Here is a 49,749-nt window from a genome sequence, read left to right as displayed (position 1 = left end):
ACTGGTACGCCCGGGCAGCCGCTTCCATCGCAAGATCGTCAACATCCACCCCGGCATCACCCGCCCGGATTCGCCGTGCCCGTGACGCAACCCTGACGGATCGACCATGTTGCAAGCCCTGGAAACCCTGCTTCAAACCGACCTCCAGCAAGCGCTGGGCGACCGCGCCGCGCTGACGCTGGGTGCCGTCGCCCCGGCGCCGCAGGCGGGCAAGGCCGCCGTCTGGCTCAACGCCGCCAGCCTGGATACCGACCCCGGCGACGACCCCGGCCGCGTCGGTCGCGGCAGCGCCCACCTGCTGCGCTCGCAGACGCTGACACCGATCGCCAAGCAGCCCGGCAACTTCACCCTGCCCGCCGGCCAGACCGTGGTCGATGTGCAGGCGCCGCCCGGTCGCCTGCTCAATGCCGCCGACCACTACACCCAGGACGGCGCAACGCTGCGCTTCCTCAGCCCGCCACTGTCGCCGGTGCTGGCACGGCTGCGCGGCGAGCGAGCGCGTGGCTATGTCGAACGCATGTCGGCACGGGGCGAGCTGCTACTCAGCGCCTGGGCGGAAAGCAATGCCGCCTCCGCCACCCTGCTCGGCGACGCGCTGGGTGCCGTGCTGGCGCGACTTTCGGAAATCGATGTGGTGGAACTGGTCGCTCCCGGTGCCGGCCCGCTGGCGATGCGGTTGTACCGACCGGCCGCCTGGCTGGCGCGCCTGGAGAACAGCAGCGTGCGTCTGGGTAACCGCGACTGGCTGGTGGCCGGCGCGCATATCGGCCTGCGCGGCGAGATCGAACTGGCACTAGCCGTCGGCACGCCCGAGCCGACCTCGCTCATCAAGCGCATCGAAGCCACCGCCCAAGTGGTGCCGACCCGCCAGCCGGACTGACACCCTGCACTCCGCCCGTGCAAAAAAAACGGCGCCAAAAGGCGCCGTTCGTGCCACTGGAACCGTCTACAGGGGGCGGGGAGACGGTTCCGATGGGGTCCTGCAAGTCAGAGCGGTTAACAAAACCCAGCGTAGCGATCCTGGCAAGAAGCGCGAAACGCAGGCAGTACATTTAGTACGACCAGTAAGCGCGACGCCGCCAGGAGGGTTTTGTTAGCCGCGCTTACTTGGTTTGCTCAGCCTTCGGAGCGCTGGCCTGATCGGCAGCCGGCTCGTCAGCAGCGTGGGCAACGCCCAGGGTGAAGGCGGACAGGGCAGCGATGGCGGCGAACTTGGCGATGATTTGGCGAACTTGCATCGGTTTTACTCCAGTTAAGAAAACGATGGGTGGGCTGAGCCACGAGAGGGATATAGCAGGCTCCGTGCCAGCTCCTATCATTTACTTTAAAATCAACGAGTTAAGAAAATTGATTCATTGAAAATGCTGTGCCAGGCTGTTGAGAGGCTGGCAACTTGTCGTCAATCGACGACAGATACAGCCAGCAAACACACAACCCCATGAAAGAAATAGGAAAATTTCTGTCGCTGAGGTGCGACAGCGCACTGGCATACTTGTTCGATCAATGACTTAGGGCCAGTTGCCGCACCAGCCTTACTGGCTGCTCAATTCATTGCAGTGCCGTCCCCATCGAAGTGCCCACCCAAAAAAACGCCGCCCGGAAAGGCGGCGCAAGAGGGATGTCCATCCGGCACGGGCCGGGCACGGCTCTGGTCAGGCGGTCACGCCAGCCAGCAATGCGGCGTAAGTGTCGTCTTGATCGCCGCCATTGGCGTAGCGGGTCGCCAGCTGGGCGATCAGGCTCTGGATCAGCGATTGCGTGCTGTCCTCATCATCCTCGCTGGATGCGCCCTGCTGTGGGGGCGGGGGCGGAGGCATGCCACCCTGCGGACGAGCCTGGTCGGCCTGCGTCAGCTCATCGGCACTCAGGCTGCCGTCGCCGTTGCTGTCGACGCGCTGGAACAGCTCGGCCGACTTGGCTTCGTCGGTGCCCTTGGGCGCGCCGACCTTGAATTCGTCCAGGCTAAGTGCTCCGTCCTCATCCTCATCGAGCTTGCCCAGCAGTTCGGCCAGGCTGCCACCGCCGGCCTGGCCACTGCGGAACTGCTGCGCCGCCTGCTGCAACTGCGCTTCCATCTGTTTGGCGAAAGTGTCCGATTCATCCTGGCTGACGGTGCCGTCGCCATCGCTATCGATCTTGGCGAACAGTGCCTCGGCGCGACTGGTGTCGCCTTGCGGCGCACCGGCCTTGAACTCGTCCAGCGACAGGCCGCCGCTGCCGTCCACGTCCAGGTCCTTGAAACGCTCCTTGGGGTCGGGTCGCTGGGCGTAGGTCTGGGCGATGCCGGCCCACGCGCTGCTCCCGCTGATGCTACTGACCATGTCTCTTGCTCCTCGAAGCCGGCCCGCCTATAGCGTGGCCCGGGTTGCGTTGGCGCCAGGGCGCCGGCACCCGCGGCACAGACGGTGCGGGTACGTTGCCGTATTGGAACCGCGACACGTAAGCGCGGCATGTCCGTCGCCCGCTATTTTGTCGGCGTTTGGTCATTGCCCGCGCAACCGTTTACATGCCCGTTACAACTGGCGGATCGTGATCCGCCATGCCGGCGCTACCATGCAGAACATGGAAAAAGAACATCTGCTGGTGGTCGACGACGACGACGAGATCCGCGTGCTGTTGCAGGATTACCTGGAAAAGAATGGCTTTCGCGTCAGCACGGCAGCCGACGGCGCGGCGATGCGCCGCGCGCTGGCGGCCAATCCGGCGAAGCTGGTGGTGCTGGACGTGATGCTGCCGGGCGAGGACGGGCTGGCGCTGTGCCGCGCGCTACGCGCCGAGGGCGAGGTTCCGGTGGTGATGCTGACCGCGCTCAACGACGAGACCGATCGCATCGTCGGGCTGGAGTTGGGCGCCGACGATTACGTGACCAAGCCGTTCAGCCCGCGCGAGCTGCTGGCGCGCATCCGCGTCATCCTGCGCCGCACCCGGCGCACGCCAGTCGCCACTGAGCCACGCGTGACCCACTTTTCCGGCTGGCAGTTGCAACACTCGGGGCGCCAGTTGATCTCGCCCGATGGGCTTGCCATTCCACTCAGCCTTGCTGAATACCGCCTGCTGAAAGTGCTGCTGGAACACGCCAACCGCGTGCTCAACCGCGATCAGTTGCTCGACTACACGCGCGGCCGCGAGGCGGTGCCGTTCGACCGCAGCGTGGACATGCTGATCAGTCGGCTACGCCAGCGGCTATCCGACGACCCGCGCAATCCCGCATTGATCCGCACCGTCCGCAACGAAGGCTATATGTTATGCAGCGCCGTTCAATCGGAGCGCTGATCGAGCGCTGGCTGCCCGGCACGCTGTCCGGGCGCATGGCACTGCTGGTGGTGGTGGGCCTGATCGCCATGCAGTTGCCGGGCTTTCTGCTGTTCAGCCATCAGCGGGTGCAGTTCGACCAGGAACGCGCCACGCGATTGGTGATCGAGCGCAGCCTCGACCTGCTGGCCATCGCCCAGCCGGGCACGCTGGAAGGGCAGGACCCGCGCCTGCTGGCTGCACGCGGCTTTGCCCTGCTCAATGCCGCACACAATGTGCCCAACGACGCGGCATTGCATCGCGAACTGCTGGCCGCCGCGCCGGCCGGCTCTCAACTGGCGCAACAGGTGCTGGCCAGCCGCATCGCCGTTTACCGCGCACCCGGCTACCTGACCGCGCGCCTGCAACTGCCCGACGGGCAGGTGGTCACCTTCCGCCAGAACACCCGCCCGCCCGGTCCGCCGCCGGGCATGGCCGGCCCGGCGGGATTGCGCCTGCCGTGGCCAGTGCTGCTCGATTTTCTCTCCCGCTCGGCGGTGGTGATGATCCTGGCGCTGTGGGCGGTGCGCTGGCTGTCGCGACCGCTGACCGCGCTGTCGGCCGCCGCTGAACGCATCGGCCGCAACCTGCAAACCCCGCCGCTGACGGAGGCCGGCCCGGCCGAAGTCCGGCATGCCGCGCGCGCCTTCAACCAGATGCAGGCGCGCCTGAAGCGGGTGATGGACGAACAGACCCGCATCCTTGCCGCCGTTTCGCACGACTTGAAAACCCCCCTCACCCGCCTGCGGTTGCGCGCCGAAAGCGTCGAGGACGAAACACAGCGCGACAAGATCGTGCGCGACCTGTCCGAGATGGAAACCATGCTCGATTCCACGCTCGACTTCCTGCGCGGCGAATCATGGCGCGAAGCCACAGTGCCAGTGGATATCAATGCCCTGCTGGCCGCGCTGACCGACGATGCCACCGCCACCAGCGCCGGCCGCGTCACCCTGAGCGGCCAGGCGCGCCTACCCTACCCCGCGCAACCCCTGGCATTGAAGCGCTGCGTGGAGAACCTGCTGCACAACGGGCTGAAATACGGCGGCGGCGAAGTAGAAATCATGGTGGTGGACAGCATGCAGCGCCTGCAAATCATTCTGCGGGACCACGGCCCTGGCGTGCCCGAAACCATGCACGAACGGGTGTTCGAACCATTCTACCGACTGGATTCCTCACGCAATCGCGATACCGGCGGTACCGGCCTGGGGTTATCCATCGCCCGCAGCATCGCGCGTGCGCACGGTGGCGACGTGGCACTGGCCAACGGTGAACTCGGCCTGGTCGCCACCCTGTGGCTGCCCAGATAGGTATTACCACGCCGATTGTGCTAGGCGGGGCAGAACGTGTGCCTGGGAAAAACTGGCCATCAGCCACCGCGAGACAAACGGAGGCCGCTTCAGGCTGCGGCCCTCGCAACGCCGCCTGCCACGCAATAAAAAACCCGACCATCGGGTCGGGCTCGCATGGCACCTGCCGATAACATCGGCCAGGCGGTGGTTCGCCGGATCGCCTCATCAATGACGGTTGGCGTCGTAGTCATCCTGATAAGGCTTGCCCATCGGAATCATCTGCCCCAGGGAATTGCGCGCCGGGCGGAATGCGGGCACGAACACGCCGAAGAACACGAAAAACAGGGCTCCGAACGCCATGGAAACCAGTAGCGCAAAGACATAGGTCTGCCAGATCAGGTCTGTGGCGGCACTGCCGGCAAACAGGGTCATGGCGCACGTCGCCAATATCGCGAATCCAACGGAAACCCCGATACTTAATCCCAAGAGCTTCTTGGGCTCGATCAGCCATCCCATCTGTACGTCCTCCGGCCCGTGGTCACTGCAATGCGCTGCGCATTGCGCTCGAATTGAGTCGGGAGGGGGGCCTTACCCTCGATGCCAGTGTCGGCAATCGAATGGGCGGGGGACATTGGATAAGTCTGATTCGGCCTGCGCGGGTAGCAGCGTGCCGCATGGGCGCCAGGGGTGATGGGCTGTACCCAAAATCCGGGACCATCATGCAACGTCGACCCCGCCCAGTGGCCACCTTGAGCACCCCACTCAGAAGTGAAAAGGTATGGCACCTTTTTTTCGCACACCCAATAGGCACCATTGAGCCTCCCCGCACCCATCAAACCCTGCTGCTGATGGAATATGGCGTCAGATATTGCGCAAAGAAGTCCATTGCCGGCACTCGGGGTCTGCCCTTTTCCGAGGTAAGTGATCTTTCAGGCATCCCGCCCCGATTTCCGAAGGCCACACCGTCCAGCAGCTCCCTAAAGCGGATGACTCCATTCAATTGTTTTTCAACATCCTTATATTTGATTACTTCATTGAATCCTGTGCTGCTAATGCATGGATTCGTCAGCCTTCCCGGCTCATCCTGAAAGTACGTCACAGCGGCCTCTTTGAGTCGAGTCACCAGATCAACGATTACCCTATCTTCACTCAACTGATTTTCCAGCCAAGCCTTCTGCTCCGTGGAAAGGTCTTCGCCAATCACTCGGATGGCACCATCCTCCAGGGTAAAATCCCACTGCTGGTCGAGCCAGGGTGCCTTTTTCGTGAGTTCTTCAATGAAGCTGCTGATCTCCCTATCCAAGCCCCCCATCGATTTATCAGCTTTAACTCGTGGCTCAAAATAGTATTTATGTGTCTGCCCCCATATTTCCTTACTGCGTTCCTCGGAGCTGAAAATCTCCACCGACACACCCGGGATCGCCCTTTCTTCGGGGCTCTTTTGCTTCGGAACTTTTACCTCCACTCCCTGGCTTGCTGTTTGAGAAAAAGTGCCTCCCATATTTACCGGATCAATACTCATTTCATGCCTCCTAAAAAGCCAAAAGGAAAGGCATGACAGTAACTGTCATGCCTTTCTTCATTTAGTAATTACCCAAATAGGTCTCACTGCAAATCCGATAAAAGAGCCTGCTACTGGTAGCTGAATTAGGGTTCTGCCCAGGCAACCAAGTCTGCCATCCTCCCAGCTGGGCCGTACCGCTCCAATGATCGACCGGGCTACCAATAGGGCCGTAGCCAGTACGAAACTCGGTATCCCCCATACATCCTGATGGAAACTCCGCGGTGTAGTAGGCATTGCCGAACTGATCGGTCACGACAGAGCTGGTCACCTCCGCGTTCGGGTCCTCGCGGTTCCAACTTACCCCGAACCGAACCTCCTCCCCTTCAACGGGTTGCTCTAGATGATCCTTGACGGCAGCACTCAACCCAATATAGCTGTGCGTTTGCAGGCCACTTCCATCCCACTGCGGATACCAGCGACTAAGGTTTTCGTTATTCCAGTTCGATGCCCCGGTGATATAGGCGGTCGCCACCCCCACACGCAACGAATACCCTTCCGCAGCCGGCCCGTCGGGATTGATGCCTTGTACCCGGATGAGCAAGCCATGGGGTGCCGTCGCACCGGGTGGATTGTTGGGCAGTCCGTTGAGCAATACGTTTTGCCCTGCCGCGCTGAGGGGGATTTGCATTTCCTCCTCATCCAGCGCCCACAGCATGCCCTGCGGGGTTTGTTGTGCCAGCCGCACACCGACTTGCTGGTTGGCGTTGAAGCCAACTTTGATCACCGCCGCCACCTGGCCTTGTTTCAGGGGGTAGAAGTAATAGTCGACGTCGTTGCCAGCCATGTCGATATTGGCCGTGATGGCTTTGTTCATCGACGTCTGGGTGGGCCGTACCGGCTTGTCGTTCGGTTCGCTGCTGTCGAAGCCCGACCGGGGAAACACGCCCAGTTGGTAGGCTTGGCCACCACTGCCATTGTTGGCCTGTACCAGCAGGGCAATGCGGGCGTATTGATTCACCGTTTGCGCCAGCAATAGGGCCCCCGTGCCGCCATCGCTATCCAGCAGGGTTGCAAGCTGACCACTGACCGGGTCGACTTCATACAGCGCGATGACGCCATTCAACCCGGCGGGCAGCAGTGCCTGGGCATCCAGCTTGGCCAACGCCTCGACCGTGAACTGGTAGCAGGCGTAATAGCCAGCAGGCGGGGTGCTTGCGGCATAGATATAGCCGGGGTCGATTTCCGCGCAGTTGGCAATCGGCGGGGGGATGTCGGCGGGCGCACTGCCTGCGCCCAGTTTGTTTCCGGATACAGGAAGAAGCGCTCTGCCGGGTATGTCCTCAGGGTTCCTGAGCAGCGCACTCAGTTCGGCGACCTGGAGCGAAGGCGGAGAGATGGAGCGGGATGCGCTGCTCATCTGCGCCACCTGCCAGGCCGCTGGTTCGGTGGTCACTTCTACCCCACCCTTCAATACCGATTTATTAAGCTTCGAGAAATCGAAAGTGTGAGCGTACTCGCGTTCCACTTTCACGGCATTGCCCACACTGGCACTGCCGTTCTCGGTGATGGCATCCTCTCCGCTTCCGCCACATGCGCTTAGCGCGATCGCCAAGGCTGCGGCCAGCACCTTTGTATGGCGCCACATTGTTGGTGTTCCAGTCATGATGGTGTCCATTAAGTATTTGTTAACAACATACATACATTCAAGTGTGTTTTTAAAAGCACACGCTGGACCTTAGCATCGACCGCGATAAATTTACTTGCTTTATAAGTTTCAAATAAATGTTTTTGACTGCACTCAACAACAGTCAACATACACATTGAAATTTTCGGTCAGCACCAGGAAACGTCTCCTACGGCTCAATGCATTGCCCAGGCTACTTCCCGACGGTGCTGGCTGCTGTCTAGTCCTCCCCCAGCACGATCCCCGGCAGGTTTGCCACGCTTACCTCGCGCACAATCGCAATAAATTCGCGCAGATAAGCGGTGTCAGCGCGCTCCAACGGCACGGCGGCATGAAGTTCGGCTTGCAGGCCAGTGGCGGTGATCGGTTTGGCCACCACATAGCCGCGATCCAGGTAGTGCTGCACGCTCCAGTGCGGCAGCGCGGCGATGCCGCGGCGGCTGGCAACCAATTGCAGGATGGCCACCGTCAACTCGCTGGTGCGCCGGCGCGGGTTGATGCCAGCGGGTTTGAGCAACTTGCGCATCAGGTCGAGCATGTCGTCCGGCACCGGGTAGGTGATGAGGGTTTCGTCGGCGAAGTCGGTGGCTTCCAGCATGGGCTTGTCGGCCAGCGGATGATCCTTGGCCACCAGCGCCACCATGTCGAACGAGAACAGCGGAAAGTGCGCGATACGCGCTTCGGGGTCGCGCTCGGAGACGATGGCAAGGTCGGCGCGGTCCTCGAAGATCAGGCCCACCGGGTCGGCATGAAAGCCGGATACGATATCCAGCTCGACTTCGGGCCAGCGCTCGCGGAACGAATCCATCGCCGGCATCAGCCAGTCGAAGCAGGTGTGGCATTCCACGGCTATGCGCAACTGCCCCGCCTCGCCTTCGCGCAGCTTGGCGATATCACGCTCGGCGGCGGCCACGCGCGGCAGCGTTTCGGCGGCCAGCGCCACCAGCTTTTCGCCGGCCGGGGTGAACTTCAGCGGCGCCTGCTTGCGCGCGAACAGCGGCAGACCGTAGTGATCCTCCAGCAGCCGTATCTGGTGCGATAACGCGGACTGGGTGAGGAACAGACGCTCGGCGGCGCGCGTGAGGCTGCCGGCCTCGCGGATCGCCAGCAGGGTTTTCAGGTGGCGCAACTCCAGTAACGACTGCATTAGCAATTCTCATGGTTTTCGTGAAAAGAATGAGTTTGAATCATAATTAGCTGACGCGGATGATGCAAACCACATTCATGGATACCGAGGTTTGCAATGACTACTGCTCATGTTCTGGGCTTTCCGCGCATCGGCGCACAACGTGAACTGAAGTTCGCGCTGGAAGGATTCTGGCAAGGCGCCATCGACGAGACCGAACTGGCCGCCGTGGGCAGCCAGCTTCGCCGCCGCCATTGGGCGTGGCAGAAGGATGCGGGACTGGACTGGGTGGCGGTCGGCGATTTCGCCTGGTACGACCAGGTTCTGAACACCGCCGCCCTGCTGGGTGCGCTGCCGGCGCGCTTCGGTTTCGACCCGTCCACGCTCAGCCTGAAGCAGTACTTCGAGCTGGCGCGCGGCAACGCAGCGCAGCCTGCACTGGAAATGACCAAGTGGTTCGATACCAACTACCACTACCTGGTGCCGGAACTGGACGCCGACACCCGCTTCGACGGCGGCGTGGACTGGCTATTCTACGAAATCGAAGAAGCACGCTCGCAAGGTCACGCAGTAAAGCCGGTGCTGCTGGGGCCGCTGTCGTTCCTCTATCTGGCCAAGGCAAAGTTGGCGGGGCTGGACAAGCTGGCGTTGCTGCCGGACCTGATCGCGGCCTACCAGCGCATCCTGAACAAGCTGGCGGTACAAGGCGTGCAGTGGGTGCAGATCGACGAACCTATCCTGGCGCTGGAACTACCGGGCGACTGGCTGGCTGCTTTCGAGCGGGCCTACCGCGCACTGGATCAGCACGGCGTGAAGCTGCTGCTGGCCACCTACTTCGATAGCGTCGCCGATCATGCCGCGCTGCTGCACCGACTGCCGCTGGCCGGGGTGCATGTGGATCTGGTGCGCGCGCCGGAACAACTGGATGCGTTGCTGGTCGACTGGCCCACCGGGCGCGTGCTGTCCGCCGGCGTGATCGACGGCCGCAATATCTGGGCAGCAGACCTGTCGGCGCGGCTGGAAACCCTGGCGCCCCTGGCGGCGCACCTGGGTGACCGGTTGTGGGTGGGCAGCAGTTGCTCGCTGTTGCACACGCCGGTCGATCTGGAACAGGAGGACGGGCTGGACGCGGAACTGAAAGGCTGGCTGGCATTCGCCCGCCAGAAGCTGGGCGAAGTGGCCATGCTCAAACGCGCGCTGGAACAGGGGCGCGACGCCGTGGCCGGTGAACTGGCGCGCAGCGATGCCGCCGCCGCATCGCGCCGGACCTCCCGGCGCATCCATGATCCAGCCGTGGGCGAGCGCGTGGCCGCGCTGACACCGGCCGATGCCTGCCGCGCGCAGCCGTACGCGCAGCGGGCCGAACAACAACGGGCATGGCTGAAACTGCCGCTATTGCCCACCACCACCATCGGCAGCTTTCCGCAGACTCGCGAAATCCGCGCCGCGCGTGCCGCGTTCAAGCGCGGCGAGCTGCCGCAGGCACAATACATGGCCGCGATGCAGGCCGAAATCCGGCTGGTGGTCGAAAAGCAGGAAGCACTGGGCCTGGATGTGCCGGTGCATGGCGAAGCCGAGCGCAACGATATGGTCGAATACTTTGGCGAGCAGTTGTCCGGCTTTGCCTTTACCCGCTTCGGCTGGGTGCAGAGCTACGGCAGCCGTTGCGTCAAGCCGCCGATCATTTTCGGCGATGTGAGTCGCCCGACGCCGATGACGGTCGAGTGGAGCCGCTATGCGCAGTCGCTGACCACGCGCCCGATGAAGGGCATGCTCACCGGGCCGGTGACCATCCTGCAATGGTCGTTCGTACGCGACGACCAGCCACGTGAACGCACCTGCCTGCAAATCGCGCTGGCGATCCGCGACGAGGTGGTCGATCTGGAAACCGCCGGCATCCGCGTGATCCAGATCGACGAGCCGGCATTCCGCGAGGGGCTGCCGCTCAAGCGTGGCGACTGGGATCGCTACCTGGAATGGGCCGGCCGCGCGTTCCGCGTCTCGGCCAGCGGCGTGGCCGATGCGACGCAGATCCACACCCACATGTGCTATTCGGAGTTCAACGACATCCTGCCCGCCATCGCGGCCATGGACGCCGACGTGATCACCATCGAGACCAGCCGCTCCGACATGGAGCTGCTGGAGGCATTCGGCAGCTTCCGCTATCCGAACGAGATCGGTCCGGGCGTTTACGACATTCACAGCCCGCGCGTGCCACCAGTCGGCGAGATGCTGCGGCTGATCGCCAAGGCGCTGGATGTGGTGCCGGCCGAACGGCTGTGGATCAACCCCGATTGCGGCCTTAAAACCCGCGGCTGGCCCGAAACCGAAGCCGCGCTGCGCAACATGCTGGATGCCACCCGCGAAGCGCGTGCGGCACTGGCCGAGGGCCGTGCGCTGCTGATCGATGCGGGCGCGCAGCCCGCCACCGCGCAGCACGGCGCGTGCGGCTGCCATTGAGGCCATCCCCGGGGCCGGCCGGCACGGAGGCCGGCCCCATGGGGGTGACAGCGGAATAACCGCCGGCTGTCTACACTAGGCAACGGCACGCTGTGAATTCCAGTCGTGCCCGTGGTGGCGCAGACCGCTACGATGACCGCGCCCCTTCGCCCGAGGCCCATCGATCCGTGAAATCCAATCTGCTCCTGCCTTGCCTGCTGCCGTGGGCGCTGGCCGCTCCTCTGGCCTGCGCCGCACAGCCCGATCCAGCCACCGAACCTGTTCCCGCCAACGCCAGCGCCGCCGAGGCGGCCCCCTCGCCGCGCAGTGACACCGTATTCGACCTGGGCTATGAAGGCCGCGTCACACCGCTGCCGGAGCAATCGATCCAGGCCGTGCCCGGCCAGGACGGCAGCAAGCCACCACCGCGCAAATGGGATCACGCGCTGCCCTTCTTCGCCCAAAGGGTGATCGACAAGGGCTACGACCTGCCCAATCCCTACGATCTGGGCCTGTCGTACTATTACAGCAAGCAAAACATGCTGCTGAGCAACCTGGAGGTCTCGCTCGGCGACCGGGCGCTGCGCAACGCCGGCTTCGTGCAGTTCCCGACCAGCACGCTGGAAAACCGCTCCGAGCAGGTGCAGGTGGGCGCCTGGCTGTTTCCGTTTCTCAACGTCTATGCCATCGCCGGGCACATCAAGGGCGGTGGTGACATCGGCATCTCGATGTCGGCGGACGACATGGTGCGTTTCGTCACCGGGCAGGATCCGTGCGCGCGACGCATCAAGCCGGACTGGTGCGGCAAGACCCTGTCCGCCACCGCGCGCGCCAACTACCACGGCTACTCGTACGGCGCCGGCTTCACCCTGGCGGGCAACGTGCGGCAGTTCTACTTCTCATTGCCGGTGACCTACACCATCTCCGACGTGAGCATGTCCGACACCGATGCCAAGACCTGGAACATCGCACCGCGCGTGGGGCTGAACTGGAGCCTGGGCGGCTGGGGCACGGTGATGACCTATGTCGGCGCCACCTGGCTGCACACCGACGTGACCATCACCGGCAGCGTGACCATGCCCACCGCGCAGACTGATATCGGGCGCGACGTGGACCTGAACTTCAGCATCGACGAAAAGATCGCCGCGCCGTGGAACGGGCTGGCGGGCTTTCACTGGATGGTGAACCGCAATATCAGTCTGCTGGGCGAGGTCGGCTTTGGCCAGCGCCAGGGCTACATCCTCAGTACGTTCTACAGGTTCTGAACCCGACGTGTACGGGCACCATCGATGTTGCACCACGGCCCGGCATTCGCCCAACCCATGACGGTCTCCCATTCATGAAGCAGCCGCTCCTCACCCTGTGCGCACTCCTGCTGGCCGCCCCGGTACACGCCGACGACGACCAGGGCTGGCTGGATCGCCTGCTGACACGGCTGGGCGCCTCCAAGCAGGTGGACCTCAGCAAAGGCATCGACTGGGGCGTGCTGCCCGGCCCGTTCTACAACCCCGAAATGGGCGCCGGCATCGGTGTGGCGGCAGTGGGGCTGTACAAGCCCGACAACGCGCTGCCCGATACCCAGTTGTCCACGCTGACGCTGCGCGGTTTCGTCAGCTCGGTGGGTGCACTGGGCATCGGCTTCGATAACAACACCTTCTTTGGCGACGACGGCTGGCGCTTCTATGCCGGTGGCTCGCTGGTGCGCCTGCCCACCTCGTACTGGGGGGTGGGTTACGATGCCGCTCACCAGAACGCCAACAAGCGCGACTACACCAAGGAGGAGTTCACGCTGTCGCCGCGCATCCTGCGGCGGGTGGCGCCCAATACCTACGCCGGTATCGGCTGGAGCCTGCAACAGACGCATGCCAAGGATATCGAGGACGGTAGCGCCATCCTCGACGACCCGGACGGCGACTCGGTCTTTGCCTCGGGCCTCACCGCGCATTTTTCCTACGACACGCGCGACTTCATCCCCAACCCCGCGCATGGCCAGACGCTACAGATGAACGCGGGCTTCTATGCACCGGGCCTGGGCAGCGACAACCGCTTCCAGACACTGGAAACGATCTACGACTACTACCACCCCCTGGGTGACGACGTACTGGCGCTGGATCTCTACAGCCACCTGTCCTGGGGCGACGTGCCCTGGACCATGATGTCGCAGATGGGAAACGGCAACCGCATGCGTGGTTATTTCCTGGGGCAGTATCGCGACAAGAACATGGTGGCGGCGCAGCTCGAATACCGACATCACCTCGTCGGCCGGCACGGCATCGTGTTCTGGGGCGGCTTCGGCACCATCGCCGATCGGGTGGGCGACCTGGGCGACGATGCGCCCTGGCTGCCCACGGCGGGCGTGGGCTATCGCTTCGAGTTCAAACCCCGCGTCAACATCCGCCTTGACCTGGGCATGGGACGCGACACCACGGGTCTTTACTTCCAGTTGAACGAAGCATTTTGACGTGAAACGGCATCAAGGCAAGCCGGCCGGTGAGGCATGAAACCCTTTAAACCCCACATCTTGAAACACAAGCAACCGTCTTGAGAGTCAAGGTTGAGCGGACGGCTGCTCGGTGTTTCAAGAAGCGGGTCAAGAAGTTCGGTGTTGCTCTTCCCTCACACCCCAATCACCACTTTGCCGAAGTGCGCGCCCGACGCCAGGTGGGCATAGGCTTCACGGGCCTGATCGAAGGCGAACACCCGGTCGATCACGGGGTGGATGTCTGCCTGCGTTACCAGCCGGTTCAGATCGTGGTGCATGGCATGCGAGCCGACGAAGATGCCCGACAGGCGACGCGCGCCGCCGATCAGCGCAAAGGGTTCCAGTTCGCCGCCGAAGCCGCTGACGCCGCCGATGATGGCCACGGTGCCGCCCATACCGGTGGATGCCACCGAGCGCGTCAACGTGCCCTGCCCGCCCACTTCCAGCACGGCGTCCACGCCGGCGCCGTTGGTCAGGCGCAGCACTTCCTCCTGCCATTCGGGCGTGGCCCGATAGTTGATGGTGGCGCTGGCGCCCAGTTGCCGCGCGCGCTCCAGCTTGGCGTCACTGGACGAGGTCACGATAGTGCGCACGCCAGCGGCGTGCGCCAGTTGCAGCCCCCAGATCGACACCCCGCCCGTGCCCAGCAGCAGCACGCTGGCGCCGGGCTTGAGACGCCCTTCGACGAACAGCGCATTCCACGCGGTGACGCCGGCGCAGGTCAGCGTGGCGGCTTCGTGCCAATCCAGGTGCGTGGGCACGCCGACCAACTGGTCTTCGCCCCAGACAATCTGTTCCGCCAGCACACCGTCGGCCGCGGCGCCCGGCGCGGCACGGGTCTTGGCTGCAGTCGGCGCACCATCCTGCCAGTACGGGAAGAAGGTGCTGGCGACGCGGTCGCCAACGCGCCAGCGGGTGACCGCCGCACCGATCTCGATGACCTCGCCAGCGGCATCGGACCCCGGGATCAGTGACTGCCCGTCCGACGCCAGGTAGGTGCCGCGCGCCACCATCAGGTCGCGGAAGTTGAGCGCCACCGCGCGTACGCGTACCCGCACCTGATGCGGAGCGAGCGACGGCGCGGCTTCGTCGCGAAGTTCGAGGCCAGCGATGTCGCTGCCGGGTTGAAGACGATAGACCTGCATGAGTGGCTCCTGTGATGGCTGGACTGCGCTACGGCAGCCGGTGGGCTGGTGATCGACGTCGAACACGGGATGCGAAGGCCGTGCCAGGCGCAAGCATTTCCCCGCAACCTTCGGGCAAGCTACGGCGCGGCATCGAGACGATACGGGCGGGTGCAAGGAAAAACTAATGCACCGTGCCGCGCCGCATCGCCCCAGCCGATCCGCGGTCGATGCAGCCCGCGCGTGATGGTCGATACGGTCTAAGATATCGTTTCTTGCTGCGCACCAGTGCCGGCACATTTTCTTCAATATGTAGCCCTGAGAGCACCAATCGATGAGCGATCGCCTGAACGGCGTGGTCACTTTCGTCCACGCGGTGGAGGCCGGCAGCTTTGCGCTGGCGGCTGACCGCATGCATCTGTCCCGCTCGGCGGTGGGCAAGACCATCGCGCGGCTGGAGCAGCGGCTGGGGGTGCGGTTGTTCCAGCGCACCACGCGTCGGCAGAGCCTGACCGATGCCGGCCATGCCTACTACGAGCGCTGCGTGCGCGCACTGGCGGAGCTGGATGCCGGCGCGGCGATGCTGGATGCCGGCCAGCGCGAGCCATCGGGCCGGCTGCGGGTAAGCGCGCCGGTGCTGCTCGGCCGCCAGTGTGTGGCGCCGTTGCTCACGCCGCTGTTACGCAGTTGGCCGCGCCTGGCCATCGATCTGTCGTTCAATGACCGCCCGGTGGATCTGGTGGCGGAAGGCTTCGATCTGGCGATCCGCATCGGGCCGCTGACCGACACGCCCAACCTGGCGGCGCGGCGGCTGGGCAGCCAGCATATGGCGATCTGTGCCGCACCGTGCTACCTGGCCGAGCGCGGCACGCCCGCCAGCGTGGCGCAGATGGCTGGGCACGCCGGCATCGTCTACAGCCACGGCGGACGGGACAGCGTGTGGCGGGTGCGTGATGGCGACGGCCTGGTGCGGGAGGTGGAGCGCGACATCCGGCTGCGGCTGGACGATCTGCAAGCCATCGTCGATGCCACGGTGGCCGGCGCGGGGCTGGCGTGGCTGCCGTGCTGGCTGGTCGCGCCTTACGTGCAGCGCGGTGAGCTGGTGCTGGTGATGGATGCCGAGCGGGTGATCGGCCATGACATCCACGCCATCTGGCCACACAGCCCCTATCTGCCGCCGCGTACCCGCGCGGCCATCGACGCACTGGTGGCCGGGCTGCCGGCGCAGTTGGGCAAGTAACGACTCCAGCACCCGTATGAAAAAGGCCGGCGACCCGGCCTGCCGCCGGCCCATGGGGGGAGGAACGTATTATTTGGCGCTGAGCGTCTTGGCGAAAAACGGTAGCACGTCGCTCTTCAGCCGGTCGTTCACCTTGGATTGGTGATCGCCGTCGTACTCGACCAGTTGATGGTCGATGCCACGCTTCTTCATTTCGGCCGACAGGTACTTGCTGCCGTCGACAATCCACGAGAACTCGTCGCTCTTGCCGTAATCGACCACGAAGCCCTTGAGCGCTTTCAGGTTGACGCCGCCCTGATCGAGCTTGGCCTCCCAGCCACCGTAGCCAGCCTCATAGCGCTGCCAGACCGCGTCGTGCTGCACGTCGCCATCCTTGTTCTCGGCCGGGGTGTCGAAGAACGGCGGCTTGCCGTCGCTACGGTAGGCGAACGAGAAGGCGTAGGTGTAGGTGAAGTTACCCGGCCACGAGATGCTGTGGATGCGCTCCAGGTATTCGGCGGGTTTAAGCTTGCCGTAGAAGTCCTCGGCGTAGCGGGTCGTGGAGAACGACAGCGGGGTGCGCTCTAGGTCGCCGGGCTTGAACACGCCGGGGCTCATCGAGTACAGCGCACCGAACACGCCGCTGGTGTTCAGCCCCAGGTGCAGCACGCCGAACCCGCCCATCGAATGCCCGGCCAGCCCGCGCGCATAGGCACGGGGAACGGTGCGGTAGTGCTTGTCCACATAGCCGATCACATCCTTGACCACGAAATCCTGCCAGTTGCCGCTGACCGGCGAATTCACATAGAACGATCCGCCGTAGCGATAGTTGCCCTCAACGCTGACGACGATCATTTCCTGGATCTTGCCGGCCGCAATCAGCTCGCCCATGGCGCCCGCCAGCGCCGAGCCGTAGGCAAGATGGCTGTCGCCATAGCCGGGCAGGAAGTACACCGTCGGGTAGCGCTTGGCGGTGTCCTTGCCGTAGCCGGGCGGCAGGTAGACCACGATGCCCTGCTGATCCTTGATGCCCAGCAGGTTGCCGCGCAGCGAAGGCGCGGGCACGGTCACTTCGGTGTAGACCGGGCGGGCGGGCGCGGCCTTGCTCTCTGCCGCCTGAGCGGTGCCATGCAAGCCCAGCGACAATATGAATGCCAAAACCAGTTTGCTCGTTTTCATCCCTCGACTCCTTAGGCGGTTCCCCCGTGCGATCAGCTTTGACTTCTACGTGAAACACCCTATTGACCTTAGTCAATCAGCATAGTCCGGAAATTTTCCCGGCTTGCCTTCGGCGGGAACGAGGCAATTTGAGCAAAAAAAAGGCCGGTGATCACCCCGCCCCCACGGGGAGAACCACCGGCACGACAGTGCAAACAAGGAGAAAGCAGCCCGTCGGTCGCGACAACGCCGGGTTGGTCGGCGCCGGGCGAGCCGGGCGGGCGGATGAAGCTCAGGCCGCGGCACTTTCCCGGGTCGGCGCGGCTTCGTTGGCAGCGCCCTGCTCCTGCCGCGCGATCTTGCTGCGGGTGGTGCTGCGACGACCGTCCACCGCCACCGGCACCGTGCCATCCACCGTCACGCGGCGCACCACGCGGTGCGCATCGCCGTAGTCATCCACCGCGTAGTGCTGGGTGGCGCGGTTATCCCAGACCGCCACGTCACCCGGCTGCCAGCGCCAGCGCACGGTGTTCTCCAGGCGGGTAACCTGGCCTTGCAGCAAGTCGAACAGGTGCTGGCTGTCCCGCGTCGGCACGCCGAGGATACGTTTCACAAAGTGACCCAGCAGCAGGTTGCGTTCACCGGTTTCCGGGTGCACGTGTACCACCGGGTGCTCGGTTTCGTAGACGGTGGAGGTGAACACCTCGTGGTAGCGCTTGAGCGCTTCGCTCGATGCGTTCGGCTTGCGTGCGGCATAGTCGTACTCATTGCTGTGTACAGCCCACAGCTTATCGGCCAGGTCGCGCAGCTCGGGCGAAAGATCGAGATAGGCGGTGTGCGTGTTGGCCCACACCGTATCGCCGCCGGCCTCCGGGATGGTCACGCCGCGCAGGATGGATGCCAGCGGATAGGCATCGACGAAGGTGACGTCGGTATGCCAGCTATTGGCCCGGCCGCCCTGCTGCGAATCCAGTTCCAGCACGTAGCTGGTGCCCTGCTTGAGATGCGCGGTGGGATGCGGCACGGCCTTTTCGCCGAACAGGGTGACCAGTTGCTCCTGGCTGGCGTCGTCCAGGTGGGTCTGGCCACGGAAGAAGATCACCTTGTACTTCAGCCAGGCCTGGCGAACGACATCGCGGATGTTCTCGGGTAGATCGGGCGACAGTTTCACGCCACGAATCTCGGCGCCGATGCGACCGGCAACGGGGTGGATGGTGACGCCGGCGGGCAGCGCGATGGAATCGGTCTGGCTCATCTGGGAACTCCTGGTCTGGTGCCGCGCGGTGCGCGGTGAGTACGGAAGGCGCAAGCAATCGCGCCATGCGACCCGCCGTGGCGGGAAGCACCCTTATAAGCAACCGCCATGCCAGAACAAAACCTAGGGCGTGTCGTCACCTGTTTCGCGGCAGCGCTGGGCCGAAAAAGCACCAGCCATCAGGCGCGCGACGCAGCCAATAACCGGTTATTGGCAAGGAGCGCAACGCAGTGGATGGTGTTTTTTCGGCCCAGCCCTGCGGGTTCGGTGCATTTCGGGCGCCGCGCGGTGTCGCAGGCCGCTTGCGGTATCCATACCGCCGCGCGTCCAGCTCCTGGCGCGGCATCCCGAACTGCACCGAACGCTGTCGTGAAACAGGTGACGACACGCCCTAAGTCCCCAAAGGAATAAATCGTCGCTTCATCTCCAGATTGCGCGATTCGAAACAGCCCCATCCACCACTTGGGTGAGAACCCAACAGCACCGAATCCACCGCGTATAGCCTCTACCAACGCAAAGCCCCCTCGCGGCAGCGAATCAACCGGGGAAGCGCCATTGCCGGCATGCCAACCCTCTCACGCACCCGGCTTGGCCGGGGTCTCCTGCGCCCCCCCACATCGCCAAGGCTGGGCCAGGCCAGCGGCGCGCCACGTTTACGTAAGGAAGATCGTCGCCAGTCCGAGGAATATGAAAAACCCCATGCTATCGGTGGAAGCGGTGAGCAGCACCGACGAACCATAGGCCGGATCACGGCCCAGCCGCTGCATCGTCAGCGGTACCAGGATGCCCACCAGCGCGGCAACCTGGAGGTTGAGTACCATGGCGCTCATCATCACCAGGCCCAGCGGCACCTGGTGGTACAGCAACCACGCGATCAGCCCCAACACGCTACCCCACAGCAAGCCATTGAGCAGGGCGATACCCAGTTCCTTCAGGATCAGCCGCTTGGCGTTGGCGCCGGTGATCTGCCCCAGCGCAATGCCACGGATGATCAGCGTCATGGTCTGGGTGCCAGTGTTGCCGCCGATGCCCGAGACAATGGGCATCAGCGTGGCCAGCGCCACCAGGTGGGCGATGGTGGCCTCGAAGGCACCGATCACGCGGCTGGCGAGAAACGCCGTGCAGATATTGAGCGCCAGCCACGGGCCACGGTTCTTGGCGGACTTCCAGATACTCGAGAACAGATCCTCGCCCTTCATCAGCCCAGCCAGCGTCAGCGCGTCCGATTCGTCGCGGATCACATCGACCATGTCGTCCACGGTCAGCCGGCCAATCACGCGCTGGTTGCTGTCGAGCACCGGCGCCGAAACCAGGTCATAGCGCTCGAAGGCATTGGCCGCATCGTCCACGTGGTCGTCGGCGCTGAAGGTGACCATCTCGCGCGCCATCACTTCGCCAACCGACCGTTGCGGCGCGTTCAGGATCAACCGTTTCAGCGACAGCACGCCCTTCAGGCTGCGGTTGCGATCGACGACGAACAGCTTGTCGGTGTTCTTTGGCAGGTTCTGGAAGCGCCGCAGGTAGCGCAGCACCGTGGCCAGGGTGACGTCGGCGCGGATGGTGACCATGTCGAAGTCCATCAGCGAGCCGACTTCGTTCTCGCGGTACGACAGTGCGCTCTGCACCTGGGCGCGCTCGTCCTCGCCCAGCCCGCTCATCACCTCGGACAGCACATGCTCGGGCAGGTCGGGCGCCAGGTCGGCCAGCTCGTCGGCATCCAGCCGGCCGGCCGCGGCAACGATCTCGTGGCTATCCATGTGTTCGAGCAGCGATTCGCGCACCGCATCGGACACTTCGAGCAGGATGTCGCCGTCGCGCTCGGCGCGCACCAGTTCCCAGACGGTCAGCCGCTCGGGCTGCGGCAAGGCTTCCAGTATCTTGGCGATGTCGGCGGCGTGCAGGCGCTCCAGCTTGACCGACAGCTCGGCCAGGTGTTGCTTGTGCACCAGCTTTTCCACCAGGTCATGGCGCGGCATGTCCTGGCGATGGACCATGCCTTCCACCAGCTTGTGACGCGCCAACAGGCGCTGCACCTGGAGCAGGGTGTCCTGAAGGCTTTCCTGGGTTTTGCGGCTGACGTCGGTCATGGCGTCCTTGCGACGAAGGCGGAGTGGGCCCGGCGGGGCGTTGGCAGCCTACCGCATGCTTGTGACAGTGTCTTGTTGTCACGGTGAAACCGTGATCGATCGACCGGTACCTGGCATCGGCGCACCATCGTGAACGGCGACTTAAAAGGTGTTCACTTTATGCGCCTGGCCGATCGGCGGAGTACGATGCGCCACCTTGCGAACGACGTTGGCAGAATGCGTTCGTATCCAACTGGCGCCACGAAATCCAGGCGTGCAAAAAAACGAGACAGGCGCTTACACGGCAAGGGACCAGAGTTCCCTTATAATCGCGCCCGCCCACAACCCAGACGCCCGAGGTGCCCCATGCTCTCTGCTTTCGTCCTCGCCGATGGCCGTCTGCGCCAGATCCAGGTGGAAACGGCAGCCGATCTCGCGCAGCCGCAGGTGGTCTGGGTGGATCTGGTCGATCCCACCGATGCCGAGCGTGATTTCGTGCAGGGTGTATTCCGCGTCGAACTGCCCGAGGACGAAGACCTCGAGGATATCGAGGAATCGGCGCGCTGCTATGTCGATCACGCCGGTGTGCACATCAATTCCTATTTCCTGCACCAGGACAGCGATGGCGCCGATAACGTGACGGTGGCGTTCCACCTGAATCGCGGCCGCCTGCTGACCATGCGCCAGGAAGAACTGGCCGTGTTCCGCCTGTTCCGCCTGCGTGCGCGGGTGCAGCACGGCTTCGTCAGCACCGCCGAGGACATCCTGCTGTCGATCTACGCGATCTCGGTGGAATACGACGCCGATGTGCTGGAAGGCATCTATACCGCGCTGGAACGCGTGAGCCAGGGCGTACTCAAGCGCTCGGACGAAATCAGCGACGAAAAGATGGGCGAGACGCTGGCCTTGATCGCGCAGCAGGAAGACGTGAACGGCAAGGTGCGGCTGGACCTGATGGATACCCGCCGCGCGCTATCGTTCCTGCTGCGTAGCCGCGTGATGAATCGCGAACAGGAAAGCGATCTGCGCGAAATCCTGCGTGACCTGGAATCGCTGAACAATCACACCGGGTTCCTGTTCGAAAAGATCAACTTCCTGATGGACGCGATGATGGGTCTGATCAATCTGGCCCAGAACAAGATCATCAAGATCTTCTCCATCGCATCGGTGGTGTTCCTGCCCCCGACGATGATCGCCAGTATCTACGGCATGAACTTCGACCTGATGCCGGAACTGCAGTGGAAGGTGGGCTATCCCTTCGCCATTGCGCTGATGGTGATCTCGGGCATCGCACCGTACTGGTTCTTCAAGCGCAAGGGCTGGCTATAGCTGAAGCCGGGCAGGACGGGGCCAAGCCACGCCAGGAGCATGGTGGGATTCGCGAGTTGATTGATGCGTTCGATCTCCACCTGAAGCCAACAGCTACGTCAAAGCCTGAAATCCCTGGCGCCTGCGGCGCAGATTAATTGATACCCCTCGCAGCCGGGCGGGCCGGTTCATTTCTTTTGGCGGAGCAAAAGAAATGAACCGGCCCGCCCGGCCGCTAAGGGCGTCAATCAACCCGCGCCGCAGGCGCTAACAGGTGTTCAAGCAGGTGCAGTTGCAACCACCCCACCCCCTACTTCAACGTATACCCTCGCCCTTCCATGCAAGCGCCATAAGCGCGTTCATATAACGCCAGCGACTCCTGGCTGACCTGCGCCTGCTGCGTCGCCTGCGCCTGGGCCTGGGCATTGCGGGCACGGCGTTCCTGACGCGTGGCGACGCCGCCGGCCACCACGCCAGCCGTCGCACCCACCGCCGCGCCATGTCCGGCATCGTCATTGGCCACTTCGCCGATCACCGCGCCAGCCGCCGCACCCCGTGCCGCACCACGCACCCGCTGACCGTGATGGATCGGTGCTGGCTGCGGCGTCACCGTGGCCGCCACCGGCGGCTGAGCCGGATCGACCCCGGTATTCTGCTTGGCCCAGGCGTAGCATTCGCCATCGTCCTTGGCCTGTTGCGAGGCACTCTGGCCCTTAGCGGGATAGATCACCGGCGCCGCCACGACGGCCCCCGAAATCAAGCCGCCCAGCAGCGCAAAACCACCCAACTTTGCATGCCATGTCTTCATTTGCGTGCCTCCAGGGCAAAACCACGAGGTTTTCACCATAGGCGGCGCGGAGCGACCTGTTATTACCAGGCGTGAAAATCACCCGCCAGAACGCGATTCCCGCCTCGCTGGAAGTGATGATTACAGGAAGCCGCACCTGACGAGGCAATGCTTTTCCTGATGGAAGGGCCGCTCACCTCGGCGTTTTCCTGTTCGATGCCACACCCGCACTCGCCGCCCCCCGGCGAGAACACCAGCGGTTGCAGGCTGGGCCGCCCCGGCACGGCGGGGTATGCTGTGCGCCCGCCTTCCGCCCGCCCACGATGCCGCGCCGTCTCGCTCCCCACCATCCAGTATTTGCTCCATGCAGTTCCTCGCCGCGCTGATCCTGATCGCGGTGTGGTCCACCACCGCGCTGGCCATCAACTGGAGCGTGCAGGGGCTGGCATATCCCGCCGCGCTGTTCGGGCGTTTCTCCCTGGCGGCAGTAGTGGCGCTGGCGTTGATGTTCGCGCTGTATCGCAAGCGCCTGCCGGGCGGTGCGGCCTGGCGCGCCTATCTCACCGCCGGCCTGGGCACGTCGCTGTCCATGCTGTGCACCTACTGGGCATCGCGCCATGTGTCCTCGGGCCTTGTCGCCGTGCTGTTCGGTCTGATCCCGCTTTCCACCGCACTGTTCGCCCGACTCTGGCTCGACGAAAAGCTGGCGCGGCATGAACTGGTGGGCATCGGGCTGGGCGTAGCCGGGCTGGTCGTTGTCTTCGGCGAGCGCCTGTCGCTGGCACCGGACGGCTTGCCGGCCCTGCTGGTGCTATTGCTGGCGGTCGCGCTGCAATCGGGCGCCGCGGTGCGGCTGAAACCCTACGGGCAAGGGTTGCCCGCGCTGGCGGTGAACGCGGGCGCGCTCCTGGTCTGTGCCGTGGTCACTGGCATGCTGTGGCTGGCGCACGGCGCGCCGCCCCCCTGGGAAGCCCCACCCCGCACGCTGGGCGCGGTGGTCTATCTGGCGCTGGTTGGATCGGTGCTGGCGTTCAGCCTGTACTACTGGCTGATCCGCGAATGCCGTCCCGGGCAGGTAGCGGTATTGTCGTTGCTCTCCCCCGCCAGCGCGCTGTGGCTGGGCCACGCACTGAACGATGAAACGGTCACCGGCCGTATGATGGCCGGCACCGCGTTGATCCTGGCGGGACTGGTGCTGCACCAGCGCCATACGCTAAGGCATTGGCGCGGCTGATACAACAGATCGTTCCAGCCACCTAGAGCTTCGCTTCCCCCGCGACGCTGTAATGCAACTCACGGCCGCCAAATCTTGATTCCCGCCTTTTGCATTACCCCACCCATTTTTATGGTTGTGATCGAATTTCCGATTCCCAAGAATTCTTTTGTTTGAAAACAAGCAGAAAAAATGAGAAAGGCTGGCCAACTGATAACAGCCCCCTGAACGCTAAAAGCCATATGGGTTTTTTATGACGCCACCCCAAACCTGGCCCCCCACTATCCAGTCGAGGAAGCAAGCGGTAAAAAACTGAAGGTCAGGTTCTCGGAAGAAGAAGGTTTCGTCGTGACCTATCTTTGAACGGCATGTCATTGAAAAAGCCCGCCAAACGCGGGCTTTTTTTATCGACCTGGCTGTTCCGTTCCCAGCCGGCTTTCCAATACCGCCAGCACCCGCTGCGTCGCACCGCGATGGATGCCGGCGAACGCCAGCCCGGCCGCGCGCATGCGGCCGCGGCGGGTGGCATCGCGCAGCAGGCGCAAGGCACGCGCCGCCACAGCGTCCACATCCTTGCCCTGCCACGCCGCATTGACCTCCAGCGCGGCGCGCACCACTTCGGCGAAATTGAAAGTGGAAGGCCCGACCAGCACCGGCGTACCGACCGCGCAGGCTTCGATCAGGTTCTGGCAGCCGAACTCCAGCAGCGAACCACCCATCACGGCGACGTCGGCCAGCGCGTACCACGCGGCCATCTCGCCCATGCTGTCGCCCAGCACAACGCGAGTGGCAGGGTCGAGCGTATGACCATTCCAGCCGCTGCGTCGCACTGTCGGCAGGCCGCGCTCGGCCAGCAGGGTGGCAACCTGGTCGAAACGTTGTGGATGGCGCGGCACGATCACCAGCAACAGGTTCTCGGGCAACGTCTGCCGCGCCAGCGCCTCCAGCCACAGCGCCTCTTCGCCATCGCGGCTGGAGGCCAGCAACAGCACCGGGCGGTCGCCCAGCGCGCGGCGCCAGTCGTAGCCACGCTGCACCACGTCGGCCGGGGGAACGTTGTCGAACTTGAGGTTGCCGGTGACCACCACGTCGCGCGCGCCCAGTCGGGTCAGACGATCGGCGTCTTCCTGATGCTGCGCCAGGATGCCGGCAAAGCCAGCGAATGCGGGGGACATCAGCGGGCGCAAGCGGGAGTAGCCACGAAACGATTTATCGGACAGCCGCGCATTGACCAGGAACAGCGGCAGATGCCGGCGACGGCAGGCCGCGATCAGGTTCGGCCAGACTTCCGTTTCCAGCACCAGGCCAAATTCCGGCCGGTAACGCGCCAGAAAACGCGCCACCGCATCCGGGTAGTCGTAGGGCAGATAGACGATTTCCACCGCATCGCCCAGCAATTCACGCGCGGTGGCGCGGCCGGTGGGGGTGATGCAGGTGATCAGGAAGCGGCGGCCGGGATGACGCTCGCGCAGCGCGCGCACCAGTGGCAGCGCGGCGCGGGTTTCGCCCACCGATGCCGCGTGCAGCCAGATCGGCGCTTCGCCGTCGGCGGGACGCGGCGTGTCATAGCGCGCCCAGCGCTCATCCCAGTGTTGCCGATAGTCGGGCTGGCGCCGCGCGCGCTTGAGCAGATACAGCATCGCCACCGGCGTCAGCAGGTAGAGGCATAACGAATACAGCCAGCGCGCGATCACCGGCGCATGCCCGTGGTCACGGTGCGCCAGACGGTGTCCACGTCCGGTGCCGCGCCGCGCGTGCCGAGGTTGACGGCATAACTGGAAGCCAGCACGCCGGTGCGATCCGGGTCGGAGGCGGAGAAGATCGCCACGGTTGGTACGGCCATGGCAGCGGCCAGATGCACCAGGCCGGTATCGACGCCGACGGCGACGTGCGCCCCTGCCAGCAAGGCGGCGGCCTCGGTCAGCGACAACCTGGGCGCGACCACGGCGCCACGGATACCGTGGGCCAGCCGTTGGGCGCGCACGCGCTCGGCCGGGCTGCCCCAGGGCAGGACACAGGCCAGTCCATGTTCGGCCAGCCGTTCACCCAGCTCCAGCCAGTCACGCTCCGGCCATTCCTTGTCGGCGCGGCTGGTGGCGGTCAGCAATACGGCGTGGCCACCGGCTGGCAGCCAGGGCAGGGCTACATCCGGGCGGGGCAGGCCGTAGTCGAGTGTGGCGGACGGCGGATAACCGAGCGCGGCGGTCGCCAGCTCACGGACCCGCAGGATGGCGTGGCGCTGGCGCGGCACGGCGTAGTGCTTGCCGTAGAACACGGTAGCCAGCCCTTCCCGCGCGCTGGAAAAGTCGTAGCCCGCTATCCGGCCGCGCGCCAATCGGGCCACCAGAGCGCTTTTCACCAGCCCCTGGACATCCAGGATCAGATCGTAGCGTTCCTCGCGCAATGCGCGGCGAAAAGCGGTGAACTCACGCAGCGCTCCGCCATGGCGCCGCCAGCGGCGCAATGCGAACGGTATGACACGATGCACCGCCGGATGCAGCGCGGGCAGTTCGGCGAAGCCCTCTTCGACCACCCAGTCGATGCGTGCACCAGGCAAGGCACGGGCGATGTCCGTCACGGCGGGCATGGCGTGGATCACGTCGCCCATCGAGGACAGGCGCACGAGCAGGATGCGTGGAGCAGTCATGGCTGGCGATGGCAAGGGCCGGCGGCGCCGGAGCGAAGCGCCGCAACGGCGCGCGACCCGGACCGGTTCCCGAGGCTGGCGGAGTTCATGGGCGGCATTCTATCCGCTGCATCGCCAGCCGTCCCCTCACATCCACATCCGTCTGGAAAGATGAAACGGATGTTTATTTCAGGGAAAGGCCATTGACAGCAACCCACCCGGCCCATACTGCGTGAGCCAGCAAACACGGGCGCCAGGCGTTATAAACCAATCAATCGACACCAAGAAATCGCCATGCTCCATTCCATCGCCCTTGCCGTGTGGATCGCCGCGCTAGGCTGGCTGATGACCATCCTGGCCATCATCGGCTGGCGGCGCGAAAAACTGGCGCGCCGGCAATTGCGCACCGCCATCGAACAGCGGCTCGGCATCGATCTGCTGACCGGGCTGGCGCATCGCTCGGCGTTTCTTGCGCAGGCAGAGCACGAAGTCAATCGCAGCCAGCGCGCCGGCCATGCGTTGTCGGTGTTGCTGGTCGATATCGACGATATGCGTGCGCTGAATGCGCACTACGGCCACCACGGTGGCGATCTGGCATTGCGTCATGTGGGCACGGTCTGCCGGACGCTCGTGCGCGATTTCGACGTGCTCGGGCGTTTCTCCAGCGAGGAGGTCGCCATTCTGTTGCCCGATACGCGGCTGGAAGGCGCCCGCAGCGTGGCCGAACGCATTATCGAGACCGTCGCGGCTCATCAGGTGGTCCTGGAGGATGGACGTCGCTTTACGGTACGGGTGACCGTGGGCATGGCCGAGCTGGCCAGCGAGGTGGAAGACGCCGAAGACCTGCTGCTGGCCGCCGACGGCTCGCTGAAGCGTGCCATCGAGCGACGCAGGGAAAACGAAACCGCCTGATCCGCCACGGGCGCCACCGCAGCCAGCGTTGCCCTTATCCGCCTTTCAAGGCCAGCGGCAGCCCGCACGCCACCAGCGTCACCCGCATGCACCGCGCGGCCACGGCCTGGTTCAATCGCCCCAGTTCATCGACGAACCAGCGCGTACCGGCCCCCATCGGCACAACACCCCAGCCGATTTCATTGGTGACCAGTACGAGATCGCCCGGCAACCCGGGCAAGGCATCGAGCAGCGCGGCACGCGCGACGGCGAACTCGGCCTCGCGCATCGTTTCGCCATCGCCGAAGCGTGCCAGCCACAGCGTCAGGCAATCGACCAGCAGCAGGGTGTCAGGCGCAGCACTGCCGCGCAACGCGCCGGCCAGATCCTCGCCCGCTTCCAGCACCTGCCAGTGCGCCGGCCGCCGCGCGCGATGCTGCGCAATGCGCGCGGCGAACTCGGCATCGGCGGGATGCGGCGCGGCAGTAGCCAGGTAACGTACCGGGCCGGCATGCGCCAGGGCCAGCGCTTCGGCGTAGGTGCTTTTGCCGGAGCGTGCGCCGCCGGTGATCAGATGGGCCATGAAAGTCGCCGGAAAATGAAAAACACCCCCGGGTATACCGGGGGTGTCGCGGGCAGGCAAGGTAGGACACCCAGCTTATCAATGCCCTTCGTATACCAGCTTGATGAACGCGGTACGGCCGTCGCTGGCATAACCCAGACCTTGCTGGTATTCACGGTCGAACACGTTGTTCACGCGTAGCTGGGTTTGCCAGTCGCGCGCGATACGGTAATCCAGCCCCAGATCGACCAGGCCATAGCCCCCCATCCGGCCTTGAGCATCGCGTTGGTCGTAGCGCTTGCCGACGGCGGCCAGATTGGCCTGCCAGCGCCAGTCGCCCAGCGTCTGCGCCACCCCGGCCGCACCATATACACGAGCCCGACGCGGCAGGACCTTGCCGGTTTCTTCGTCTTCCGGATCCTGCCAGGTAGCGTTGGCATTGAACTCCAGGCTACCCAGGCGAGTACTGCCGTTCAGGGTCAGGCCGCGAATGCGCGCTTCGGCCAGGTTCTGCGGCGTGTAGTTTTCGTCCAGCACGATCAGGTTGCGGATGCGGTTGTAGAACAACGTGGCATCGACCAGCGAGCCATTCCCTTGCCAGCGCAGGCCGCCGTCGAGGGAACGGCCTTTTTCGGGAACCAGATTGGGGTTGGCGGCCGGCGGGAAGCCGGGCCACGACGGAAAGTAGAGATCGACGAACGACGGTGCGTGGAAGCTGGTGCCGCCGTTGGCGAACAATTGCCAGCCCTGGGTGAATCGCCAGGCGTAGCCCAGACCGCCGGTGGTGGCGCCACCGAACTGGCTGTTATCGTCGTAGCGCAGATTGGCCTGGAGGTGATGTGCGCCGAAGTCGTGCTGCCAGCCGGCCAGCGCGGCGCGGTTGTTGCGACGGGTTTCGCTGTAGTCGGTGTCGCTGTCCAGCCGTTCGCGCAGGTACTCCAGCCCCAGCAGCCACTGCCCGGCGTCGCTTTGCAGGGTGTTGGTCCATTGCGCCTGGTCCTGGATGATCAGGCTGCGGCTGGGATATGCACTGTCGGTGACGTAGCGATCCCGCCCCTGGCCGATCAACAGGTCGCTCTGCCAGTTCTCGGTGAAGCGATTGTTGCTGTAGGCGGAAATGCTGCTCTGTTTGCGCCGGCTGTGAGGATCGAGGTCATAGCTGCCGCCATCGTAGTCGGCATCGGTTTGCACATAAAAGCCGCGCAAGCCCACTTCGTGGCGCTCATCGAACCGGTGCGACAGGCTGAGCGTCGCGCTGCGCTGGCGCCAGGCATCGTCGTCGTCCTCCGCGTACATGCTTTCGGGGCGGGTGATGTCGTAACCGTCGCTGTTGCGGGCATCCACTGTGATGGAAAAACGGGTGTCGCCCACGGCGCCACCATAGCCGGCGCTGCCGCCCACGGTGCGATGGCTACCGTAATCGATGCTGGCACTGCCACTCGGCTTGCCATCGCCCGCCTTGGTGAATATCTGCACCACACCGCCCACCGCATCGGCGCCATACAGGCCGGACGCCGAGCCGCGCACGATTTCCACGCGCTCGATCATGGCCAGCGGGATGGTATCGAAGGCCGCGCCGCCATCGGGCCCGGGCGCCAGGCGCTGGCCATCGATCAACACCAGCGTGTGATTGGAATTGGCGCCGCGCAGGTAAAGCGATGCCGGCTGGCCAGGGCCGCCGACGCGGTTGAACTGCACGCCCGGCAGGCGGCCCAGCGCCTCGCCCATGGTCTGGGCGCCGCTGGCGCGCAATGTGTCGCCTTCGATGACCGAGACATCACTCGACAACGAAGAACGCGCTTCGGCGGTGCGGGTGGCGGTGACGACCACCGGATCGAGCGTGGTATCGGGTGCGGCCTGGACGGAAGCGGCGACCAGCGCGGCCAGGATCAGCGGCAGGCGCCGCGAAGGAAAGGGAATCATCGGGGTCTCCACGCGCTCGCCCCACGCGAGCGCGAATGTGCAAACACACGCGAAAGCCCGATGGCGTGACGGAGCCGCGAACAAAAACCGGCGAGACGTTCCCGATGGGAAGCGCGAAGCGGCGGTATGCGCCATGCGGCAGGCACGAACCGCCGAAAACGGATTGTCCGCGGCGACAAGCCGCACCCCGGGCTTTCGCTACGAAATCGCGAGGCCGGTCTCCGGGCTTGCCGCTCCAGTACCCGCCTTCCCCTTCCCTTCGCCTGGGCGAACCTGATGGAAGAGTGGCCGACGCCGGCTCTCAGCCAGCGTCACGGATACCTTCGATGCGACCTACCGTTGCGGGGGCAGCCCAGGATTGAATGGCTCAAAACGCCATGAACCTGGTTCCCTGTTTCACCCATGCAGCCGGCAGCGGCTGATGGGCACCTCGACGAAGCGCGCGATTGTAGCACCGTGCAGGGCTGCTTACCGGCATGCCGTCGGGGCCATTGCGCAAGGCGCGCCGTTTCGTAATACAGTGTCCGCCCTCGTTCCGACGCCCAGTGCGCTACCGTCATGACCGCCCCCTTTCGCTTCGCCCCCACCACGCCCGCCGGCCATGCGGCACAGCGGCGCCAGTCACAACTGACCAAGCCGCCGGGCAGCCTGGGTCAGTTGGAGGATCTGGCGGTGTGGCTGGCCGATCGCCTGGGTGAAGCAACGCCGGCCCGGCTGGTGCCCGCCATCGCTGTATTCGCCGCCGACCACGGCGTCGCCGTCGAGGATGTTTCCGCCTTTCCAATGGAAGTCACCGGGCAGATGGTGGCCAACTTCGTCGCCGGCGGCGCGGCAATCAGCGTGCTGGCGGCGGAACACCAGGCCACATTGCGCGTCATCGATGTCGGCGTGGCACACCCGGTGCCCGTGCCCCCCGGAGCCGGCGCCGCGCTGGTGGTCCGGCCGATACGCGCCGGCAGCCGCAACCTGCTGTGCGAAGCGGCGATGCGGGCCGACGAATGCCAGGTCGCGTGGCAAGCCGGCGCCGAAGTGGCGCGGCAACTGGTCGCACAAGGCCATACGCTGCTGATCGGCGGCGAAATGGGCATTGCCAACACCACCGCCGCCGCTGCGCTGTTGTGCGCATTGGGGGATATCGCGCCGGAACACGCAGTGGGGCGTGGCACCGGCATCGACGACGCGCGCCACGCACACAAGACCGACGTGGTACGTCGGGCGCTGGCGCGTGCCCAGGCCGCCGGTACCGATACGCCGCACGCTTGGCTGGCCCAGCTCGGTGGGCTGGAAATCGCCGCGCTGGCCGGCTTTTATGAAGAAGCGGGGCGGCAACGCGTTCCGGTGCTGCTGGATGGATTCATCAGCACCGTCGCAGCACTGGTCGCGGTACGCCACCAGCCCGCGACCGCGCACTGGCTGCTGGCCGCGCATGCCTCCGCCGAAGCAGGCCACCGTCACGCCCTGGCGGTGCTGGGCCTGTCGCCCTTACTGGACCTGGGTCTGCGCCTGGGGGAGGCCAGCGGTGCCGCCATCGCGCTGCCGTTATTGCAGGCAGCGCTGGCATTGCATCGGAGCATGGCGACGTTCGCCGAGGCCGGCGTGGCCAACCAGTAAAAAGGAAGTGCAATGACTGCTTTCCGAGTGACCTTGATGCGCCATGGCGAGGCGGTGGACAGCGCCCGTCGGCTGCTGGGCCATTCCGATCCCGGTCTGACGGCGGAGGGCTGGCACCAGATGCGCGGCCGCTGGCGACAGATCGAGCGCCACCGCGTCACGTCACTGGGCAGTTCCGACCTGCTGCGCTGCGCCAGCTTCGCCAAGGAGCGTGCACAGATGCTGTCGCTGCCGCTGCATCTGGATGCGCGCTGGCGCGAATGCGATTTCGGGGCACTGGATGGCCGGCTGCACGAGAGTTACAACGTCGAGGAAGCCAATGCCCTTCAGGCCTGGCAGCGCGATCCCCAGCACAACCCCTTGCCCGGCGGCGAAACCTGGCAGGCATTCCAGACGCGCGCGGTCATGGCCACCGAGCAATGGCTGGCCAGCGGCGAAGGCGGACATCGCGTGCTGATCACCCATGGCGGCGTGATGCGGGCGCTGCTCTCCCACTGGCTGGACGTACCCTCGACACGCCACGCCCAGTTCTGGCTGAACTACGCCGCCAGCGTCAGCCTGTGGTGGGATGACAACTATCCGCCGATCCTGATGGGCATCGACAACACCCCCGTCAACGACGCCCTGCAATAGCCGATTCTTCAACCGTGACAAGACGATATTCCCGCCCGGACTGGCGCGAGCCGATCCTGGCGATCCAGTTCCTCACCCGTCTGCCCACCCCGCAAGTGCGCGATTTCCAGCCGGAGATGCTGGCCGGCGCGGCACGTTGGTTTCCGGCCGTGGGCCTGCTGCTGGGCACCTTGCTTGCCACCATCGCCTGGGCTGGTGCACAGGTCGATCCCTGGCTCGCGGCATTGCTCGCGACGCTGGGCTGGATCTGGATAACCGGCGGCCTGCACCTGGATGGGCTGGCCGATGTGGCCGACGCGCTGGGCGCGGCGCATCGCGATCCCGAGCGCCTGCTGGCCGTGATGAAAGACCCGCACCTGGGCAGCTTCGGCGTGCTGGCCCTGCTGGGGCAGGTGGCGGCTAAACTGATCCTGGTGATGCTGCTGGCGCGCGCTGGCCATTGGGTGGTGCTGTTGCTGGCGCCGGCATGGGCACGCTGGGGCGTGTTCGGCTGGCAAACGCTGCCGCCGCTGGCCCCGGGCCTGGCCGAGCGCTTCGGCTGGCGGCGCGCGCCGCTGGCGCCGTGGGGCTGGGCACTGACGCTGGGCGCGCTCTCGCTCTGGCTGGCCCCCGCGTTGTTACTGGCGCCCGTGGCGGTCTGGCTGTACCGGAGCTGGCTGGCACGCCGGCTGGGCGGCGTATCGGGCGATTGCCTGGGCACGGGCATCGAAATCGTGGAAACGCTGCTGCTACTCGGGGCGGTCGTGAGCACGGCGATATAATCCCCGGAAATCACCCTCAGGAACCGCCATGAAAATCGTCCGCGCCATCGAAGTCTGGGAGAAAGACCTGGGCGGCGCCTTCATCGGCCACTTGCCCGTCGCCGACACCGTGTCGTCGGTGTTTCTCTACGAATTGTTCAAGGATGAACAGGACAAACCGGACCCCGACATGAAGCTGTCGTACATGCTGGACGCCCCCCGGATCGCGCGCTTGCAACCGTATGTGGCCGAACAGATGGATACGGATCGCTACGACTATATCCTCACGGCGTTCGGGGTGGCGGAGTAAGAAGGCTGCCCCGGATATTGAACCACTGAGGACACAGAGCAAGGCTTGAGCGTGAGGATGGCCTACCTGCACGGGCATTGCACTCTGAAAGAGTGCCTTCCAAAACCACTCTCTCAGCCTTGGGTTTTCTCTTGGTCCAATATCTGGGTTCAACAAACCTACTGCCGAAAATGATTCGCCACCGGCTCCGGTAAACGGTTGAGCAGCAGTTCCCAGTCCGTGGCGTCGAGCAGGTTTTTCAGTTGCAGGCCCAGTTCGGTGTCGCCTTCGATCCGCAGGCGGCGCTGGAAGAACAGCGTGTCTGGGTCTTCCATGCGGCGCGCCATCACCCAATAGTCGGCAATGGTGGCGGCAAAGCGGACATCCCCCGGGCCACTGCTGGCAATGAAGCGACGGCCATCGTGCGCCAGTGTGACGCCGACGTTCAATTGCAGGACTTCCAGGCGCAGCGTGCGGCCGGTGAGCCAGTCGAACGATTCGTCCGGCCACAGGATCGGCCGCGCGATGTTGAGCGCGCTGGCGGTGACCTGCGCCGGCGGCGCCTCGGGCAATTGTTCCAGCAGCGCCAGCAGGGCGCGCGGCGGGATCATGCTTCCACCCCCTGCGGATCGGCGATCCCCGCCGTGCCCCGCCAGTAACCATCCACCAGCCCTTCCCGATTCCAGGTCGCCCAGTCCGCCTCCACTTCATTCCCCGCCAGCTTCGCGGCAAAGGCGGCGATGATCTCGGCGGTGTATTCAGCCTGCGGGCTGATGCGCAATGCCGCCACGCCCAGTTCACGCACGCTGTCCAGGTGTTCCCACAGCGTATGGCAGGCGGCCGATTGGGTCTGGATACCGTTCAGGCGCAGGAAGGGGTGGCCGTCCTGGGTTTCCATCAGCATGCCGTCCGGATGCTCGATGCACTTGAACTCGCAGGCATCCTTATTCAACCCGTAATGCCTCGCCGTAAAGCAACGGGCGGAAAAAGCCAGCGGCAGGCGGCCGTGTGCGAACACTTCGGTCTGTATTTCACGGGTCTTTTCCGCCAGCACGGCGGCGATGGCGTCGCGCCCCATTTCCAGCGGCGGCAGCCAGCAGACGGCGCCCGCCGCAGCCATCCAGTCGAGCATCGGACCGTTGTAGATGTTGAGGTGCGGGCCGGCGACGAAGCCGACGCCGGCATCGCGCGCGATCTTCACCGCGCCCAGGTCGTTGGCCTCGACCAGGAACCCCGATCCGGCCAGCCGCACCAGGCCGGAACTGTCGCTCGCGGATTCAAGCAGCGCCTGGCTTGAAAGCACGGGCGTCTTGCCGGCATCGCGAAACTGCTCGGCCAGCGCCAGCCAGTCGGCGGTACGCAATTCATGACGCCGCGCGCAGACCGTTTCGCCCAGATAAACGATGTCCACCGGCCATTGCAGGGCGGCTTCGTAAAAGGCCAGCGTCTGCGAACGCGGCCAGTAGTAGAGCAAAGGACCCAGGGTCAGTTTCACGATTCAACTCCTGTTTTTTGGCACCGCAACCCCACCGGGTGTCGGCCTTTTTGCACGAGACATCACCGATTGTTATCGGCCGCTGTTTATTTCTTATCACTCGGGCATATCATGTAAGAAAAATGACCGATTAATTGAATGGAAGGCAAAACATAAAGGTCACGCTTACCACGGAGAGTGCGATGTCGTTTTTAAGAATCCGTCCAGCCGATATACAGATCGGCCACGCCCTGCCCTGGGATGTCTTCGATGGCAAAGGCACGCTGTTGCTGTCGCGTGGCCAGACGGTGAGCACCGATACGCAGTTGGAACGGTTGTTGGAAATCGGGGTGTTCGCCGAAACCGCCCTGCTGACGCGCACCCGCAACGAGGCGCCGCGCGCAAGGACTGTCACCGGTTCCGCGCGGCCACCGTCGGTCGTCGCCATGCTGGAGCAGGTGCGCAAACGGCTGGACCATGTGGTGAACCACCTGGCCACGCTGGTGAGCGAGCAGACGCTGGGCGACGAAATCAGAGGGCTGGCGGCGATGGTGGAGAACGCCAGCCGCGGCGAGCCGAACGTTGCGCTGGCGATGGTGATCCTGCGCCAGGAAGGCCGTTACGCCACGCGGCAGATGGTGAACGTGGCGGTCGTGTCGCGATTGGTGGCCGTGTCGATGGACATGACGCCCGACGATGTGCGCGCGGTGGTCTGCGCGGCACTCACCATGAATCTGACCAAGGTCGCGTTGCAGGACGCCATGCAGCGGCAGACCGAGCCGCTGACCGCGCAGCAGCGCGAGGAAATGGAACGGCACCCACGCGAAGCGCGCGACCTGTTGCTGCGCGCCGGCGTCAACGAGCCGCTGTGGCTGGATTCGGTGCTGCAACACCATGAACACATCGACGGCAGCGGCTACCCCGGCCGTCTCACCGACGGCGCCATCGTGCTGGGCGCGCAGGTGCTGGCGCTGGCCGACCTGTTCTGTGCCCGCGTCACATCCCGCGCCTACCGCCCCGCAGTGTCGTCCAATGTCGCGCTGCGCGGCATCCTGCTGGAGCGCGGCAAGGGCATCGATCCGGTCGTGGCGGGACACTTCATCAAGACGCTGGGCGTGTATCCGCCCGGGCTGATGGTGCGACTGGCCAATGGCGAGATCGGCATCGTGGTCAAACACGGCAGCAAGCCCAACTGTCCGGTGGTCGCCAGCCTGATCGGCCCGCGCGGCGCGCCACTGTCGCTGGTACTGCGCCGCGATACGTCGATCGATCTGTACACCATCCGCGAAACCGTCGATCCCAACGGGTTCTCGGCATATGTCCGCATGGAATCGATCTGGGGCGACACGGCACGCACGGTCGACGAATAGCGCCGCGGCCAGGCGCGACAAGCTCATCGCCACGGCCTGCTGTAGGCGCCCAGCGTTTGCTGATGGCCTTCGGACACGCGCTCCAGCGCGCTGGTCCAGGCCGACTTCACCGAGTAGCCCGGCCCCGCCGCGGCATCGAGCGCGGCACGCAACGTGGCGGTGACGGCGCTGACATAGGCAGGGCTGCGCTGGCGCCCTTCCACCTTGATCGCCGCGACACCCACCTTCATCAACTCGGGCAGGATCGCCAGCGTGTTCAGGCTGGTGGGTTCCTCCAGCGCGTAGTAGGTGGCACCTTCGACCTTGAAGCGCCCCTTGCACAGGGTGGGATAACCGGCGGGCTCGTCCGGCGCGAAGCTGTCGATCAGAATGCCGTTCAGCCGCGCACGCGTGGTGCCGCGTTCGTTCTCCCAGCGCACGAACGATGCCGGCGAGCAGACACCGTGGACATTCGGCGCTTCGCCGGTGGCGTAGCTGGACAGCAGGCAGCGCCCCTCGGCCATGACGCACAGGCTGCCGAAGCCGAACACCTCGATCTCCACCGGCACGTCGGCCTGCCGCAGCGACTGGATCACGTGGGAGACCTGCGGCAAGGTGAGTACGCGGGGCAACACGGCCCGGCGCACACCGAAGCACTCATGCGCCATGGTGATCGCCGCGGCATTGGTGGCCGAGCCTTGCACCGACAGATGCAACCGCAGGTTGGGGTGGGTACGGTGGGCGTATTCCATCAGGCCGATGTCGGCCAGGATGACGGCATCCGCGCCCAGCTCGGCGGCGCGATCGACAGCGCTGCGCCAGATGGCGGTTTCACCGGCGCGGGCATAAGTGTTGATGGCCACCAGCAGTTCGCGCCCACGCTGTTGCGCATAGCGAACGCCTTCCCGCACCTGGGCATCGTTGAAATTGAGCCCGGCGAAATTGCGGGCATTGGTGGCATTACGAAAACCGATATAGACAGCGTCCGCGCCATGATCGACGGCGGACTTCAATGCGGGCAGGCTGCCCGCGGGGCAAACAAGCTTGGGCAGAACTGCCACGACACGCTCCCCGGGAAGTATCGCGGGAGCTTAGGGGGATGCCGGAAGATGAACTTTGCGGCGGATCAAAGCGCGACTTCGCGCACTCACCGTAGGCATGTGTTTTCCACTACGTGGCCACAGCGATGCCATAATCCCCTATTGGCTGGCAAGCGATCCTTGGGACAAGCTTGCCTGCAATCAAGAATGGAGCGGCCAGGGGCCGCTGCCGCGCAAACGTGATCAGACAAGGAAACCAGCATGAATATCGCAATCATTGGCCTGGGCAAGATGGGTGGCAACATGGCGCGGCGCCTGGCGCGCGGCGGCGCCAAGGTGTTTGGTTTCGATCTCAGCGCCGAAACGCGCGCCAAGCTCGCCGCCGACGAACCCAATTTCCAGGGCTTTGATTCGGTGGCCAAGCTGGTGGCCTCGCTGCCCAAGCCGCGCGTGGTCTGGCTGATGCTGCCAGCGGGCGAAATCAGCGAAAACACCTTTGCCGAGTTGAAGACCCTGCTGGCCCAGGGCGATCTGGTGGTGGATGGCGCCAACGCCATGTACAAGGACAGCCAGCGCCACGCGGCCGAGCTGGCCGAAAGCGGCCTCAAGTTCGTCGATGCCGGCGTATCGGGCGGCGTGTGGGGCCTTGCCAACGGCTACACCATCATGCTGGGTGGCGAAAAGGATGCCATCGCGCAGGTGGAGCGCTTCGTCAAACTGCTGGCGCCGGCGCCGGATCGCGGCTGGATCCACTGTGGCCCCGCGGGCTCGGGCCACTACACCAAGATGGTCCACAACGGCATCGAGTACGGGATGATGCAGGCCTTTGCCGAAGGTTTCGCGCTGCTCAAGGCCAAGGAAGACTTCAACCTCGACATCGCCGAGATCAGCGAAGTGTGGCGCCATGGCTCGGTGATCCGCTCGTGGCTGCTGGACCTGATTGCCGGCACACTGGCCGAGGATACCGACCTGGCCGGCCTCGCCGCCTTCGTGCCCGATTCGGGCGAGGGCCGCTGGACGGTGCTGGAATCGATCGAGCTGGGCGTACCCACGCCGGTTATCACCCAGGCGCTGTTCTCGCGCTTCTCCAGCCGTGGCAACGACGATTTCGCGATGAAGCTGCTGTCGATGATGCGCAACGCCTTCGGCGGGCACGCAGTCGCCAAGCAATAAGGCACGCCAGCAACGAAAAAGGCCACGCGATGCGTGGCCTTTTTCGTTGTGCCGGCACGCTCAGTGCATGGCGTAGCCGAAAGCCTGCTGGAACCGCTCCGCCACCGATGCCGCGCTGATTTCGTGGTTCTGCGGGCCCCGCTGCGCGATCTTGATCGACCCAAGTAGCGAGGCCAGCCGGCCGGTGGTGGGCCAATCCCAGCCACGCTTGATGCCATAGAGCAGGCCAGCGCGAAATGCGTCGCCGCACCCTGTCGGATCGGCCAGCGTAGCGGCGGGCACCGCCGGGATATCGTGGCGCACGCCATCGGCGTAGATATGCGAGCCTTCCCCCCCCAGCGTAACGACCAGCGCTCGCACGCGCGCCGCCAGCCCTTCCAGCGTCATGCCGGTTTTCTGGATCAGCATCTGGGCCTCGTAGTCATTGCAGGCCAGGTAGTCGGCGGCGTCGATCATCGGCATCAGTTCGTCGCCGCTGAACATCGGCAGGCCCTGACCCGGATCGAAGATGAAAGGAATACCGGCGGCGGCCAGTTCGGCACAGTGTTCCTGCATGCCTTGCTTACCGTCCGGTGCGACGATCGCCAGTTGCGGCGACGCCTGCAACTCGGCCAGGCGGGCGAAATGCGCGAAATTCATCGCCCCCGGGTGAAAGGCGTTGATCTGGTTGTCGTCCAGATCGGTGGTGATGAAGCACTGCCCGGTGAATTGTTCCGGTACCTCGCGCAGGCCGTCGCGCGAAATACCCAGTCGGTCCAGCCGCGCCGCGTAGGGGCCGAAATCGCTACCCACCGTGGCCAGGATCAGCGGATCGTCACCCAAGGCCTTGAGCGTATAAGCGATATTGCCTGCGCAGCCACCGAACTCCCGCCGCATTTCCGGCACCAGGAAGGAAATGGACAGCATATGGATCTGCTCGGGAAGGATGTGGTGCTTGAATCGATCGGGAAACACCATGATGGTGTCGTACGCCATCGATCCGCAGATCAACGTGCTCATGCCAGCGTCCTTGATTTTTTGGATGCGAGATTATGCCACTCGTCAGAGCCGGCGACCGCATGCTCCTTCCACGCGGCCAGCCATTTACGACCATGTTAAGCTCGTTGTTGTCTCAAATCTTACAATAATAAGCCTATGTGGCCTTCTCCAACCCTTTCCATCGCACTGTCCCTCGCCGCGCTGGCCTTGCTGGCCACGATCAGCCTGGCCCTGCTGGCGCTCGGCCATCGGGAACGCGGCCAGTGCATGCTGGCCTGCGGCGGCTTGGCCGGCCTGGCTGCCTGCGGCGCCATGGCTGTGGGGCTGGACATTCCTGCGCTGGCCCTGTGGGTGGGTACCGATGCCCTGCTACTGATCGGTGGCCGATTCTACCTGGGACAAGCCCCGCGCTATCTGACGACACTTCCGTGGCCCCTGCTGGCGATTGGCGTATTTGCTTACAGCGGTGGCACGCCAGGATCGTCTCTGCATATTCTTTCCTTCGCGCTGTCCATCCTGCCGCTGGCGCCGATGCACGTAAGTTCGCTGATCCCGCAGGTGGTCGAGGAACGCTGGGCGGCACCGCGCCAGTTGTTCGCGGTGGCGCACATCCTGCATGCGTCGTACTGGCTGGCGGTGGCGCTGGCGTGGCTGATCGGGTCGCCCGGCGCCTGGGCGCATCTGCCGGCCGCCTATATCCCGCTGGGACTGATGCTGCTGGTCTCTGGCATGGCCTGGCCACAACTGGTGGGGCAGCGGCTGCGGTCGCGCATTTCGCGGCTGGCGCGCTTCGACGCGCTGACCGGAGCGCTGAATCGGCGCGGGGTGGAGGAAATCGCTTTGCGCGAGTTGCACCGCGTCCGCAAGCATCAGGGACAACTGGGGCTGGTGCTGATCGATCTCGACCGCTTCCGCACGCTGAACGCCCGCTACGGCCACGGCGCCGGCGACGTGGCACTGCGCGCCTGCGCCGACGCCGTGCGGGAGCAGATGGGGCGGGGCGAATATTTCGGCCGTGTCGGCGGAGAGGAGTTCTGCATCCTCGCCCCCGGCCTGACCGGGGACGCGCTGGAACAGTTGCTGGCCCGGGTACGGCAGGCAGTGCGCGAGCTGGAAGTGGAACACGAGGAGCTGCTGATTCGCTTTTCCGCCAGCGCCAGCATGGCCGGTTTCGGCACCGACGGTACCGATTTCGACACGCTGTACCGCGTGGCGCTCAAGCGCATCTCGCAGGAAAAGAAAGGCCCCATCGCCTTTGCCGACACGGCCCCGCAGGCCGCCGCCGCCTGAGCGCGCACCAATCTGGCGCATTGGGCGATTGATAAATAACAAATCAATCTAAAAGAACAAATTTACCCCGCTTGTACGGCATATTGTGCGATGTTAGATTGCCCCGCACGATTCCGCTGTCCCACAGGAGGATGTAGATGAAGTTCGATACGCTCGCGATTCACGCCGGTTATGGCCCCGATCCCACCACCAAGGCGGTGGCGGTACCGATCTACCAGACCACCAGCTACGCCTTCGACGATACCCAGCACGGCGCCGACCTGTTCGACCTGAAAGTGCAGGGCAACATCTACACCCGCATCATGAACCCCACCACCGCCGTGCTGGAACAGCGCGTGGCGGCGCTGGAAGGCGGCATCGGCGGGCTGGCGCTGGCGTCGGGCCAGGCGGCGATCACCTATGCCATCCTCACCATCGCCGAAGCCGGCGACAACATCATCGCCACCAGCACCCTGTATGGCGGCACCTATAACCTGTTCGCGCACACCTTGCCGCAATACGGTATCGAAGTACGCTTCGTCGATCACCGCGATCCGCAATCGGCCGCCAGCCTGATCGACGACCGCACCAAGGCGATCTACTGCGAATCGATCGGCAACCCGCTGGGCAACGTGGTGGACTTCGCCGCCTTCGCCGATGTGGCGCACGCCGGCGGCATTCCGCTGATCGTCGACAACACCGTGCCTTCGCCCTATCTCACCCGCCCGTTCGAGCACGGCGCCGACATCGTGGTGCACTCGCTGACCAAATACATGGGCAGCCACGGCACCAGCATCGGCGGCATCATCGTCGATTCGGGCAAGTTCCCCTGGGCCGAGCACAAGACGCGCTTCCGCCGCCTGAACGAGCCGGACGTCAGCTATCACGGCGTGGTCTACACCGAAGCACTGGGCGCCGCCGCCTTCATCGCCCGCGCCCGCGTGGTACCGCTGCGCAATATGGGCGCCGCGATCAGCCCGTTCAACTCGTTCCTGATCCTGCAAGGGCTGGAAACGCTGGCGCTGCGCATGGAACGCCACGTGGAAAACGCGCTGAAAGTGGCGCAGTTCCTGCAAGGCCATCCCCATGTGGCCTGGGTGAACTACGCCGGCCTGCCCGACCACGAATCGCGCCCGCTGGTGGACAAATACTTCGGCGGCAAGGCATCCGGCCTGCTCACCTTCGGCGTCAAGGGCGGCCGCGAAGCCGGCGCACGCTTTCAGGACAAGCTGCAACTGGTAACCCGCCTGGTCAACATCGGCGACGCCAAGAGCCTGGCCTGCCACCCCGCCAGCACCACCCACCGCCAGTTGTCGCCGGACGAACTGAAAAAAGCCGGCGTCAGCGAAGACATGGTGCGGCTGTCGATCGGCATCGAACACATCGACGACATCCTGGCCGACCTGGAACAGGCGCTGGGCTGAGCAAAGCCCGAACCTCGGACCCCACGTCTTGAAACACAGAGAGAGCACGGAGAACACGGAGTTTCGCAGAGAAAAACAGAGAGAAAAAACGACGCGGCCTACCTCAGCAGCCCAGCAGGCAGAAACAGCCTGCCGCTGACTGGGCCACCTCGGGCGGCGCCCATTTGTTTCTCTCGATCTTCCGGTTTTCTCTGTGAGGTTCTGTGTTCTCTGTGCTCTCTGTGTTTTAAGGTTTGGGGTTTAAGATTTCGAATGCCCTCCCTCCCCACCCACCTCATGTTGCTTAACCTGATCGGCGGCGGCCGTCTTGGCCGGACTCTGGTACGCGCCTGGCGCGATGCGGGGTATTGCGAGATCGGCGCGGTGCTGTGTCGCGACGTTGCCCATGCACGGGCGGCGGTGGCGTTCATCGGCGCCGGCCAGCCCACGATCGCGTTGAACGCCCTGCCCGCCGCCGAGCTGTGGTTGATCGCCACACCGGACGGCGCCATCGCGCAGATAGCGGCCATGCTGGCGCAAACCGGGCGGCCGCGGGCGGGCGATCTGGTGTTCCACGCCAGCGGCGCACTGGATGCCGGCGTGCTCGCGCCCTTGGCGGATCGCGGTGTGGATTGCGGCAGCCTGCATCCCGCCCTGAGCTTTGCCGACCCGCAACGCGCGCTGGCCAGCCTGCCGGGCACGGCCTGTGCGCTGGAAGGTGCCGCCGCCGCGCTACCGCGACTGGAAGCCCTGGCGCACGCGTTGGGCGGGCTGCCGTTCCGCCTGGCGCCCGGTGGCAAAGCGGCGTACCACGCGGCGACGGTGGTGGCGTCGAACTATCTGGTCACACTGGCTGCCCTGGCGCAACGACTCGCCGGCCAGGCCGGGCTGGATGCCGATGCGACAAACGCCGTGCTCGGGCCGCTGATGCGCCAGACACTGGATAACGTGCTGGCCCTCGGCCCGGCCACCGCGCTGACCGGCCCCATCGCACGCGGCGACGCGCAAACCGTGGCGCGGCATCTGGCAATCATCGACGACCCGCTGTTGGGCGACGCTTACCGCACCCTCGGCCTTGCCACCCTGCCGCTGACAGCATTGCCTACCGACCAAAAGGAAGCGCTGGCTGGGTTGCTGCGGGGGGAGACGAACCCCCAATCGTGAACCACAGAGATTCACGGAGAAAACCAAGGGCAAACTCAGGCCTTGGGTGTACTCACTGAGCCTCAGTGTTCTTCGTATCCTCTGTGATTCGAGACTTGGGGTTCAGCAACCTACCCCCGCAACGGCCGCGCCACCTCGCCCAGCCTGCCGCTGTCGGCCAGTTCGGCGAATTCGTCGCCCATGCGGCGGCTGGCTTCGATGGCGGCATGCCAGTGCGCGATGCGTTCGGCGTCGCGGCCAGCGTAGCGCAGGAAATCCTTGCGGTCGGGAATGCGCCTCGCCGGCAGGCTCGCAATCAGTTCCGGCGTCGGCGCCAGCACCACGGTGTGCGACAGGTGGCGTGCGCGGCGCCAGGGCAGGAACTTGTCCAGCCAGCCCGGCGTTACCGTCGCCACGAAGTGTGGCAACAGCATCAGCCCTTCCGGCTCGGCCAGCGGCAAATCCATGTGGTAATCGATCAGGCCACCATCCAGGTGGTAGCCGGCCGGCGCGCCCGGCAGTTCGGCCACGCCGGCGATCACGCCGGGTATCGCCGCGGTGGCCATCAGCGTCGGCGCGATACGCTCGACAGTCAGCGGTACGGCATGCGCGCCCAGGCCATCGTCCAGCAGCCGTACCGGCGCGGCGCCAGTATGCAGCACGGTGCGCGTCAGATGCCGCCCCAGGCGCGGGCGCCCGGCCACGTTGGCGAACACGGCGTGCGCCAGCGCCAGCTTTTCACGGAAGCCACCGCTGCCGTCGATACCGGCCACGCCGCGCGCGGCGATCACATTCAAGCGCAACCACGGGTGATCGACGATATCCACCGCGCCGCGTTCGCCCAGCAGCGCATCCAGGATACGCCGCGCCTCGCGCGTGATTTCCGGCATACCGTCGTCACGCTCATAGCGCTGCTCGTCCACATAGGCCCGGCGAAACCGTTCGATCGCCGCCAGCGGATCGCGCTGCGCCGCCGCGGCCAGCCGCCACGCGCCAATCGATGTGCCCACCGCAATCAGCGGTAGCGTGCGCCCGACCAGCCACTGGCCGAACAACACCCGATCCAGCCCTTCCAGCATCAGCCACTTGGCACCGCCCGCGGCCGCGCCCAGATGACTGAACTGCTCGGGGCGCATGCCCTGCTCGCGAATTTGCGCCAGCGCCTTTGGGCCAGCCAGAATCTGCAACGCTTTCACGGCGCAGGGTCCGCGTTCAGCGCGGCCAGTTGCGCCGCATCCAGGTAACGCCACTCGCCTTCGGGCAGATCCAGATCGGCCAGCGCCAGCCCGCCGATGCGCACACGGGCCAGTGCGGCGCAATGGTTGCCTGCTGCCGCCAACATCCGTTTCACCTGATGGTATTTGCCCTGGTCGAGTTCGATCTCGACGGTAAGCGGGTCCAGCAGCGTGGCGGCCAGCGCGGCGATGGGCGCCGGTTCGTCGATCAGCTTCACCCCGTCCAGCAACTGCCGCACCAGCCCGTCATCGGCCGGTTGCGCCAGTGTGGCGCGATAGACCTTGGCCTGGTGACGCTTGGGGTGCGACTGGGCATGGATGAAATCGCCATCGTCCGACAGCAGCAGCAACCCGGTGGTGTCGTGATCCAGCCGGCCCACCGGCTGCACGTCGCGCCAGGTGAACTGCTCGGGCAGCAGCGTATGCACGCCGGGATGGTGGCTGGGCTTGCGGCTGCATTCGAAGTTGGGTGGCTTGTTCAGTACCAGATAGACATGTTGGCGATAGGTCCAGGGTTCGTCGAACACGGTGAATTCCAGCCCTTCGGGCACGAATTCGTCTTTCCAGCGTGTGACGACCTCGCCGTTCACCGCGACCTCGCCATCCTCCACCAGCACGCGGCAGCCCTTGCGGGTACCAAAGCCCTGGCTTTGCAGGATGCGATCCAATGAGAGTTTTTTCATGGGCGCGACTTTACCAATTCGCGCGCCCGGGATGAATGCGGAATGTACCGACGGGCCGGGAGGCCGCATCCTTCATCTGTTTGCAGGCCGATCCGCCCTACAGCCGTTCGATCGGAAAATACAGCGCCAGCGTGTCGCCGCCGCCATCCGCGTAGCACTCCTGGACCGCCCCCGCCAGTACGTGGCCATGGGCGGGGAAGTATTCGTCGAGGACCGCATGAAACACCGATGCGTAGTCCGCCTTGCTGCATGGCGCCACCACGAACCGAAATGCGGGAATCGTCCATTGGCACCAACCCACCGGCGCCTCGGCACCGTGCTCCACTTCAACACCAGCCAGATACTTTCCATGGCTGGCCCACGGCTTGAACGCGTGCCCCGGATCGGTCATCGCTCCCCAGAGGCCCAGAATCCGGCCCTGGTCGTCGTACTTGGCGAGCTGGGCGATTTCGTCGAAATGCGCCTCCGCCTCCCGCCACAATGGCGGCACCCACTGCATGCCGTCACTGGCCAAGCCGCTGCCCTCCTTGCCGATCACGCTAAACGACGCCTTGGTGAGGATGTCCACGTTCATGCCTGTTACTCCTTGCGAGTTGTACGATCGCCCCAAGCATAGGCGGCAACGATTGACCGGCTTTGCGCTTTTGGGCCGATGTCTGCCCATGCGGGGTGCGCCATCATCGCCCGCCCCCGCCGGGAACCAGGCTCGACGACATGACGACACAACGCATTACGTGCCCTCGCCCATCAGCCGGAGCCCTCGTGAAACCGCCAGCCGCCGTCCTGCCAGGCGAGTTGGCCATCCAGATCGATCGCCGCCAGGAAATCCGTGTCGTGCGATACCACCAGCAACGCCCCGCGATAATCGCGCAGCAGTTGCTCCACCGCCTGCATCCCGGCCAGATCGAGATGGTTGGTCGGCTCGTCGAGCACGAGCAGGCCGGGACCATTGGTGCCGTAGAGCGCACACGCCAGCGCGGCTTTCAGCCGTTCGCCACCGCTCAGTGTCGCCACCGGACGTAACGCCTGTTCCCCGGACAACCCCAGCAGCGCCAGCCGGGTGCGGGCGCCGGTTTCGTCCAGCGTTGGTGCACGCGCCAGCAGTTGCGACACCGCATCGCGCGCCGGATCGAGTAGATCGGTGTGCTGGTCGAGCAACAGCGCCGGCAAGGCCACGTCGGCCGTGCCCACGGCGGGCGCCAGTTGCCCGGCCACTACGCGCAACAGTGTCGATTTGCCGCAGCCATTCGGTCCGACCACCGCAATGCGGCGCGGCCCACGCAGCGACCAGTCCAGCGGCGCATTCGGTGCAAACGGCAGCACCAGCCCGGAAAACGTCAGCACCTGCCGGCCGGACGGGACGACGATCGCCGGCTGCACGAGCTGCGGCGCCAGTGGCTCGGCGGCCAGCCCCCGCACCTGGGCGACGGCCTCGGCCAGCGCCGCGCGGCGCTCGTCGTGCCGGGCCTGCAATCGCCCTCCCGATTGCTCGGCGCGTTGCCGCTGTCGCCCCAACAGGATTTTGGCCTGGTTACTGTCCGCCGCGTCGCGATGGCCGCGCGCCTGGCGCTGTTGTGCACGCTCCGCCTGCTCGCGCAACGCGCTTTGCTCGCGCCGCTGCGTGGTCCGGGCATGCGCCAGTTGCGCGTGCGCGGCGTGGCGTTCGGCCTGCTTCTGCGCGCGATACACGTCATAGTCGCCGCCATAGCGATGCAGGCCACGTTCGTCGAGTTCGACGATGACACGCATCCGGCGTAACAACGCGCGATCGTGGCTGATGACCAGCAGACCACCCGGCCAGTCGTCCAGTTGCGCGAGCAAGGCCTCGCGATGACGCGCATCCAGATGGTTGGTCGGCTCGTCCAGGATCAGGAAATTGGCGCCGGACAGCCAGGCGCCCAGCAAGGCGACCCGCATTGCCTCGCCGCCGCTGATCCACGCGCTGCGGTTATCGGGGCGCAGATGAGGCAGCCCCGCGCGCTCCAGCAGCCGTTGCAGATCGTGCGGGAGCGCCCAGCGGTCGGCCAGCAGCGCGAAATCCGCCTCGTCGCAACTGCCGGCCTCGATCCGCGCCAGTGCAGCCAGCGCGCCGTCCACGCCGGCCAGTGCGGCAACGGTGGGCCGTGCTGCGAGGTCGATCCGCTGCGGCAGGTGGAACACCCGCTCGGTGCCGCGCACGACACCACGGCTGGGCGGCAGGATGCCTGCCAGTATCTGGCCGAGCACGCTTTTGCCGATGCCGTTGCGGCCGACCAGCGCGCTCGGGCCAGTGTCGAACACCAGGGAGAGATCGGAAAACAAAGGCCTGCCATCCGGCAGGTGGAAGGCGACGCCGTCCAGCGTCAGCGCGGGGGAATTCGTCATGTGCGACCTCGATACCGTGTACGGAAGGGAAAGACCGTTTCCGTGGGCTGAAACCACGGCGGCATCAATGGCGCATCGGACGAAACTCCTGAAGAGGGAATGGCGATACTACACCCGGCGACGCGCGAGGCCAATCACAGTCGTCGGCGCATTCCTGGCTGGCGGCCCGCCGCAGTACCATGCAGCCATGACCGATCTGGACCGTCTGCTGACCGACATTCGCGCCTGTACCCACTGCGCACCGCAACTGCCGCTGGGACCGCGCCCGGTCGTGGTCGCCAGCACCGAGGCGCGGCTATTGATCGTGGGGCAGGCACCAGGTACCCGGGTTCACGCCACGGGGATTCCGTGGAACGACCCATCGGGCGACCGGCTGCGGCAATGGCTGGATATCGACCGCGACACGTTCTACGACGCATCGCGCATCGCCATCATCCCGATGGGCTTCTGTTATCCGGGACGCGGTAAATCCGGCGATCTGCCGCCACGCCCGGAATGCGCAACACTGTGGCGCGAGCGCCTGCATGCGCTGTTGCCCCGCATCGAACTGACGTTGCTGATCGGCCAGTACGCCCAGACGTGGTATCTGGGCCGCCGCATGCGCGCCACGCTGACCGAAACGGTGGCCGACTGGGCCACCTACGCACCGGACTTCCTGCCGCTGCCTCACCCCAGCCCGCGCAACCAGCTCTGGTTACGGCGCAACGCCTGGTTCGAAGCCGAAGTGGTACCGGAACTAAGGCATCGCACCGCGCCACTGCTACGGCCCAAGGCACGCTAAGCAACTCAAAATCGTGCGTCGCTTTACACACAAATCGATGCATGTCCTTGCATCTAAAAAGAAAATTCCTATACCCTCTTGTTCGATATAGTTAACATTTGTATTATCCACCTATGAACAAAACCCAGCCTTCCCCACCCTGTTTCCTGCCCGTCGAGGAAAAGATCAACCGCGTTTGCATGCGCCTGCCCTGTGCGGACCGGCAGCACGTGGTGCTGACCCAGTTGTTCAAGCATATCCATGGTCGCCTGCATGAACGGATGAACGTCGTGCTGCGCGAACACAACGTGAATCCGGTGAGCTTCACCGCGCTGACCATGCTCTACAGTGCGCCAGACACCGTGCTCAATCCGTCGGATCTGGCCGACTCCACCGGCGAATCGCGTGCCAACGTCACGCGGATCTGCGATGAACTGGTGGCGCGTGGCTTGCTGTCCCGCGAGCCGAACGCGGAGGATCGCCGCCGCATCGACCTGCGGCTGGCGCCCGATGGCTCCGCGCTGGTGGAAGCGCTGCTGCCGACGCTGCAATCCCGTGTGCATTCGACCTACAACGTACTGAATACCAAGGAGAAGGAACAACTCGAGCGCCTGATGAAGAAAGTTCTCGGCGCACTCGATCAGTAAGAGCGACGGACAAATCCGGCACAGCGGCTCTGGCAAGTCGTGCAAAGCGCCCTGAAAGGCGATACCTCTGCGCCACGCAGCCAGCAGGATTTGTCAGCCGATAAGCGAATCGGCCGGTTTCGCCCCCCGATGCGAAGCCCGCCTACCAGCGCGCATCCCCAGGCCCGGCAGCCGCCGGGCCGGCGCGGCGTCCCTTTTTTTACCCGTATTGTTGAAAAATGAATAATCGATATTCAAACAAAATACCGACACTGGGCTTGCTTGCACTATTGTTGGCCGGTTGCGCGGCCATCCCCCCGGATGACGCCACGGTCGCCGAGCGCGATCTGGCCGGCGCGGGGCTCGCCAAGAGCATCCGCCTGGCCCGCGAAGGCTGGCCCGACGCGCAGTGGTGGACCCGCTATGGCGACCCCCAGCTCGATGCGCTGATCCAGCGCGCGCTCAAGGATTCGCCGGACCTGGCCACCGCCCAGGCCCGCATCCGGCAGGCGCAATCCACCCAGGCCATCACCGAGGCCAACGGCGGAGCCAATGTCACGCTCGATGGCACGGTGGACCGGCAGTACATTTCCGGCACCGGTCTGTTCCCGCCCCCGCTCGGCGGCGCGTGGTACACCGAAGGCAAGGTAGGCATCAACGCCAGCTATGACTTCGACTGGTGGGGCAAGCATCGCTCGCAGATCGCCGCATCGCTCGGTGAGGTGAATGCCCGCCGCGCCGAGGAAAAGCAGGCCGAGCTGACCATCGCCACCACCGTGGCGCAAAGCTACTTCGCCTTGCAGGCCGACTGGGCACGCGTGGCCACGCTCCAGCAGGCACGCGATGCACAGGCCAGGCTGACCGAAGGCCGCGCCAAGCGCGTGGCACGCGGGCTGGACCCGGCCAATGCGCGGGTCCGTGCCGAGGGCGACCTGGCGGCCATCGATGCGCAGATCGCCGCCCATAGGACCCGGCTTCGGAACGGAAGCAGGGCGAATGCGCGGTCAGCTTCACCGGCAATTCGTCGGCCTT

Annotated in this window: 44 protein-coding genes, 1 pseudogene and 1 riboswitch; of the genes and pseudogenes, 22 read left to right on the top strand and 23 right to left on the bottom strand. The window is 64.9% G+C overall.

What is annotated here, in order from left to right; translation table 11 throughout:
* Positions 1–106: 106 nt before the first annotated feature.
* On the top strand, positions 107–880 hold the full coding sequence (locus FAZ21_RS15610) for a hypothetical protein (protein ID WP_136774375.1): 774 nt from the start codon (positions 107–109) through the stop codon (positions 878–880).
* A 223-nt stretch (positions 881–1,103) separates the two neighbouring features.
* Here FAZ21_RS15610 and FAZ21_RS21130 read toward each other — a convergent pair whose 3' ends face one another.
* On the bottom strand, positions 1,104–1,238 hold the full coding sequence (locus FAZ21_RS21130) for a hypothetical protein (RefSeq protein WP_281279784.1): 135 nt from the start codon (positions 1,236–1,238) through the stop codon (positions 1,104–1,106).
* A 414-nt stretch (positions 1,239–1,652) separates the two neighbouring features.
* Entirely contained in the window at positions 1,653–2,321 is a 669-nt protein-coding gene (locus FAZ21_RS15605) for an EF-hand domain-containing protein (protein WP_136774374.1), read from the bottom strand.
* Between the two features lie 241 nt (positions 2,322–2,562).
* Here FAZ21_RS15605 and FAZ21_RS15600 point away from each other — a divergent pair, with 241 nt between their 5' ends.
* Positions 2,563–3,273, top strand: a complete 711-nt coding sequence (locus FAZ21_RS15600; RefSeq protein ID WP_136774373.1) for a response regulator — start codon at positions 2,563–2,565, stop codon at positions 3,271–3,273.
* Positions 3,246–4,598 carry an ATP-binding protein gene (locus FAZ21_RS15595; protein WP_136774372.1) on the top strand — a complete coding sequence of 451 codons (1,353 nt, stop codon included), beginning with the start codon at positions 3,246–3,248 and terminating at the stop codon, positions 4,596–4,598. Before FAZ21_RS15600 ends, FAZ21_RS15595 begins: the two co-directional genes overlap by 28 nt.
* A gap of 207 nt (positions 4,599–4,805) precedes the next feature.
* Here FAZ21_RS15595 and FAZ21_RS15590 read toward each other — a convergent pair whose 3' ends face one another.
* From FAZ21_RS15590 to FAZ21_RS15575, 4 genes are all read right to left on the bottom strand, one after another.
* Positions 4,806–5,096: a hypothetical protein gene (locus tag FAZ21_RS15590; RefSeq protein WP_136774371.1), complete on the bottom strand. Its 291-nt coding sequence runs from the start codon at positions 5,094–5,096 to the stop codon at positions 4,806–4,808.
* A 316-nt stretch (positions 5,097–5,412) separates the two neighbouring features.
* Complete coding sequence (locus FAZ21_RS15585) at positions 5,413–6,102, bottom strand: hypothetical protein (RefSeq protein ID WP_136774370.1); 690 nt, start codon at positions 6,100–6,102, stop codon at positions 5,413–5,415.
* A 61-nt stretch (positions 6,103–6,163) separates the two neighbouring features.
* Positions 6,164–7,759 carry a hypothetical protein gene (locus FAZ21_RS15580; RefSeq protein ID WP_136774369.1) on the bottom strand — a complete coding sequence of 532 codons (1,596 nt, stop codon included), beginning with the start codon at positions 7,757–7,759 and terminating at the stop codon, positions 6,164–6,166.
* 229 nt (positions 7,760–7,988) lie between these two features.
* Complete coding sequence (locus FAZ21_RS15575; protein ID WP_136774368.1) at positions 7,989–8,915, bottom strand: LysR family transcriptional regulator; 927 nt, start codon at positions 8,913–8,915, stop codon at positions 7,989–7,991.
* A gap of 96 nt (positions 8,916–9,011) precedes the next feature.
* Here FAZ21_RS15575 and metE point away from each other — a divergent pair, with 96 nt between their 5' ends.
* The 3 genes from metE to FAZ21_RS15560 all read left to right on the top strand — a co-directional run bounded on the left by metE (position 9,012) and on the right by FAZ21_RS15560 (position 13,794).
* Entirely contained in the window at positions 9,012–11,354 is a 2,343-nt protein-coding gene (gene metE, locus FAZ21_RS15570) for a 5-methyltetrahydropteroyltriglutamate--homocysteine S-methyltransferase (protein ID WP_136774367.1), read from the top strand.
* A gap of 167 nt (positions 11,355–11,521) precedes the next feature.
* Positions 11,522–12,598, top strand: coding sequence for a hypothetical protein (locus FAZ21_RS15565; protein WP_136774366.1), 1,077 nt, complete (start codon positions 11,522–11,524; stop codon positions 12,596–12,598).
* A 74-nt stretch (positions 12,599–12,672) separates the two neighbouring features.
* Positions 12,673–13,794: a BamA/TamA family outer membrane protein gene (locus FAZ21_RS15560; protein ID WP_136774365.1), complete on the top strand. Its 1,122-nt coding sequence runs from the start codon at positions 12,673–12,675 to the stop codon at positions 13,792–13,794.
* A gap of 155 nt (positions 13,795–13,949) precedes the next feature.
* Here the strand turns inward: FAZ21_RS15560 and FAZ21_RS15555 are convergent, their stop codons facing one another.
* Positions 13,950–14,960, bottom strand: coding sequence for a zinc-dependent alcohol dehydrogenase family protein (locus FAZ21_RS15555; RefSeq protein WP_136774364.1), 1,011 nt, complete (start codon positions 14,958–14,960; stop codon positions 13,950–13,952).
* A gap of 313 nt (positions 14,961–15,273) precedes the next feature.
* Here FAZ21_RS15555 and FAZ21_RS15550 point away from each other — a divergent pair, with 313 nt between their 5' ends.
* On the top strand, positions 15,274–16,179 hold the full coding sequence (locus tag FAZ21_RS15550; protein WP_136774363.1) for a LysR family transcriptional regulator: 906 nt from the start codon (positions 15,274–15,276) through the stop codon (positions 16,177–16,179).
* Between the two features lie 69 nt (positions 16,180–16,248).
* On the opposite strand, the gene FAZ21_RS15545 is transcribed toward FAZ21_RS15550, so the two are convergent.
* The 3 genes from FAZ21_RS15545 to mgtE all read right to left on the bottom strand — a co-directional run bounded on the left by FAZ21_RS15545 (position 16,249) and on the right by mgtE (position 20,658).
* Positions 16,249–17,337, bottom strand: coding sequence for an alpha/beta hydrolase (locus FAZ21_RS15545; RefSeq protein WP_136774362.1), 1,089 nt, complete (start codon positions 17,335–17,337; stop codon positions 16,249–16,251).
* A gap of 271 nt (positions 17,338–17,608) precedes the next feature.
* The gene (locus FAZ21_RS15540) at positions 17,609–18,571 is read right to left on the bottom strand and encodes a TauD/TfdA dioxygenase family protein (protein WP_136774361.1); all 963 of its coding nucleotides are present in this window, start codon (positions 18,569–18,571) and stop codon (positions 17,609–17,611) included.
* 653 nt (positions 18,572–19,224) lie between these two features.
* Positions 19,225–20,658, bottom strand: a complete 1,434-nt coding sequence (gene mgtE, locus FAZ21_RS15535; protein WP_136774360.1) for a magnesium transporter — start codon at positions 20,656–20,658, stop codon at positions 19,225–19,227.
* 345 nt (positions 20,659–21,003) lie between these two features.
* On the opposite strand from mgtE, the gene corA reads away from it, so the two are divergent.
* On the top strand, positions 21,004–21,966 hold the full coding sequence (gene corA, locus FAZ21_RS15530; RefSeq protein WP_136774359.1) for a magnesium/cobalt transporter CorA: 963 nt from the start codon (positions 21,004–21,006) through the stop codon (positions 21,964–21,966).
* A 289-nt stretch (positions 21,967–22,255) separates the two neighbouring features.
* Here the strand turns inward: corA and FAZ21_RS15525 are convergent, their stop codons facing one another.
* A complete protein-coding gene (locus FAZ21_RS15525; protein ID WP_136774358.1) occupies positions 22,256–22,753 on the bottom strand; it encodes a YMGG-like glycine zipper-containing protein in 498 nt (165 codons plus the stop codon).
* Positions 22,754–23,096: 343 nt separating this feature from the next.
* Between FAZ21_RS15525 and FAZ21_RS15520 the strand changes: the two genes are divergently transcribed.
* Positions 23,097–23,966 carry a DMT family transporter gene (locus tag FAZ21_RS15520; RefSeq protein WP_169307440.1) on the top strand — a complete coding sequence of 290 codons (870 nt, stop codon included), beginning with the start codon at positions 23,097–23,099 and terminating at the stop codon, positions 23,964–23,966.
* Between the two features lie 383 nt (positions 23,967–24,349).
* On the opposite strand, the gene waaA is transcribed toward FAZ21_RS15520, so the two are convergent.
* Positions 24,350–25,639, bottom strand: a complete 1,290-nt coding sequence (gene waaA, locus FAZ21_RS15515; protein WP_136774356.1) for a lipid IV(A) 3-deoxy-D-manno-octulosonic acid transferase — start codon at positions 25,637–25,639, stop codon at positions 24,350–24,352.
* Entirely contained in the window at positions 25,636–26,592 is a 957-nt protein-coding gene (gene waaC / locus FAZ21_RS15510; RefSeq protein WP_136774355.1) for a lipopolysaccharide heptosyltransferase I, read from the bottom strand. The genes waaA and waaC overlap by 4 nt, the downstream gene beginning before the upstream one ends.
* A 273-nt stretch (positions 26,593–26,865) precedes the next feature.
* On the opposite strand from waaC, the gene FAZ21_RS15505 reads away from it, so the two are divergent.
* Positions 26,866–27,483, top strand: coding sequence for a GGDEF domain-containing protein (locus tag FAZ21_RS15505; RefSeq protein ID WP_136774354.1), 618 nt, complete (start codon positions 26,866–26,868; stop codon positions 27,481–27,483).
* A 34-nt stretch (positions 27,484–27,517) separates the two neighbouring features.
* Here the strand turns inward: FAZ21_RS15505 and cobU are convergent, their stop codons facing one another.
* Positions 27,518–28,045: a bifunctional adenosylcobinamide kinase/adenosylcobinamide-phosphate guanylyltransferase gene (gene cobU, locus FAZ21_RS15500; RefSeq protein WP_136774353.1), complete on the bottom strand. Its 528-nt coding sequence runs from the start codon at positions 28,043–28,045 to the stop codon at positions 27,518–27,520.
* Positions 28,046–28,123: 78 nt separating this feature from the next.
* Entirely contained in the window at positions 28,124–29,947 is a 1,824-nt protein-coding gene (locus tag FAZ21_RS15495) for a TonB-dependent receptor domain-containing protein (protein WP_169307439.1), read from the bottom strand.
* A gap of 195 nt (positions 29,948–30,142) precedes the next feature.
* A riboswitch (cobalamin riboswitch) is annotated at positions 30,143–30,395 on the bottom strand.
* A 110-nt stretch (positions 30,396–30,505) separates the two neighbouring features.
* Here FAZ21_RS15495 and cobT point away from each other — a divergent pair.
* The 4 genes from cobT to FAZ21_RS15475 are packed head-to-tail and all read left to right on the top strand — an operon-like array spanning position 30,506 to position 33,241.
* Positions 30,506–31,558 carry a nicotinate-nucleotide--dimethylbenzimidazole phosphoribosyltransferase gene (gene cobT / locus FAZ21_RS15490; protein ID WP_136774351.1) on the top strand — a complete coding sequence of 351 codons (1,053 nt, stop codon included), beginning with the start codon at positions 30,506–30,508 and terminating at the stop codon, positions 31,556–31,558.
* 12 nt (positions 31,559–31,570) lie between these two features.
* Positions 31,571–32,191 carry a histidine phosphatase family protein gene (locus tag FAZ21_RS15485; protein ID WP_136774350.1) on the top strand — a complete coding sequence of 207 codons (621 nt, stop codon included), beginning with the start codon at positions 31,571–31,573 and terminating at the stop codon, positions 32,189–32,191.
* Positions 32,192–32,205: 14 nt separating this feature from the next.
* A complete protein-coding gene (cobS, locus tag FAZ21_RS15480; protein WP_246038702.1) occupies positions 32,206–32,952 on the top strand; it encodes an adenosylcobinamide-GDP ribazoletransferase in 747 nt (248 codons plus the stop codon).
* Positions 32,953–32,980: 28 nt separating this feature from the next.
* Positions 32,981–33,241 (top strand): hypothetical protein, encoded by a 261-nt coding sequence (locus FAZ21_RS15475; protein WP_136774349.1) that lies wholly within the window; start codon positions 32,981–32,983, stop codon positions 33,239–33,241.
* A gap of 158 nt (positions 33,242–33,399) precedes the next feature.
* On the opposite strand, the gene ubiT is transcribed toward FAZ21_RS15475, so the two are convergent.
* Positions 33,400–33,831: a ubiquinone anaerobic biosynthesis accessory factor UbiT gene (gene ubiT, locus FAZ21_RS15470; RefSeq protein WP_136774348.1), complete on the bottom strand. Its 432-nt coding sequence runs from the start codon at positions 33,829–33,831 to the stop codon at positions 33,400–33,402.
* Positions 33,828–34,715: a ubiquinone anaerobic biosynthesis protein UbiV gene (gene ubiV / locus FAZ21_RS15465; RefSeq protein WP_136774347.1), complete on the bottom strand. Its 888-nt coding sequence runs from the start codon at positions 34,713–34,715 to the stop codon at positions 33,828–33,830. The genes ubiT and ubiV overlap by 4 nt, the downstream gene beginning before the upstream one ends.
* A gap of 182 nt (positions 34,716–34,897) precedes the next feature.
* Between ubiV and FAZ21_RS15460 the strand changes: the two genes are divergently transcribed.
* The gene (locus tag FAZ21_RS15460) at positions 34,898–36,064 is read left to right on the top strand and encodes an HD-GYP domain-containing protein (protein ID WP_136774346.1); all 1,167 of its coding nucleotides are present in this window, start codon (positions 34,898–34,900) and stop codon (positions 36,062–36,064) included.
* A 23-nt stretch (positions 36,065–36,087) separates the two neighbouring features.
* Here FAZ21_RS15460 and ubiU read toward each other — a convergent pair whose 3' ends face one another.
* Entirely contained in the window at positions 36,088–37,104 is a 1,017-nt protein-coding gene (gene ubiU / locus FAZ21_RS15455) for a ubiquinone anaerobic biosynthesis protein UbiU (protein WP_169307438.1), read from the bottom strand.
* Positions 37,105–37,344: 240 nt separating this feature from the next.
* On the opposite strand from ubiU, the gene gnd reads away from it, so the two are divergent.
* Entirely contained in the window at positions 37,345–38,256 is a 912-nt protein-coding gene (gene gnd / locus FAZ21_RS15450; protein WP_136774345.1) for a phosphogluconate dehydrogenase (NAD(+)-dependent, decarboxylating), read from the top strand.
* 60 nt (positions 38,257–38,316) lie between these two features.
* Here the strand turns inward: gnd and FAZ21_RS15445 are convergent, their stop codons facing one another.
* Positions 38,317–39,255 carry a carbohydrate kinase family protein gene (locus tag FAZ21_RS15445; RefSeq protein ID WP_136774344.1) on the bottom strand — a complete coding sequence of 313 codons (939 nt, stop codon included), beginning with the start codon at positions 39,253–39,255 and terminating at the stop codon, positions 38,317–38,319.
* 135 nt (positions 39,256–39,390) lie between these two features.
* Between FAZ21_RS15445 and FAZ21_RS15440 the strand changes: the two genes are divergently transcribed.
* The 3 genes from FAZ21_RS15440 (at position 39,391) to FAZ21_RS15430 (ending at position 43,070) form a co-directional block, all read left to right on the top strand.
* Positions 39,391–40,524: a GGDEF domain-containing protein gene (locus FAZ21_RS15440; RefSeq protein WP_136774343.1), complete on the top strand. Its 1,134-nt coding sequence runs from the start codon at positions 39,391–39,393 to the stop codon at positions 40,522–40,524.
* Between the two features lie 137 nt (positions 40,525–40,661).
* Positions 40,662–41,927: an O-acetylhomoserine aminocarboxypropyltransferase/cysteine synthase family protein gene (locus tag FAZ21_RS15435; RefSeq protein ID WP_136774342.1), complete on the top strand. Its 1,266-nt coding sequence runs from the start codon at positions 40,662–40,664 to the stop codon at positions 41,925–41,927.
* Between the two features lie 252 nt (positions 41,928–42,179).
* The gene (locus FAZ21_RS15430; RefSeq protein ID WP_246038700.1) at positions 42,180–43,070 is read left to right on the top strand and encodes a Rossmann-like and DUF2520 domain-containing protein; all 891 of its coding nucleotides are present in this window, start codon (positions 42,180–42,182) and stop codon (positions 43,068–43,070) included.
* Between the two features lie 110 nt (positions 43,071–43,180).
* Here FAZ21_RS15430 and FAZ21_RS15425 read toward each other — a convergent pair whose 3' ends face one another.
* The 4 genes from FAZ21_RS15425 to FAZ21_RS15410 form a co-directional block, all read right to left on the bottom strand.
* The gene (locus FAZ21_RS15425; RefSeq protein WP_136774341.1) at positions 43,181–44,245 is read right to left on the bottom strand and encodes a patatin-like phospholipase domain-containing protein; all 1,065 of its coding nucleotides are present in this window, start codon (positions 44,243–44,245) and stop codon (positions 43,181–43,183) included.
* On the bottom strand, positions 44,242–44,967 hold the full coding sequence (locus FAZ21_RS15420) for a pseudouridine synthase (RefSeq protein ID WP_136774340.1): 726 nt from the start codon (positions 44,965–44,967) through the stop codon (positions 44,242–44,244). The genes FAZ21_RS15425 and FAZ21_RS15420 overlap by 4 nt, the downstream gene beginning before the upstream one ends.
* Positions 44,968–45,064: 97 nt before the next feature.
* Positions 45,065–45,541 carry a GyrI-like domain-containing protein gene (locus FAZ21_RS15415; RefSeq protein WP_136774339.1) on the bottom strand — a complete coding sequence of 159 codons (477 nt, stop codon included), beginning with the start codon at positions 45,539–45,541 and terminating at the stop codon, positions 45,065–45,067.
* Between the two features lie 173 nt (positions 45,542–45,714).
* On the bottom strand, positions 45,715–47,331 hold the full coding sequence (locus tag FAZ21_RS15410; protein WP_136774338.1) for an ABC-F family ATP-binding cassette domain-containing protein: 1,617 nt from the start codon (positions 47,329–47,331) through the stop codon (positions 45,715–45,717).
* 187 nt (positions 47,332–47,518) lie between these two features.
* On the opposite strand from FAZ21_RS15410, the gene FAZ21_RS15405 reads away from it, so the two are divergent.
* The 3 genes and pseudogenes from FAZ21_RS15405 to FAZ21_RS15395 all read left to right on the top strand — a co-directional run.
* The gene (locus FAZ21_RS15405; protein WP_136774337.1) at positions 47,519–48,112 is read left to right on the top strand and encodes a uracil-DNA glycosylase family protein; all 594 of its coding nucleotides are present in this window, start codon (positions 47,519–47,521) and stop codon (positions 48,110–48,112) included.
* Positions 48,113–48,291: 179 nt separating this feature from the next.
* Positions 48,292–48,738 (top strand): MarR family transcriptional regulator, encoded by a 447-nt coding sequence (locus tag FAZ21_RS15400; protein ID WP_169307437.1) that lies wholly within the window; start codon positions 48,292–48,294, stop codon positions 48,736–48,738.
* Positions 48,739–48,956: 218 nt separating this feature from the next.
* Positions 48,957–49,637, top strand: a pseudogene (locus tag FAZ21_RS15395) (TolC family protein); the annotation flags it as partial.
* Positions 49,638–49,749 lie beyond the last annotated feature (112 nt).

The sequence above is a fragment of the Chitiniphilus eburneus genome, assembly GCF_005048205.1.
Lineage (GTDB): Bacteria > Pseudomonadota > Gammaproteobacteria > Burkholderiales > Chitinibacteraceae > Chitiniphilus > Chitiniphilus eburneus.
This window is presented reverse-complemented; position numbering and strand designations above follow the sequence as displayed.

Bases quoted from the DNA above. Each gene is read 5' to 3' on its own strand.
- FAZ21_RS15610 (WP_136774375.1), top strand. From the start codon at position 107: ATGTTGCAAGCCCTGGAAACCCTGCTTCAAACCGACCTCCAGCAAGCG.
- FAZ21_RS21130 (WP_281279784.1), bottom strand. From the start codon at position 1,238: ATGCAAGTTCGCCAAATCATCGCCAAGTTCGCCGCCATCGCTGCCCTG.
- FAZ21_RS15605 (WP_136774374.1), bottom strand. From the start codon at position 2,321: ATGGTCAGTAGCATCAGCGGGAGCAGCGCGTGGGCCGGCATCGCCCAG.
- FAZ21_RS15600 (WP_136774373.1), top strand. From the start codon at position 2,563: ATGGAAAAAGAACATCTGCTGGTGGTCGACGACGACGACGAGATCCGC.
- FAZ21_RS15595 (WP_136774372.1), top strand. From the start codon at position 3,246: ATGCAGCGCCGTTCAATCGGAGCGCTGATCGAGCGCTGGCTGCCCGGC.
- FAZ21_RS15590 (WP_136774371.1), bottom strand. From the start codon at position 5,096: ATGGGATGGCTGATCGAGCCCAAGAAGCTCTTGGGATTAAGTATCGGG.
- FAZ21_RS15585 (WP_136774370.1), bottom strand. From the start codon at position 6,102: ATGAGTATTGATCCGGTAAATATGGGAGGCACTTTTTCTCAAACAGCA.
- FAZ21_RS15580 (WP_136774369.1), bottom strand. From the start codon at position 7,759: ATGGACACCATCATGACTGGAACACCAACAATGTGGCGCCATACAAAG.
- FAZ21_RS15575 (WP_136774368.1), bottom strand. From the start codon at position 8,915: ATGCAGTCGTTACTGGAGTTGCGCCACCTGAAAACCCTGCTGGCGATC.
- metE (WP_136774367.1), top strand. From the start codon at position 9,012: ATGACTACTGCTCATGTTCTGGGCTTTCCGCGCATCGGCGCACAACGT.
- FAZ21_RS15560 (WP_136774365.1), top strand. From the start codon at position 12,673: ATGAAGCAGCCGCTCCTCACCCTGTGCGCACTCCTGCTGGCCGCCCCG.
- FAZ21_RS15555 (WP_136774364.1), bottom strand. From the start codon at position 14,960: ATGCAGGTCTATCGTCTTCAACCCGGCAGCGACATCGCTGGCCTCGAA.
- FAZ21_RS15550 (WP_136774363.1), top strand. From the start codon at position 15,274: ATGAGCGATCGCCTGAACGGCGTGGTCACTTTCGTCCACGCGGTGGAG.
- FAZ21_RS15545 (WP_136774362.1), bottom strand. From the start codon at position 17,337: ATGAAAACGAGCAAACTGGTTTTGGCATTCATATTGTCGCTGGGCTTG.
- FAZ21_RS15540 (WP_136774361.1), bottom strand. From the start codon at position 18,571: ATGAGCCAGACCGATTCCATCGCGCTGCCCGCCGGCGTCACCATCCAC.
- mgtE (WP_136774360.1), bottom strand. From the start codon at position 20,658: ATGACCGACGTCAGCCGCAAAACCCAGGAAAGCCTTCAGGACACCCTG.
- corA (WP_136774359.1), top strand. From the start codon at position 21,004: ATGCTCTCTGCTTTCGTCCTCGCCGATGGCCGTCTGCGCCAGATCCAG.
- FAZ21_RS15525 (WP_136774358.1), bottom strand. From the start codon at position 22,753: ATGAAGACATGGCATGCAAAGTTGGGTGGTTTTGCGCTGCTGGGCGGC.
- FAZ21_RS15520 (WP_169307440.1), top strand. From the start codon at position 23,097: ATGCAGTTCCTCGCCGCGCTGATCCTGATCGCGGTGTGGTCCACCACC.
- waaC (WP_136774355.1), bottom strand. From the start codon at position 26,592: ATGACTGCTCCACGCATCCTGCTCGTGCGCCTGTCCTCGATGGGCGAC.
- FAZ21_RS15505 (WP_136774354.1), top strand. From the start codon at position 26,866: ATGCTCCATTCCATCGCCCTTGCCGTGTGGATCGCCGCGCTAGGCTGG.
- cobU (WP_136774353.1), bottom strand. From the start codon at position 28,045: ATGGCCCATCTGATCACCGGCGGCGCACGCTCCGGCAAAAGCACCTAC.
- FAZ21_RS15495 (WP_169307439.1), bottom strand. From the start codon at position 29,947: ATGATTCCCTTTCCTTCGCGGCGCCTGCCGCTGATCCTGGCCGCGCTG.
- cobT (WP_136774351.1), top strand. From the start codon at position 30,506: ATGACCGCCCCCTTTCGCTTCGCCCCCACCACGCCCGCCGGCCATGCG.
- FAZ21_RS15485 (WP_136774350.1), top strand. From the start codon at position 31,571: ATGACTGCTTTCCGAGTGACCTTGATGCGCCATGGCGAGGCGGTGGAC.
- FAZ21_RS15475 (WP_136774349.1), top strand. From the start codon at position 32,981: ATGAAAATCGTCCGCGCCATCGAAGTCTGGGAGAAAGACCTGGGCGGC.
- ubiT (WP_136774348.1), bottom strand. From the start codon at position 33,831: ATGATCCCGCCGCGCGCCCTGCTGGCGCTGCTGGAACAATTGCCCGAG.
- FAZ21_RS15460 (WP_136774346.1), top strand. From the start codon at position 34,898: ATGTCGTTTTTAAGAATCCGTCCAGCCGATATACAGATCGGCCACGCC.
- gnd (WP_136774345.1), top strand. From the start codon at position 37,345: ATGAATATCGCAATCATTGGCCTGGGCAAGATGGGTGGCAACATGGCG.
- FAZ21_RS15445 (WP_136774344.1), bottom strand. From the start codon at position 39,255: ATGAGCACGTTGATCTGCGGATCGATGGCGTACGACACCATCATGGTG.
- FAZ21_RS15440 (WP_136774343.1), top strand. From the start codon at position 39,391: ATGTGGCCTTCTCCAACCCTTTCCATCGCACTGTCCCTCGCCGCGCTG.
- FAZ21_RS15435 (WP_136774342.1), top strand. From the start codon at position 40,662: ATGAAGTTCGATACGCTCGCGATTCACGCCGGTTATGGCCCCGATCCC.
- FAZ21_RS15430 (WP_246038700.1), top strand. From the start codon at position 42,180: ATGCCCTCCCTCCCCACCCACCTCATGTTGCTTAACCTGATCGGCGGC.
- FAZ21_RS15420 (WP_136774340.1), bottom strand. From the start codon at position 44,967: ATGAAAAAACTCTCATTGGATCGCATCCTGCAAAGCCAGGGCTTTGGT.
- FAZ21_RS15415 (WP_136774339.1), bottom strand. From the start codon at position 45,541: ATGAACGTGGACATCCTCACCAAGGCGTCGTTTAGCGTGATCGGCAAG.
- FAZ21_RS15410 (WP_136774338.1), bottom strand. From the start codon at position 47,331: ATGACGAATTCCCCCGCGCTGACGCTGGACGGCGTCGCCTTCCACCTG.
- FAZ21_RS15405 (WP_136774337.1), top strand. From the start codon at position 47,519: ATGACCGATCTGGACCGTCTGCTGACCGACATTCGCGCCTGTACCCAC.
- FAZ21_RS15400 (WP_169307437.1), top strand. From the start codon at position 48,292: ATGCGCCTGCCCTGTGCGGACCGGCAGCACGTGGTGCTGACCCAGTTG.